We start from the raw sequence: 57,671 nt of genomic DNA, 5'->3' as shown, positions 1-57,671 counted from the left end.
CATGGTAAACAGCGTCATGTATGCAGCCTGAGGAGGAACAGCCTGCTCCGCCTGTGGGAAGCTTTGGTATAGCACGGTGCCATCTTCAGCAATAACCGAACGCAAGGCTGAAAGCGTTGCCCGGTTGCCACCGCTGGCGATGGTCTGGAATGCCTGAGCCACTTCAATTGGCGTCAGGTTCAGCGCACCCAGCAACATCGCAGGAACCGGATGTAACTGGTTCTGCGGCACGCCAAGTTTGACCCAGGTATCTGTGACAGCAGGCAGGCCCAGCGCCATCCCCAGGTTGACAGTTGGTACGTTCATAGAACGCGTCAGCGCGTCCACGAGCATAACCTTGCCGCTCTCACTGTAGCGACGATCATCGTTTTGCGGCGACCACACTTGCCCGTTCGGCTGTTTCAGCGCGATTGGCGCATCGGCAATCCAGGTATTCAGACGGTAAGCGTCAGGCTGGCTTAATGCCGTCAGATAAGTCGCTGGTTTTGCCAGAGAACCGATAGAACGACGAGCCTGCATCGCGCGGTTGAAGCCCGCAAACTGCGTTTCAGCTCCGCCGACCATCGCACGAACTTCACCGGTCGAACGGTCAACAATGACCATTGCCGCTTCCAGATCTTTCAGTTTGCGCGAGTTACGCAGAACCGGAACCCCTTCACTCACCGCTTTTTCTGCCGCATCCTGAGAAACGGAGTCGAAAGTGGTGAAGATCTTCACGCCGGACAAGTCTTTAACTTTGTCGCCAAGTTTGGTCTGAAGTTCGTTACGCACCATCTGCATAAAAGCAGGCTGCGGCGAAATCACACCACCACGCGGTTGCACACCCAGAGGGCGCGCGCTCAGCATGTCGTAAAGCTCCTGGTCGATGACCTTCTGCTCTTGCAGCAAGCGCAATACAAGGTTACGACGTTCCAGCGCCAGTTTCGGGTTACGCCACGGGTTATAAATCGACGCGCCTTTCACCATGCCCACCAGCAATGCTTGCTGATCGAGGCTCAGTTCTTCTACCGGACGGCCAAAGTAATACAGGCTCGCCAGCGGGAAGCCGCGAATTTCGTTATCACCGCTCTGGCCGAGATAGACCTCGTTCAGATACAGTTCAAGGATGCGATCTTTGCCGTAACGCGCATCCATGATCAGCGCCATGTACGCTTCGTTCGCTTTACGCCAGTAAGAACGCTCGCTCGACAAGAACAGGTTTTTGACCAACTGTTGCGTCAGCGTACTCGCGCCCTGCACGGTACGGCCAGCTGTCAGGTTCGCCAGCACCGCACGGCCAATGGAGAAGAAGCTAATCCCGTCGTGCTCGTAGAAATGGCGGTCTTCTGTTGCGATCAACGTGTCGACCAGCAGCTCCGGGAACCCGGTGCGCGGCACAAACAGGCGCTGTTCACCATTCGGTGAAGACAACATGGTAATCAAGCGTGGATCCAGACGGAAGAAACCGAAGCTGCGGTTGTTATCCATGTTCTGGATGGATTCCAGATGGTCACCATCAAAATTCAGACGCGCGCGGATCTGCCCTTCTTTACTATCAGGGAAATCAAACGGACGACGGATCATCTCAATGCTGTTGCCCTGAACCGTAAACTCACCAGGGCGCGTCATCTTCGTCACCTGACGGTACTGGGTCGCCTCCAGCAGGTTAACCATCTCTTTTTTGCTGTACGGCATGTCTGGTTCAAGGTTCACCATACGGCCATAGACTGCCGCCGGGAGCTGCCAGACTTTCCCATCAATACGGGTACGGATCTTCTGATCGAGGTAAACACCGTAAATTACGAACAGCACAGCAAAGACAACAAACAGTTTTACCAGGAACCAGAACCAACGGCGCTTTTTACGTGGCGGGCGACCATTGCCATTGCCACTGCCTTTTCCTTTACGTGGCGGCATCGGTTTCTCGTCTTCATAATCATCATCGTAATCCGCGTCATATTCCTCTTCACGGACACGACGACGGCTTACTTTCTCTTTCACAGGACGTGAAGGTTTTCCTTTACGTCCAATCGGTTCGCGGTCATTCCCCGCCATTGCTTTCTCCACCAAAAATAAGGCGCACGGCCTGATTCTCCCCATCTCAACTCAAGTCGAAAGAGGAAATCTCTCAAAGTTATTGGTACTTTTTGGTACGCCGCGTAGGCAGCGCGTCTGCTGGCGAGTCCGGCCAGACGTGTTTTGGATAACGTCCTTTCATCTCTTTTTGCACTTCCCGATACGCGCCGTTCCAGAATGCGGTTAAATCACGCGTAATCTGCAATGGGCGCTGCGCCGGGGAGAGCAACTCCAGAACCAGTGGCACACGGCCTTCGGCAATCACCGGAGTCTGGGCTTCACCAAACATTTCTTGCATACGCACAGCAAGAACTGGCGGGTTTTCATCATCATAGCGAATGGCTATCTGGCTTCCAGTCGGCACAGTGTAATGAGTTGGCAGCGCACTATCCAGACGTACGCGTGCGTTCCAGTCGATCAGGTTCTGTAACGCCCGTGTGACATCAATGTTTTTTAACGCGCGAAGCGAGTGTACACCATGCAGTTCGGGTAATAACCAGCTGTCTAAATCACGCAGCAACGCCTCGTCAGAGACGTCTGGCCATTTAAGTTCTGGCAACCATTTTGCTGCACAGGCCAGGCGTGTTCTTAACTGTTGCGCATGCGCCGACCAGTTAAGCACTGACAGGCCTTTCTCACGAATACCATTAAGCATCGCTTGATGCAGTTCGTCTTCGGAAGGTTTCGCCAGTGGCTGAACTTTCAGAATTAACTTGCCAATTTGTGAACGGCGAAACGCTTTTAAGGTGCCTTGTGTTTCATCCCACTCCACAGAATCGCTTTGTGTCAGTAACTCAGGGCACTGCGCCGTTAGCGCATCAATATCCAATGGAATGGCCTGCAAGATGCGTGCATCAGGCGTATGGCTTCCCTGTAATAAAAGTGGTGCCAGCAGCCATTCGTAGCGTGTTAATGGGTCATCCTGATTGAGCATCGCCCCCATACCATTGGCTAATTGGTAGCGACCGTCCAGACCACGGCGGCGAGCAATCCTGTCGGGAAACGCCTGCGCCAGTAACGGAGCCGCAAGGGAGAAATCCGCTTCGCCACCGCGGCTGTTAAGCCTTTTAAGCAACTGGGTGCTACGCTGCTGCCAGTTATCCTGACGTCGACTAAAAGCATTACGCAAATCGCTGTCCTGACCGCGCGGTGGCTCTTCAAGAATCGCGACAAGCCGCGCTGCGGTTGCCTGTTGATCGGCATCTTTAGCGTTAACCAACATCGCTGCCAGGCGCGGTTCATTACCCAGGTTCGCCATTTTCTGGCCTACGGGTGTGAGTTTGTTTTGTCCATCCAGAGCATTGAGCTGGCGCAACAAGGTTTGCGCAGCCGCTAAATTGGTGGCAGGCGGGGCATCAAGCCAGGTCAGTTGGCCCGGATCCTGGCAACCCCATTGCAGTAAATCGAGTAGCAGGCCAGAAAGGTCGCTTTGCAGGATTTCTGGTTCACTTTGCAAGCTCGCGCGTTCTGCCTGCTCGGCACTGGTTAAGTGCAGACAGATACCCGACTCCAGACGCCCCGCTCGCCCAGCACGTTGAATCATCGACGCTTGGCTAATGCGTTGGGTGATAAGCCTTGTGAGCCCAGTGCGAACGTCAAAACGCGCGACGCGCTCCTGCGCGCAATCCACCACCAGGCGGATACCTTCAATAGTCAGGCTGGTTTCGGCAATATTGGTCGCCAGCACCACTTTGCGAGTGCCGTTTTCCGCAGGGAGAATTGCTTTGCGCTGTTCGCTTAAAGGCAGTGCACCGTATAACGGACAAAGCTGAACATCACTTGTGACGCGCTCTTGCAGCTGTTGCATAACACGCTGAATTTCACCGACACCAGGCAAAAACAGCAACAGAGAACCCGACTCTTCGCGCAGCAAATTCGCCACAGCGCTAGCAACCGCTTCATCAAAGCGTTGATGGGTAGAAAGCGGACTGTAGCGACGTTCAACCGGAAATGCTCGCCCTTCAGAGCTGATTACCGGAGCTTCCGGTAAACATTGCTGAAGGCGCGCATTATCAAGCGTTGCCGACATAATCAGCAATTTAAGATCGTCACGTAACCCTTGCTGCACGTCGAGTAACAGCGCCAGCGCCAGATCGGCTTGCAGGCTACGTTCATGGAATTCATCGAGGATCACCAGCGCAACACCTGAAAGCTCAGGATCGTGCTGAATCATGCGCGTCAAAATACCTTCGGTTACCACTTCAAGCTGGGTATTCGGCCCAACACAGGTTTCGGCACGCATCCGGTAGCCAACTGTTTCACCGGGCTTTTCACCCAATAATTCAGCCAGACGCTGTGCAACATTACGCGCAGCCAGGCGACGTGGTTCCAGCAGTAGAATGCGACCGCCCAAGTTTGCCTGCCGTAAAATCTGCAACGGCAACCAGGTCGATTTACCTGCCCCCGTTGGGGCGCTCAGTAAAACCTGCGGCGCATTTTGCAAGGCGTTAAGAATATCGGGTAGCACTGCGGCAACCGGTAATGACGGCACAAACGGCTCCAAACGAGTATGATGCGAAGTTCGCTATTGTAGCATCAAGCCAATTCATAACGAGAGACCACTATGGCCGAAACTCGCCGTCTGTTTTTTGCCCTCGAATTGCCAGCCGAGGTACAACAACAGATTATCCAGTGGCGCGCCACACAGTTCCCTGAAGATTCCGGGCGTCCGGTTGCTGCTGCAAATTTGCATCTGACTCTCGCCTTTTTAGGCGACATCAGTGTTGAAAAGCAAAAAGCACTCAGCCTGCTCGCTGGGAGAATCCGCCAGAGCGGTTTTACCCTGACAATTGATGATGCAGGGCAATGGTTGCGGTCAAACGTGGTGTGGATTGGCCCCCGGCATGCCCCCTTGGGGTTGATTCAACTGGCAAATATGTTACGTGCACAAGCGGCTCGTAGCGGGTGCTACCAAAGCCCGCAGCCGTTTCACCCGCATATCACGCTTTATCGGAACACACCGCGTGCGGTTACCATCCCGCCACCCAATTTTCGCTGGCAATACAAAGTTGAAGACTTCGTATTGTATGAGTCAGTTTTCAAGCAAGGGCGAACGCGTTACCTGGAGCTACAGCGCTGGTCATTAAGCAATAAGGAAGAGTAAATGGAGTTTAGTCCCCCGCTACAACAAGCCACACTCATCAAACGCTATAAACGCTTTCTGGCTGATGTGGTAACTCCGTCTGGTGAAGAGTTAACGCTCCATTGCCCAAACACCGGCGCGATGACCGGATGTGCAACACCAGGCGATACTGTGTGGTATTCCACATCAGATAGCCCAACTCGAAAATATCCCCACACCTGGGAAATAACCCAAACGCAAAACGGCGAATTTATTTGCGTTAATACGCTGCGCGCTAATGCGGTTGTGAATGAAGCATTAAGTTCGGAAAGCATTTCAGAATTAATTGGTTATACAACCATTAAAAGTGAAGTGAAGTATGGTGCTGAACGTAGCCGCATTGACTTTATGTTGCAGGCAGATTGCAAGGTTAACTGCTATATTGAAGTAAAATCAGTCACGTTATCAGAACAAGGAAATGGCTATTTCCCGGATGCTGTAAGTTTGCGTGGGCAGAAGCATTTGCGAGAATTGATGAACGTGGTTATGCAGGGCGAACGTGCGGTGCTGCTATTTGCAGTATTGCATTCTGCTATCACCCAGGTTTCCCCGGCACGCCACATCGACGCCAAATACGCACAATTATTATGCGAGGCGCAACTGTGTGGAGTTGAAGTTATTGCGTATAAGGCTGAACTTTCGGATAAAGGCTTGAGTCTAATCTCGCCGTTACCTGTTTGTTTGATTGAAGAGTGCCCGCAATAATTCGAGTTGCATCGCGGCGGCAAGTGAATAAGCCCCGATGAGCTTACTGCAGTAAGTGATTCGGGTGAGTAATCGCCGCCAACAAAAAGATGCAGCTTGAAGTATAAAGGGTATTAACGTTTGTCTGTTTTGTGTGCTGGCGGTTCGCGTAAATACGCTTTTCTTCACAGGCTTGTCAAGAGAGGAATTTATATAATTGCCATCCTGAAAAGCATCTGCTATTTATAGCGGCCTGATTTTCCCCCGAACAGGGGACCGATAATGCGTGTTAAGGAGAAACAACATGCAAGAAGGGCAAAAGCGTAAAACATCGTCCCTGAGTATCCTCGCCATCGCTGGGGTGGAACCATACCAGGAGAAAACGGGCGAAGAATACATGAACGAAGCCCAGCTGACGCACTTCAGGCGTATTCTTGAAGCATGGCGTAATCAACTTATGGATGAAGTTGATCGTACCGTCACGCACATGCAAGAAGAAGCGGCTAACTTCCCTGATCCGGCAGACCGTGCCACTCAGGAAGAAGAGTTCAGCCTGGAACTGCGTAACCGCGATCGCGAACGTAAACTGATCAAGAAGATCGAGAAAACGCTCAAGAAAGTGGAAGACGAAGATTTCGGTTACTGCGAATCTTGTGGCGTTGAAATCGGCATTCGCCGTCTCGAAGCTCGTCCGACAGCTGATTTGTGCATTGACTGTAAAACGTTGGCAGAAATTCGCGAAAAACAAATGGCCGGTTAACGGCTCGCAATTTCAGATTACTCATAATGGCGGGATACTCTCCCGCCTTATTTATTTCTAGCCTACCGCAGCAAATCATGAACACACCCCACTACATTGGACGCTTTGCCCCCTCGCCTTCGGGTGAACTCCATTTCGGCTCGCTAATTGCCGCACTCGGCAGCTACCTGCAAGCACGCTCAAAACAAGGCCAATGGCTGGTGCGTATCGAAGATATCGACCCACCACGTGAAGTACCGGGCGCTGCTGCTACTATATTGCGCCAACTTGAGCATTACGGTCTGGAGTGGGATGGTGAAGTTTTATGGCAATCCCAACGACACGAAGCCTACCGCGAAGCACTCTCATGGTTACATCAGCAAGGGCTGAGTTATTACTGCACCTGCACGCGCAGCCGGATTCAGCAAATTGGCGGTTTTTACGATGGCCATTGCCGCGCGTTAAACCAAGGTCCTAATAATGCCGCGTTGCGTTTTATACAACATCACCCGGTATTAAGTTTTGAAGATAAACTTCATGGGACGTTAATAGCCGACGAACAACTGGCCCGCGAAGATTTCATCATTCACCGCCGGGATGGGTTATTTGCCTATAATCTTGCTGTGGTAGTGGATGATAATTATCGAGGTGTGAGCGAAATTGTACGTGGCGCAGATTTAATTGAGCCAACGGTAAGACAAATTTCGCTGTATCAACAATTTGGTTGGACGGTGCCTGATTACGTACATTTGCCCTTAGTGCTTAATGAGAATGGGGCAAAGCTTTCTAAGCAGAACCACGCGCCAGCCCTACCGCAAGGCGATCCACGTCCGGTTATTCATGCCGCGCTGGCATTTTTGAATCAACCAGAAATTGCCCATTGGCAAGATTTGACGCTCAACGAATTACTCAGTCAGGCGGTGCAAACCTGGTCGCTTGAGGCTATTGAACCAGGCTCGGCGTGAATACGCCATTCTCAAATGCCACGCACTGAGCTATGATTAGCCGCTGTTTTTTTTGTCCCTATGATTGACACTGCCGAGGTGTACTATTTTTACCCGAGTCGCTAATTTTTGCCGCAAGGTGCTTAACCGCGATGACGTCGTGGTCGAGGAGATTGAAGATCTCCCGCAAATCACGGTAATTCCGCGTGACCAGCACGCTCTGTCCCGCAAAGATATCAGTGAAAATGCCCTCAAGGTGCTCTATCGTCTGAACAAAGCTGGCTACGAGGCTTACCTCGTGGGTGGCGGTGTCCGTGACCTTTTGCTCGGCAAACAGCCGAAAGACTTTGATGTCACGACCAGTGCTACGCCAGATCAAGTGCGTAAACTGTTCCGCAACTGTCGTCTGGTGGGTCGTCGCTTCCGTCTGGCGCATGTAATGTTTGGGCCGGAAATCATCGAAGTTGCTACTTTCCGTGGTCACCATGAAGAGCAAAAGTCTGACAAACAGACTTCTCAGACCGGTCAAAACGGTATGTTGCTTCGTGACAACATCTTCGGTTCTATCGAAGAAGATGCACAGCGCCGCGATTTCACAATCAACAGCCTCTATTACAGCGTGGCTGATTTCTCCGTTCGCGATTATGTCGGCGGCCTGCGTGATTTACGCAATGGCGTTATCCGTCTGATTGGTGACCCTGAAACGCGCTACCGTGAAGACCCTGTACGTATGCTTCGTGCAGTGCGCTTTGCCGCCAAGCTGAACATGACGATTAGCCCGGAAACTGGCGAACCTATTCCGCGCTTAGCGACCTTGATTAACGATGTGCCGCCTGCTCGTTTGTTTGAAGAGTCATTGAAACTTCTGCAAGCTGGCCACGGTTATCCAACTTACGAATTACTGCGCGAATATCAGCTGTTCCAGCCGTTATTCCCGACCATCACCCGCTACTTTACCGAGCAGGGTGACAGCCCGATGGAACGAATGATTGTTCAGGTGCTGAAGAATACCGATAACCGCATTCAGAATGATATGCGTGTTAATCCGGCCTTCCTGTTCTCTGCCATATTCTGGTATCCGCAACTTGAGATGGCCCAAAAGCTGACTCAGGAAAGCGGCCTTGCCTATATGGATGCTTTTGCACTGGCGATGAACGAAGTGCTGGATGAAGCTTGCCGTGCGCTGGCGATTCCAAAACGTATCACCACGCTGGTTCGTGATATCTGGGGCCTGCAGCTTCGCCTGTCACGCCGCCAGGGCAAACGCGCATGGAAGCTGATGGAGCATCCTAAATTCCGTGCAGCTTACGATTTGCTGGCACTGCGTGCTGAAGTGGAAAATAACCAGGAATTACTGCGCCTGACCAAATGGTGGGGTGAGTTCCAGGTTGCAGCTCCGCCGGCACAGAAAGATATGCTCGATGTGTTAGGTGATGAACCTGCCGATCGCCGCCGTCACCGCCGTCCACGCAAGCGTGCACCACGCAGCGGTGGAAGTGCATGACGCTTGCGTACATCGCTCTCGGCAGCAACCAGGCGTCACCGCTTGAGCAAGTGACTCAAGCGCTGAACGCCATTGCAACCATCCCGCAAAGCCGGGTGGTTGCAACTTCCTCGTACTACCGCACCCCGCCGCTCGGCCCGCAAGACCAACCCGATTACCTCAATGCTGCTGTGGCACTAGAAACCGAACTGTCTCCCGAAGCATTACTAGCCCATACTCAACGTATTGAGTTGGAGCATGGTCGCGTGCGTAAAGCTGAACGCTGGGGGCCGCGCACGCTTGATCTCGACATCATGCTGTTCGGTAATCTGACTGTTGCAACACCAACGCTTATCGTGCCGCATTATGATATGAAAAATCGCGCGTTTATGTTGGTTCCGCTGCTGGAAATTGCACCTGACTGCACCTTCCCGGACGGCAAACGCGCCGCTGATATTTTAGATACTCTCTCCCAGGATGGGATTACGTTTTGGTAACCACGGACGTGTTCTGTTTGCTAATGTAGCGATTTCACCTCTCATTCTTATTTCTCTGGGATTGCCATGAAACCAATCACCATGTCTCAGTTGCGCCAGTGGAAACAGGCCCAACGCAAATTCGCAACCATCACCTCTTATGATTTCAGCTTTGCAAAACTGTTTGCCGATGAAGGCATTGGTGTGATGCTAGTTGGCGATTCATTAGGGATGACTGTTCAGGGGCACGACTCCACTTTACCCGTTACCGTGGAAGATATTGCCTACCACACCCGCGCCGTGCGCCGTGGTGCGCCAAACTGCCTGCTGCTTGCTGACCTGCCTTTTATGGCATATGCCACACCTGAACAGGCGTTTGCCAATTCAGCCATCGTTATGCGCGCTGGTGCTAATATGGTCAAAATCGAAGGCGGGCGCTGGTTGGTTGAAACAGTCAAGATGCTGACCGAACGTGCCGTTCCGGTATGCGGGCATTTGGGCCTTACGCCGCAATCCGTGAACATCTTCGGTGGCTATAAAGTCCAGGGGCGTGATGAAGCCGCCGCACAGACACTATTCGATGATGCCGTGGCACTCGAAGCGGCAGGTGCACAATTGTTGGTGTTGGAATGTGTTCCGGTCGCTCTGGCAAAACGCATCACTGAAGCACTGAGCATTCCGGTCATCGGTATTGGCGCGGGTAATGTCACAGATGGACAGATTCTGGTCATGCACGATGCCTTTGGTATCACCGGTGGTCATATTCCAAAATTCGCCAAAAACTTCCTTACAGGAAACGGCGACATGCGCGCCGCGGTACGCCAGTACATAACTGAAGTTGAATCAGGCACCTACCCAGGTGAAGAACATAGTTTCCACTGACAGGAGAAGGGTTGTGTTGATTATCGAAACGATACCGCTGTTACGTCAGCAAATCCGCCGCTGGCGCCAGGAAGGTAAACGCATCGCACTGGTGCCGACCATGGGCAACCTGCACGACGGCCATATGAAACTGGTCGATGATGCGAAAAGCCGCGCCGATGTGGTGGTTACCACCATATTTGTGAACCCGATGCAGTTTGACCGACCGGATGATTTAACTCGCTATCCCCGCACCTTGCAGGAAGATTGCGAGAAACTAAACCGTCGCAAAGTCGATTTGGTGTTTGCCCCTGCCCCAGCCGATATTTATCCACAAGGACTGGACTCACAGACCTTTGTTGAAGTTCCAGGGCTTTCTACCATGCTCGAAGGCGCAAGTCGTCCAGGGCATTTCCGTGGCGTCTCTACCATTGTCAGCAAGCTCTTTAACATGGTGCAGCCTGATATCGCCTGCTTCGGTGAGAAGGACTTCCAGCAAGTCGCCGTGATCCGCAAGATGGTGGCGGATATGGGTTATGACATCGAAATTATCGGCGTGCCAACGGTTCGTGCGAAAGACGGCCTGGCACTGAGTTCACGCAATGGTTATCTAACCGCAGAACAGCGCAAAATTGCGCCAGGTTTGCATAAAGTGATGCAGTCTCTGGCAGATAAACTGCGGTCTGGTGAGCGAGACACGGAAGAAATGTTGGCTATCGCCGCCACCGAACTGAATGAAAAAGGTTTTCGTTCTGACGACCTGCAAATTCGCGATGCCGATACCTTGTTAGAGCTGAACGTTGAGAGTAAACGTGCGGTGGTATTAATGGCCGCATGGCTTGGCCAGGCGCGTTTGATTGATAATATTCAGGTTGATCTGGCGCAGTAGACAGCATTCATAAATCGGGCAATACTGCCCGCTTATATTCATAGAGCTGATAAAATCAGCTCTATTCGGACCCCGTAATAAAGGTTTAATTTTATGATACGCACCATGCTGCAAGGCAAACTTCACCGTGTCAAAGTGACGCAGGCGGATTTGCATTATGAAGGCTCCTGCGCCATCGATCAGGACTTCCTTGAGGCGGCAGGCATTCTGGAATATGAAGCCATTGATATTTATAACGTCACCAACGGTAAGCGTTTTTCAACTTACGCTATCGCGGGTGAGCGCGGTTCAAAAATCATTTCGGTGAATGGTGCCGCAGCGCATTGCGCGGATGTTGGCGACATCATGATCATTGCCACTTACGTGACTATGCCAGATGAGCAAGCCCGCACCTGGCAGCCGAAAGTCGCCTATTTCGATGGCGATAACGAAATGAAACGTCTCGCTAAAGCCGTACCGGTTCAGGTTGCATAACAACCTCCGAACGAATGAAAAAGACCTGCTTTGTTAAGCAGGTCTTTTTTTATCTTAAGATTTTGTCTGGTTGCTGATAAGCCGCGACATGGTCTCTAACGAGTCAGTTCTCAATATATAAAGTCGTTTTAGCAAAAACGGATTATCCCCCGGCTTCACTTTCCCACGCACTGTCGTCACAGCCATATGGAACCCCGCATCGTTGGCTGCTGTCACCGCCTTATCGTTGTAGCCGCCGAACGGATACGAAAGATATAAAACATGCGGATTAAACTGCGCAAGCGCGCGGCGCGAGTGTTCAAAATCAAGCAGGATATTACGATAGGTGCGGCGTAAAAGTGTCGGCTGACGATTAGCGTCAACGCGATGCAAGAAATGGGTATGCGACTGGATATCAAACACATCCTGGCTGGCCTGTAATTCCGAGATACTCATAAACTGCAGCGTTTTCGGGTTCCAGGTTTGCGGATGCGCCTTGATGCGCGAAGAAATAATAAAGGACGTCGCTTTGAAGCCGTACTCTTTAAGAATCGGATAAGCGTAGCGATAAACCGATTTCAGGCCATCGTCAAAGGTAATCACTACCGCCCGCGCGGGCAGATTCATACGGTTACGCACGTAGCCTTCGAGCTGATACATCGTAAGGGTGGTGTAGCCCGTGTCGCGCAACCAGGTCATTTGGTTGCTGAATGCTACCACCGAGGTAGTTGTTGATGTATGGCGAAAGCGAGTGTTCTCTTCATCACGCAGAATATGGTGGTAGGTGAGTACCGGAATACCATTGTCCTGCTGCGCATCGAGACTGCTGACATACCCAAGGCGATTGCCAATACGAATTTGATACCAGGTTTGGTTTAAACGGTCTTTCAGACTGGCAATAATTGGGTAACGTAAATTATCGGCCAATGTACCGAACGTGGCGCTCCGGGTATCCGGTTCGTTATACACAGCAACATCACGGAAAGTGACCAGATTCTGGTTGCTCAGCGGTTTATTCAGATCACCCAGTCGGTCTTCAATCCGTTGCTTACCTACAACCGGTTCAAGATGCTCTTTATCAATAAAGCCGGTGCCAAAGCCAAAGTTAAATTCGTAATAGTCTGCCGCCATTGGCACGACCGCCAGAATCTGCCCTTCCTGAACAGAGCCAACAGAGATGACTTTATCCCCCACCTGCGCCCAGATATCAGCATCTTCAGTGGTTTGCATATATTGCGCGGGAGTGTGATTGCTGCTGAGCAGGCTGGCATTAGCGCTACTGCCACAAATCAGCATCAGCACAGCAAAAATAAGGCGAGTTAGCATAACGAATTTGATAGCACTGAGTGTCCCAACGGCGGAAAGTGGGTGTCATTCTAACAAAAGCCCACCCGATACCAACCTTTCAAATCAATATTGGTGGAGTAATACGAATGGCGGATTTTTTTGCTGTTGATGCCAGAGGCTGGTGATGTCATCGCCACCCTGCTCAACAATGCGGTCACGGAACTCTTCGCTGGTCAGCGTTTCTCGGTGCATGCGCATCGCGAATAGCACAGGCAGCGTGACACCAGAGATCACTTCACAATGGGAATGTTGGTGGCTCATGAGTGCAGCCGTACGATAAGGTGCAGCCCCGGTTTGATCGGTCAGAAAGACCACTCCATCCCCAGAATCGCAATTGTACAATGCATCACACATCATACGGCTTAGCATATTGGTGCTAAGCCCATTCCAATAATTCACCGCGTAACATTGCGGTTGCGGTCCAAAACGTCGCTCGATTGCATCCAGCATATCTTGAGCGTAATAGTCATGACCGGCAATAACCCAACCTAACATCGCGTTCTCCTTTTCGCAGAGCGCAAGTGTGCCAGAGCGGGAAATCTGCCACGTGATGCTAATCAAAACGGAGTAAGAAAACGCTCAGTAACCTCCCCTTTCGGGGAGGTTAGCAGAATTAGCTGCGCAAACCGCGGCCACGTTGAATCAGATACCAACACAGGATATAGAAGGCGGCGATAAAGCCCACCAGCACGGTGACAGTAAATAGCAATGGTACGTCGTTGATACCGAGGAAACCGTAACGGAAGCCACTGATCATATACACCACCGGGTTCAGGTGGGATAAAGCCTGCCAGAACGGTGGCAACAGCGTCAGGGAGTAGAATACACCGCCTAAATAGGTCAGCGGAGTCAGCACGAAAGTTGGGATCAGGCTGATGTCGTCAAAGGTCTTGGCAAACACGGCATTGAGCAAACCAGCTAACGAGAACAGGATGGCAGTCAACAGCAGCGTCAGGGCGACAAACAGCCACGAGTGAACCTGGAAAGGCACGAAGAACAGCGATACTGCCGTCACCAGAATCCCGACACACAGACCTCGCGCCACACCACCGCCAACATAACCGGCAATGATAATGTGCGTCGGCACAGGTGCCACCAGCAGCTCTTCAATGTTGCGCTGGAACTTCGCACTGAAGAACGAAGAGGCCACGTTAGCGTAAGAGTTAGTAATCACCGCCATCATGATCAGGCCCGGCACGATGAACTGCATGTAGGTAAAACCATGCATTGAGCCAATCTGCGAGCCAATCAAATTACCGAAAATAATAAAATACAGGGTCATGGTGATGACCGGCGGTACCAGCGTCTGGATCCAGATACGCGTGAAACGGTGAATTTCTTTAGTCCAGATACTTTTTAGCGCCACCCAATAGAGATGCATCATGCCTGCTCTCCTTTCGAGCCATTTACCAGCGTGACGAACAACTCCTCAAGACGGTTAGCTTTGTTACGCATACTTAATACCTGAACCCCTTGCGAGCTTAACTGACTGAAGACACTATTTATTCCTTGCTCACGCAGCACTTCCACTTCCAGAGTGGAAGTATCCACCAGCCGATATTGGTAGCCATCGAGCTTCGGTAATGGGCTTTTCGGTGCTAAATCGAGAATAAAAGTTTCTGACTTCAGTTTTGAAAGTAGTGATTTCATCGAGGTGTTTTCGACTAGCTCACCGTTTTGAATAATACCGATATTGCGGCACAGCATTTCTGCTTCTTCAAGGTAGTGAGTGGTCAGAATAATAGTGGTGCCTTTATCGTTCAGATCCTTCAGGAATCCCCACATCGAGCGACGTAGTTCAATGTCGACACCCGCAGTTGGCTCATCAAGAATCAACAACTTTGGCTCATGCATTAAGGCACGAGCAATCATCAGACGGCGTTTCATACCACCCGATAACATACGTGCACGTTCGTTGCGTTTTTCCCACAGATCGAGCTGTTTCAGGTACTTTTCGCTACGCGCAATGGCTTCGTTTTTTTCAACGCCATAGTATCCCGCCTGGTGCACAACGATTTGCTGTACGGTCTCAAACGGGTTGAAGTTAAACTCCTGCGGCACCAAACCAAGCTGGCGTTTAGCGTTAACAATGTCTTTTTGCAGGTCATAACCAAACACGCGTACCCGGCCAGAGGTTTTATTTACCAGCGAGCTGATAATACCGATGGTAGTGGATTTCCCTGCGCCATTCGGCCCCAGCAGAGCGTAAAAGTCCCCTGCCTCAACACGAAGATCTATGCCACGCAGTGCCTGAACACCGCCGGGATAGGTTTTCGTTAACTGTTCCAGTTCTAATGCAATGGTCATTATTTGCGGTTACCTTGTTCGGTACAAAAAAGTTAAGCTGTTTAAAAATTATTTCAGTTGCACAATCAGTTGCCCTATATTACCTCAACGCACTTCATCCGTTACAGGTTGTTAACCTCCATGAAAGACATTGATACCCTCATCAGCAATAACCAGGTCTGGTCAAAACTGATGGAGGACGAAGACCCGGGCTTTTTCGAACGTTTGTCTCAGGCCCAAAAACCTCGCTTCTTGTGGATTGGCTGTTCTGATAGTCGCGTACCAGCTGAACGTCTGACTGGCCTTGAGCCTGGAGAGTTATTTGTTCACCGTAACGTGGCAAACCTGGTAATTCATACGGATCTAAATTGCCTTTCTGTAGTGCAGTACGCGGTAGATGTTCTGGAAGTTGAACACATAATCATTTGCGGTCACTACGGGTGCGGTGGTGTACAAGCGGCGGTTGAAAACCCGGATTTAGGGCTAATTAACAACTGGCTGCTGCATATCCGCGATATCTGGTTCAAGCATAGTTCGCTACTGGGAGAACTCCCACCGGAACAGCGTCTGGATACACTTTGCGAGCTCAATGTGATGGAGCAGGTTTATAACCTTGGCCATTCAACCATTATGCAATCCGCATGGAAACGCGGGCAGAAAGTCACTGTCCACGGTTGGGCTTACGGTATTCACGATGGACGCTTACGTGACCTGGAAGTCACCGCAACCAGTCGCGAATCACTGGAGCAAGGTTACCGCAGCGGGATTTCGAACCTTCAGAATTCCCATCGCAGCCACAAGAATAGAACACCTTCGCAGTAATGCTGATAGCAAAAAGGGCCTTAAAGGCCCTTTTTTAATGGATGTAGCAAAAGACTTACTCGTCCAGCAGAACCACTTTGCCAACGTATGGCAGATGGCGATAACGCTGAGCGTAATCAATGCCGTAACCCACTACGAACTCATCAGGAATAGCGAAACCAACCCACTCAACATTCACTTCCACTTCGCGGCGCTCTGGTTTATCCAGCAGCGTACAAATGGCCAGTGATTTTGGTTCACGCAGGCTAAGAATCTCACGTACTTTGCTCAGCGTATTACCGGAGTCGATAATATCTTCGACGATCAACACGTCTTTGCCGCGGATATCCTCATCGAGATCTTTCAGGATTTTCACATCGCGGGTGGTGGACATGCCGCTGCCATAACTGGATGCGGTCATAAAATCGACTTCGTGGGGCACTTGCACTTCACGGCACAGGTCCGCCATGAACATAAATGAGCCACGCAGCAAGCCAACCAGCACCATATCACTACCGCTATCACGATAATGTTCAGTGATCTCACGACCCAATTCAGCGATACGGGCTTTGATCTCCGCTTCGGGGATCATCACTTCAACAGTATGTTTCATAGTTATAACCATATGATTTAAAAATAAATCATTCGATGTTGGTTAGATTTTAGCCAACACAAAATATTCAGGCCAGCAGTATAACAGCAAAACCCATTCCCGTGCCCAATTGGTAAAAAAGCCATTTATGTGATGAATATCACACTTGTTAATAACTATAATGAATTGCTATCAAACTTTTAAGAGCGTGATAATTGTGAAAACAAATAACTCTGGTTCGCGGGTCATCGCAACCTTAACAGTCCTGTTTGCGGTACTGACTGGACTGTATTTATTAATTGGCGGGATATGGTTAGTGGCAATTGGTGGGTCCTGGTACTACCCAATTGCAGGGGTGGTGATGTTAATCACCGCATGGTTACTTTGGCAACGCAAAGCTCTGGCTCTGTGGCTCTACGCTGCATTACTGCTTTGCACCGTGGCATGGTCTGTCTGGGAAGTGGGTTTTGATTTCTGGGCATTAACACCACGTTTAGATGTTCTGTTCTTCTTCGGCGTATGGTTGCTACTGCCATTTGTTTATCGTCATCTGATTTTACCCACTGCAGGTGCGGCTCCGGCCCTTGGTGCGGTGTTGGCGATTACCGTTGTGGCACTGGCCTGGGCGGTATTTAACGATCCGCAAGAAATCAACGGCACGCTGAGTGCCGATGCGACAACACCCGTTTCCGCATCATCAACCATTCCTGATGCCGACTGGCCTGCATATGGTCGTAATCAGGAAGGGCAACGCTACTCTCCTTTAAAACAGATCAACGATAAAAACGTCGGTCAGCTTAAAGAAGCCTGGCGTTTCCAGACCGGCGATCTGAAGCGCCCGACCGACCCGGGTGAAATCACCAACGAAGTCACTCCGATTAAAATCCGCGACACGCTTTACCTGTGTACCGCACACCAGCAGTTGTTTGCGCTGGATGCGACCACCGGTAAACAGAAGTGGAAATTTGATCCGCGTCTGGATACGAATCCTTCGTTCCAGCACGTGACTTGCCGTGGTGTTTCTTACCACGAAGCCACAGCGGATAACGCAACTCCGGATGTGGTTTCAGATTGCCCACGTCGTATCATTCTTCCTGTGAATGACGGACGTCTGTTTGCCATTAATGCCGATAACGGCAAGCTTTGCGAAAGCTTTGCTAACAAAGGCATCCTGAATCTGCAAACCAGCATGCCGGTCACCACGCCTGGCATGTACGAACCGACTTCACCTCCGATTATCACCGATAAAGTTATCGTGATTGCCGGTGCGGTAACCGATAACTACTCCACTCGTGAGCCGTCTGGTGTTATCCGTGGCTTTGATGTGAACAGCGGTAAATTGCTGTGGGCATTCGATCCGGGTGCTGAAGATCCCAACACCATTCCTGGTGATGAGCATCATTACACCATTAACTCGCCAAACTCCTGGGCACCAGCGGCCTATGACGCGAAGTTAGATTTGGTGTACCTGCCGATGGGTGTTACCACACCCGATATTTGGGGCGGCAACCGCACACCGGAGCAAGAGCGTTATGCCAGCAGCATCGTGGCACTAAACGCAACTACCGGGAAACTGGCCTGGTCATATCAAACGGTTCACCATGACCTGTGGGATATGGATATGCCATCGCAGCCTACGCTTGCGGATATTACGGTTAAAGGCGAAACCGTTCCGGTTATCTACGCGCCTGCGAAAACCGGCAATATCTTTGTGCTCGACCGTCGTGACGGCAAACTGGTGGTTCCGGCTCCAGAAAAACCTGTTCCACAAGGTGCTGCAAAAGGCGACTACGTGACGCCAACTCAGCCGTTCTCGGACTTGAGTTTCCGTCCGAAGAAAGACCTGAGCGGCGCGGATATGTGGGGAGCGACCCTTTATGACCAAATGGTTTGTCGCATCATCTTCCATAAATTGCGTTATGAAGGCATTTTCACACCACCGTCTGAGCAAGGCACGCTTGTGTTCCCGGGTAACCTTGGGATGTTCGAATGGGGTGGAATTTCCGTTGATCCTAACCGTCAGGTAGCAATTGCCAACCCAATGGCACTGCCGTTTGTATCTAAATTGATGCCACGTGGCCCAGGCAACCCGATGGAGCCGCCGAAAGACGCTAAAGGGTCTGGCACAGAAACTGGCATTCAGCCGCAGTATGGTGTGCCGTATGGCGTGACACTTAATCCGTTCCTCTCTCCGTTTGGCTTACCGTGTAAGCAGCCGGCATGGGGCTACATCTCTGCGGTCGATTTGAAAACCAACGAAGTGGTATGGAAAAAACGTATTGGTACAGTGCGCGACAGCTCACCGCTTCCTCTGCCGTTTAAAATGGGGATGCCAATGCTGGGTGGCCCAATATCTACCGCAGGTAATGTTCTGTTTATTGGCGCAACCGCAGATAACTACCTGCGTGCTTATAACATGAGCAATGGTGAGAAATTGTGGGAAGCACGCCTGCCAGCCGGTGGCCAGGCAACGCCAATGACCTATGAAGCGAATGGTAAACAGTACGTCGTGATTTCTGCGGGTGGCCACGGCTCCTTCGGAACCAAGATGGGTGACTATATCGTCGCTTACGCGTTACCGGACGACGCTAAGTAAAAAACTGTCGGATAGCGCAGCACTTATCCGACCTACGAAACTGGCGGATGAACAGACTTCTGTTCATCCGCCTTTTTTATGCCACCGTAAAGCCAAGCATCATACCGGTATCTTCATGCTCCAGCAGATGGCAGTGCGCCATATACGCTTGATCTTTAGAAGCCGCATGATCGAACTTCACCAACACTTCACTGCGCCCACCTTCTACTCGAACCGTATCTTTCCAGCCTTGACGATGGGCCGCTACCGGTTGGCCATTTTCACTCAGGATGCGGAACTGCGTGCCGTGAATATGGAATGGGTGAAGCATCATGTCACCCTCACCGGAAATCGTCCATTTCTCGTATTTGCCTTTTTTGGCAGCAAACACTGGCGTGTTCATATCAAATGCTTTGCCGTTAATCTTGTTGGCATTGTGGAAATCGAAGCCCTGCTTGCCGTGGTTCATTCCGCCATGGTTCATCTTCCCATGATCCATCTGGCCCATATTACCCATGTTGCCATGCCCGGCCATGTTCATACCCGCCATTGCCTGCTGACCATATTTGTCCATCAGCGCCTGCATCCCCATCATATCTAGCATAGGGTCCATCATCAGTTGCAGCCAGCGCTCGGTGATCCCTTCAATATTTGGCACTGCCGGTACGGTAACCAGTGTGTCTGGCATTTCGCCGGACGCCGCAATAATCAGTGGTTGAATGTGCACTATGGGCTGGGGTTTGTCGAAAGGCTCAACCGTCATACCCATTTGTTTGACTGGCAGCGTGACGATATCAAACGCCTTACCGTCACTCGTATCCACCAGCACTTCGAAACGCTCGCCCATCAACAGAGGGAGTTCAGTGACTTTCACTGGTTCCGTGAGTAAGCCACCATCACTGGCTATCACGTACAGCGGGCGGTTATCGCTAGCCGCTATATTGAGCGAACGCGCGTTACAACCATTGAGCAAACGCAAACGCAACCAACCACGTGGGTTGGCATGCTGAGGATAAACCACGCCATTGCACAGCAGATTGTCGCCAAACCAGCCGACTGCGGCACTCATCACATCTAGCTGATAATCAATTTGCCCATCGGCAGCAAAGCGTTTGTCTTGAATAATCAGCGGAACATCATCGATGCCCCACTGTTTTGGTAAGCGTAGCGCGCGACTTTCTTTATCATCGATTAATACCAACCCTGTGAGTCCCATCGCAACCTGATGGCCTGTTTTGCCATGCTGATGTGGGTGGAACCAACAAGTAGCAGCGCGTTGTTGTGGCGTAAATTTCACGGAGCGTTTACCACCTGCGGCAATTACGCCTTGTGGCCCACCGTCAACATCACCGGGAACTTCTAAACCATGCCAGTGAACCGTGGTTTCTTCTGTGAGGTTATTATTAATCTCAACGGTGACCTCTTCGCCCTGAGTCAGTTGCAAAGCAGGACCTAGCAAGTTGCCGTTATAGCCCCAAGTAGTGGCAGTTTTTCCATTGAATGTGCTTTTGCCCGCTTGCACAGCTAAACGAATGCTATTCTTTGCATCAGGGGCGAGAATTTCGGGGATCGGTAGTGCGGGTCTATCAGCGGCCAGTGCCGCTTTACTCCAGAGCGGTAAGGCGCTAAACGCACCAATGGCAGCAGAATATTTTAGAAAATCACGGCGATGCATATTCAATTCCTTTAGGTTGCAGGCGTGCCATTAAGCATAAACCCTGCCCTTACAGGAAGGTCAAGTTTAGAGCAGATAATAATTCTCGTCGTGTCTCATTTAACTGTGTTAACGTTTCGTATCTGATAAAAAGTGGTAGATGTGATGAAGATGGGAGTTAGGGCGTTAATTCTGGGTTTGTTGCTGGCTTTTTCCACCAGCAGTCAGGCACTTAGCGAGTCTGAAGCAGAAGATATGGCCGATCTTACTGCGGTATTTGTGTTCCTGAAAAATGATTGTGGCTACCAAAACCTGCCTAACGGACAAATTCGCCGCGCATTGGTCTTTTTTGCCCAGCAAAACCAGTGGGATTTGAGCAACTACGACACCTTCAACATGAAGGCGCTTGGCGAAGATAGCTATCGTGATTTAAGCGGTATTGCCATTCCAACTGCCAAGAAATGCAAATCCCTTGCCCGGGACTCGCTCAGCTTGCTCGCCTACGTGAAATAGCCCGAACTTCCATAGCCCTTTGCGGAAAGTTATGCCGTCCCAAAAGTCTTCACCCAGGCTTTTGGGACACTGCTTTAAAAACAAGTCATCGGTTCTGTGCGATAAACTCTCGGTATGCGTTTACAACCTGCAGAAAATCCTCAACGCCGCAGAATGACAAACTCTCTTCATCGTAGTAGTTCATCCCTTCTTCCATTTCATCACCTGAAATTTCCAGCTGATTGGCGCGAATCATCACTTCTTCACCATCGAGCAACACTGTGTATTCATGCCCGACACGTTGCCACTGGCGCTCGCTACCTTTCACTGAATTTGCCGCTTCTTCTACTTCATCAAGCAGGCCGAGATTATCTTTCACTTCTTCGTTAAACCAATGGCCCACCACTTCATGACCCATCGACATACGCACTTTCACCAAACCGGTGACATCACGCAAAAATTCATATTCCATGGTGTTTTCCTCTACCCTGCCTGGGGAAATGCAGTACCCCTTAGCGTATAAGGTAATTATCGCAGCAAAGTCGGCGAAAAACAGCGTTCAGGTCCGCGCGTGGCAAATAAAAAGGGAGGCCTAAGCCTCCCTTGTCGCAGATTGGGTAAATGTTATACCGCAGTCTGGAAAATCACGCCGTCTGCCTTCTCGGTGTACTGAGAAAGTTTGTCGAAGTTCAGGTAACGGTAAGTATCTACCGCAGTCTTATCGACTTGCGCCATAAAGGTCTGGTACTCGTCAGGCGTTGGCAGTTTGCCCAGCAGTGAAGCCACTGCGGCCAGTTCTGCAGAAGCCAGGAATACGTTCGCACCGGTCCCTAAACGGTTAGGGAAGTTACGGGTAGACGTTGAAACCACGGTTGAACCGTCTGCTACACGCGCCTGGTTACCCATGCACAGTGAACAGCCCGGGATTTCGATACGCGCACCGCTCTTACCAAATACACTGTAGTAGCCTTCTTCAGTCAACTGAGCGGCATCCATACGCGTTGGTGGTGCAACCCATAGACGAGTCGGCAACTGGCCTTTGTGGCTATCGAGCAGTTTACCTGCCGCACGGAAGTGGCCGATGTTGGTCATGCAAGAACCGATAAATACTTCATCGATTTTCTCGCCAGCTACATCAGACAGCAGACGCGCGTCGTCAGGATCGTTTGGTGCACAAAGGATTGGCTCTTTGATATCGTTCAGATCGATTTCGATGATCTCTGCGTATTCCGCATCGGCATCGGCTTCCAGCAACTGAGGATCGGCCAGCCATTTTTCCATGCCCTGGATACGGCGCTCAAGCGTACGACGATCGCCGTAACCTTCTGCGATCATCCACTTCAGCAACACAATGTTAGAGCTCAGATATTCTTCGATCGGCTCGCGATCCAACTTGATGGTACAACCAGCAGCTGAACGCTCAGCGGAAGCATCGGTCAGCTCAAACGCTTGCTCTACTTTCAGAGTTGGCAGGCCTTCGATTTCCAGGATGCGGCCAGAGAAGATGTTTTTCTTACCCTTCTTCTCAACGGTCAGCAGGCCCTGTTTAATCGCATACAGCGGGATGGCGTGAACCAGGTCGCGCAGAGTGATACCCGGCTGCATTTTACCTTTAAAGCGCACCAGCACCGACTCAGGCATATCCAGTGGCATCACACCAGTAGCCGCAGCAAACGCCACCAGGCCAGAACCCGCCGGGAAGGAAATCCCGATAGGGAAGCGAGTGTGGGAGTCACCACCCGTACCGACGGTATCAGGCAGCAGCATACGGTTCAACCAGGAGTGGATAACACCGTCGCCCGGACGCAGCGAGACGCCGCCACGGTTCATGATGAAGTCAGGCAGTGTGTGGTGAGTATTCACATCTACCGGCTTTGGATAAGCCGCAGTGTGGCAGAAGGACTGCATTACCAGGTCAGCAGAGAAGCCCAGGCATGCGAGGTCTTTAAGCTCATCACGGGTCATTGGACCGGTGGTGTCCTGAGAACCCACAGAAGTCATTTTTGGTTCGCAGTACTGATTTGGGCGAATACCGTCCACGCCGCAGGCACGGCCAACCATTTTCTGCGCCAGAGAGAAGCCGCGAGTACTGGCGACAACATCTTTAGCCTGAACAAACACTTCGCTGCGTGGCAGATCCAGCGCTTCACGCGCTTTAGTCGTCAGACCGCGGCCAATGATCAACGGAATACGACCGCCAGCACGGACTTCGTCGAGCAGCACGTCAGTTTTCAGCTCAAAATTAGCAATAACAGCGTTGGTTTCGTGGTTACGCACTTCGCCTTTGTATGGATAGATGTCAATAACATCGCCCATGTTCAGGTCGTTGACGTCAACTTCGATTGGCAGCGCACCCGCATCTTCCATAGTGTTAAAGAAGATTGGCGCGATTTTGCCACCGAGCACCACACCGCCGCCGCGCTTGTTCGGCACGTTCGGGATGTCATCACCCATGAACCACAGCACGGAGTTAGTCGCAGATTTACGCGAAGAACCGGTACCTACAACGTCGCCCACGTAAGCCAGCGGGAAACCTTTTTGGTTTAACGCTTCAATCTGTTTGATCGGGCCAACACTACCAGGTTGATCGGGCTCGATACCTTCACGGGCGTTTTTCAGCATCGCTAAAGTGTGCAGAGGGATATCCGGGCGTGACCAGGCATCTGGTGCCGGAGAGAGGTCATCGGTGTTTGTTTCACCGGTAACTTTAAATACGGTAACGGTGATTTTCTCAGCCAGTTTCGGGCGAGAGAGGAACCACTCAGCATCAGCCCAGGATTTCAGCACTTTTTGTGCGTGGGTATTGCCCGCTTTTGCTTTTTCTTCCACATCGTAGAAGTTATCAAACATCAGCAGCGTGTGGGACAGGGCTTTAGCGGCAATAGCTGCCAGCTTTTCGTTATCCAGCGCGTCAATCAGAGGGTGAATGTTGTAGCCACCTTGCATAGTGCCAAGCAGTTCTACAGCTTTCTCTGGGGAGATTAACGGGGAGGTAGCCTCACCTTTAGTGAGGGCAGCCAGGAAACCGGCTTTAACGTAGGCGGCTTCATCAACGCCTGGCGGAACACGATTGGTAATAAGATCTAAAAGGAATTCTTCTTCACCCGCTGGCGGGGATTTCAGCAGCTCGACCAGTGCGGCCATTTGGGATGCTTCTAAAGGTTTTGGAACAATCCCATCTGCAGCACGTTCGGCTACGTGCTTACGGTATTCTTCTAGCACGACGGTTCTCCTCGCTCTCATTGTCATTTCGGTTCCGGCTATTATCTTCACGCTCCTGTGAGACAGCAGTTTGTAGGGTAAATGCCCGGTACCGCGACGGGCAGCATAGCAGGATTTTCAGGGGGGGTGAATGTGTTTACAAAAAAGCAACATTAAATACTTGCTGAATCGTTAAGGGCAAAACATTACTTTTCGATATGACCGTCTGGCCTCTTTTTAATTGATGATTAGCCGGTTCTGGAAGGCGTTTTTTCACCTTATTTTTGGAGAGGGTTACCCTGCAAATGCAAAAAAGTGCTGATGTTAAGAAAACCATCAGCACCGATATGCATTTAATAAAAATTGGCAATAAAGGACGTATTAAAGCTGCTCGCCGTTAGACTTAATCACCTTCTGATACCAGGCGAAAGATTTCTTGCGGCTGCGTTCCAATGTACCATTACCTTCGTTGTCTTTATCCACGTAGATTAAGCCGTAGCGTTTTTTCATCTCGCCGGTTCCGGCAGAAACCAGGTCGATACAGCCCCACGGGGTGTATCCCATCAGATCCACGCCGTCTTCAACCACCGCTTTTTTCATCTCGCGGATATGGGCAGACATATAGTCAATGCGGTATTGGTCATCAACTACGCCATCGCTTCCCTGAACATCAATCGCTCCAAAGCCGTTTTCAACGATAAACAGCGGCAGTTGATAATGATCCCAGAACCAGTTCAGTGAGTAGCGAAGCCCTACCGGATCAATCTGCCAACCCCAGTCTGATTTTTGGACATGTGGGTTAGAGACCAGGCTCTTAGATTCATCGTAATCAAGTTGCGGGTTATCGTCAGTGGCTTTGGTGGCAAACGACATATAATAGCTAAAGCCGATGTAATCGACGCAGCCCTGCTCCAGAACGGCGAGATCTTCGCGGGTAATATCCAGCTCGAAGCCACGGCGTTCAAAGTAATTCAACAGATGTTGTGGATACTTGCCACGGACGTGCACGTCGGTAAACCAGTAACGGCGGTGCATGGCGTTCATCGCCATCATCATATCGTTAGGCGCACAGCTCAACGGGTAGATTGGGCACATCGCGATCATGCAGCCAACCAGCAGATCGGGGTTGATCTCACGCGCCGCTTTCACGGCCAAAGCGCTGGCGACCAGTTCATAATGCGCAGCCTGGAACATCACCGGCTCACGATCTTCACCCGCTTCATACTTCAGGCCAGAGTTGGTAAACGGCGCAAAGTCTTCGTGGAAGTTAGCCTGGTTGTTGATCTCGTTAAAGGTCATCCAGTATTTCACTTTGTGCTGGTAACGAGTGAATACCACTTTGGCAAAACGCACGAAGAAGTCGATAAGCTTACGATTACGCCAGCCACCGTACTCGGTAACCAAATGGTAAGGCATCTCGAAATGCGACAGAGTGATAACCGGCTCGATACCGTGCTTCAGGCACTCATCGAACAAATCATCATAAAATTGCAGACCTGCTTCATTAGGCTCCAACTCATCACCTAGCGGAAAGATACGCGTCCAGGCAATTGAGGTGCGGAAACATTTAAAGCCCATATCGGCAAACAGTTGAATATCTTCTTTATAACGATGGTAAAAATCTATCGCTTCATGATTAGGATAATTTTTGCCCGGCAACACACCTTCAGTAATTTCGCGTGGAACACCATGAGCACCAGCGGTCATGACATCGGCAACGCTTATTCCCTTTCCACCTTCTTTCCAGCCGCCTTCCAACTGATGAGCTGCAACCGCACCACCCCACAGAAATCCATCTTTAAATCCGGACATATTCTTTCCCTCAATTAGAGATCGCGAGTGTGCGACCGGTATTGCTGATTGAAATGGTAGACCGCGCCGATAAGTCCGGCGTCATTGCCATGGCTGACGGTATCGACATACTCGCCTATCGAAAACCAGGCTAGATGTTCACGAAGCAGCGCAAGAAACCCGGGGCGTTCAACAATGCCGCCACCCACCAAAATCTTTTGCGGATCGAATAAATTGACGAGGTTATAGAGACCTGTACCAATGCCGTTAAAAAACTCTGTAACCAGACGCTGACACACAACGTCACCTGCGTCATAACGCTCGAAGACCTCTTCTCCGGTGACCTCTTCTAGCGACTTACCTGCGTAATCAGCGTAATGCTGACGCAGAACTCGCATGGTGCAGGTTGCGTTCATTGTGTAGTGGGGAACATCGCGTGGGCCTGCACGTTCGGTGAGCATATAACCGAACTCTCCCGCCCTAAAACGCGCCCCATGTACCAGTTGGTTATTGCAAAAAATTGCGCCACCGATTCCGGTTCCGATAGTCAGCACTAGAAAATTAGCCATCTCCGCCGCCTTGCCCTGCCAGCGTTCAGCCAGCAACACACAGTTAGCGTCATTTTCAATAGCAACAGGAAGCTGGGTTTGTTCTTCAAGCCACGCTTTGATAGCGAAATTATCAAACTTGCGAATAGCACCGCCCATCTCGATAAAACCGGTGTGCGGGTTTACATAGCCCGGAGCGCTGATAGCTATGCCTTCGCATTCTGGATGGGCCGCAATCCATGTAAGAATCGCCTGCAAAATTTGTTCACCGTCGCTGTCGCTAATCGGCTGTTTTCCCTTCTCCAGAATTTTTCCATCAGAGGCAATTACCCCCATTTTTAGCGCCGTACCACCGATATCAAATGCTGCAATCTTCATGCGGTTCTTTCCTTCAGAATTACTCGGTAAACAGAGGGAAAATAACTGTTCTAATTCATTTTTTATTATCGAACGTGATGACTAAAACAATCTTAATGAACCATGAGTTCAATTAGCAAGTTGCGGCCCATAAGCATTTAAACCTCTTTTGAACCTGTTAAAAAAGCCAAGACACAAGAGGTTAGAGGCTGCTGCTAAATAAACATCACAACATGTGCATTTATTTGGGGTTTTCTGAACAACTTTTTTGCCGGGAAGTGTGATCGATGATCGGAATTAACGCCCCGTATCAGGATCATTTTTCCGATTGGGTCATCTTCCGAGGTAAGAAATACTTCACCTGAAATTCGAACACGTTCGTGTAGAGAATCGAATAATCTATGGGGTTGTTACTCTCATCGATAGATTGCGTCTCCATTTTAATGATGGGATCACGAACGCTGATATGAAGCATTTTGGCTATTTCCGGGGAAGGAAGCACCGGTTGGAAGGACTCATAGCAGCCCTGAATGACGACGTTACATTCGTCCTCAATGTATGAAAATTTTGATTTCTTCATGTGATTAACCGTCAAGTCAGGAAAGCGATTGACGGAAAGCCAGGTTTCCTCAAGCTGCATAGGCACGTTATCAATGTGGCGTAGCCGCTTTGAGTAATAAACCGGTTCACCCGCAGTCAGTTGCAAGCGGATGGCTATTTCCTCTGATGCCGCCTGTAACTCAAACCTCAGCACCTGGCTGGCTGGTTTCTTCCCTTCGCTTCTGGCAATTTCTGTGAAGCTGTCCAGGTGAGTAACGAAAGCCTGGAAATGTTTGTTGCGTAAATAGGTTCCCGAGCCATGTCTACGCTCAATCAATTCCTCGTCTTCCAGTACTTTTAGCGCTTTTCTCAACGTGTTACGCGAGACATTACACGACTCCGCCAGCTCCTTTTCCGATGGGAGAATATCGCCAATGTTGTAGGTAGGGCTGCTAATTTTGTTTTTGAGTAAGTTAACAACATCTTTGTAAACCACTTTTGAACCTCCGCAATCCATTTTAAATCAGTAAGTTATATTCTTTTCCGTGCTGGAGCCATTCATACGTTCATTTTTATTGGTTTTTTTAAACAACTCAGCCGTTACTAAGTGTGATCAAAATTGCAGATGCCTGGTTAGATATTCATTAAGTTACCCTGCATCTGAACATCAACATATATTGAGAAGGTAAAAATGAAAAATATATTATTGGTTTGTGCTGCTGGAATGTCCACGAGCATGCTCGTAAAACGTATGAAAGAACATGCTGTAGCGGGAAATATTGAAGTCAATATTAACGCACTGGCAATTTCTGAAGCAAAAGACAGAATAAAGAAAAATGAAGCGGATATTGTGCTGCTGGGGCCACAGGTACGCTTCCAGAAAAGTGAAATAGAAGAAATTACTCAAGGGAAAATACCTGTCGCCGTCATTGATATGAAACACTACGGGCAAATGGATGGGAAAACCGTATTAGACAATGCTTTAATGCTGCTTGCCAGTCATTAACCTTTAATATTCTATGTCATTAGTGCACGAGCCATAATTTAATTCCGGTGTAAGTTACCGGCATTTTCTTTTGTCAAAATGGTGACTGCAATGATTTCCTGAAATTCGACTCAGCATTATTTATATACCTTAACCCTCAATATACCCATATAACTACAAGGGACTCGTCATGAGTTTAATGGATAACTTTGAACGCGGCATGGAAAAAATTCTTGTCCCTGTCGCGATCAAATTAAATTCTCAGATACATATCTCTGCTATTCGCGATGCCTTTATTCTGTCATTTCCTATCGTCATGGCAAGCTCGCTTATTGTTTTAATTAACTTTGCCATTCTATCACCCGATGGTTTTATTGCTTCTATATTACATTTAGGAACTTTATTCCCGAACTTAGCTGAAGCGCAAAAAATATTTTCTCCGGTAATGAATGGTTCGGTCAACATCATGTCCATCATGATTGCCTTCCTGGTTGCGCGTAATATAGCGATAAATTATCAGCAAGACGATTTACTCTGCGGGCTGACGGCAATTGGTGCTTTCTTTGTCGTTTACACGCCTTACCAAATGGTGGGAGGCCAGGCTTATTTAACGACCCAGTATTTAGGGCCACAGGGACTTTTTGTTGCCATTATTGTCGCCATGCTGACCAGCGAAATTTTTTGCCGGCTTTCGCGCAACCCTAGAATCACCATTACGATGCCTGATGCTGTTCCACCAGCCGTTGCACGTTCTTTTAAAGTACTGATCCCGATTTTCTGTGTCATGATTTTCTTCTCAGTCGTTAACTACTGCCTGACGAAGATATCGCCAAACGGCCTGAATGAGCTTATTTACACACTCATTCAGGCACCACTGAAAAACATGGGCACCAATATTTTTGCAGTATTAATACTTGGTGTAGTGGCGAACTTCCTGTGGGTATTGGGTATCCACGGCCCTAATACTGTTGCAGCTATCCGTGAAACTATCTTCTCTGAAGCCAATCTTGAAAACTTATCATTTGCCGCATCTAACGGCACGACCTGGGGAGCACCTTACCCAATTACCTGGGGTGGCATAAACGATGCCTTTGCCAACTATGGTGGCTCAGGTATGACACTGGGCTTGCTGTTAGCAATATTTATTGCCTCACGCCGCGCCGATTATCGCGACATGGCAAAAATGGCCTTCGTTCCTGGACTATTTAATATTAACGAGCCTATTATTTTTGGCCTGCCGGTGGTTCTGAACCCAATATTAATAATCCCGTTTATTACAGTGCCTTTTGTTAACTCTTTAGTTGGCTACTTCTTCGTTACTATGGAGATTATTCCGCCGATTGCTTATGCCGTTCCCTGGACAACCCCCGGCCCATTAATTGCATTTTTCGGAACGGGAGGAAATTGGCTAGCGCTCTTTGTGGGAATATTGTGCCTGGCTATTTCAACATTAATTTACTTACCTTTCGTTATTGCCGCGAACAAAGTCAACGCCACACAAGCAGCACAATAATTATAGTTTGATTCACCCTCCTTCAGTCGCCCCTGACTGAAGGAGAATAATAATTATATTTAGAGGTGTCACATGTATTCAAGACCATTGAAGGTTAGTTTATTATCTTTATCAATACTTCTGGCTTTATCCTCATCAAATTCTCTGGCGGCTAAATTAACAGTTGAGCAGCGCCTCGAACTTCTTGAGAATCAATTATTAGAAAACAGAGCTGAATTAAATAAAACACAGAAGGAATTAGCTACATATAAAAATAAAGTGGCGAGTTTAGAAAAAAACACTCCACCACAAATCGCTCAGGCAACTCAAACCGAGTTATCACCGGCAGCGGATAATATTACCAATGAGAATAAACCGGTGGGTGATATTTCAGCTCCAACTTCAGTGAAAGCAACACAGAAAGTGGCTGTGATAAGTCATGAAGGTGGAAAAACCAGCGTTGAAAGCGTCACACTGAAAGATATCAGTAAATTTATTAAAGATGATATCGGCTTTAGCTACCAGGGTTACTTCCGCTCAGGTTGGGCTGCCTCTAACCGTGGATCGGCGCAAACCTATGCTGCAGGTTCACTGGGGCGTTTTGGTAACGAGATGAGCGGTTGGTTCGATTTAACTCTGAACCAGCGGGTATATAACCAGGATGGGAAGACAGCCAACGCTATCGTCACCTACGATGGTAATGTGGGTGAGCAATATAATGATGCCTGGTTTGGCGACAGCGATAATGAAAATATTCTGCAATTCAGCGACATCTTCCTGACGACCAGAGGCTTCCTTCCTTTTGCACAAGAAGCCGATTTCTGGGTAGGTAAACATAAACTACCTGAATATGAAATTCAGATGCTCGACTGGAAAACACTTACAACCGATGTTGCCGCAGCCGTAGGTATCCAAAACTGGGATCTGGGGCCAGGACAACTCGATGCTTCCGTAAGTCGTAATGACGTAGATGTTTACTCGCGTGATTTCAGCCACACGACACAGATGAACACCAATTCCGTGGACTTACGTTACCGTAATATCCCTCTCTGGCAGGATGGTTCACTCTCACTGATGGGCAAATATGCATTTGCCAATAAAACAGATGACCAGAAAACCAACGAAGACAATGGTTCCTTCTTTAAACTGGAGGATACCTGGATGACGACTGCCATTGTTCGCCAGAATCTTCCTCGCGATTCCTTTAATGAGTTCACACTTCAGGTCGCCAACAACTCTTATGCCAGCAGCTTTGCCAACTTCTCCGGAGCCAGCAACTCGATGGCAGCCGGGCGTTATTACTATGGCGACCATTCTGACGGTATCGCCTGGCGTCTGATTTCACAGGGCGAAATGTACCTGGCAGACCAAATCATCATGGCGAACGCGTTAGTCTGGGCACATGGCGAAGATATCTACAGCTATGAGAGCGGTGCCCATAGCGATTTCAACAGCCTTCGCGCTGTTATTCGCCCAGCATGGATTTGGGATACCTGGAATCAGACCGGTGTGGAATTAAGCTGGTTTGCCCAGAAAAATAAAACTGAACAAGGCGTTAATCTGAAAGAGTCAGGATTTAAAACAACGCTTTACCACGCGCTCAAGGTCGGGCCAAGTTTGCTAGGCTCACGTCCGGAGATTCGTTTTTACGGAACCTACCTTAATATCCTGGATAACGAGCTTTCGCAGTTCAAGTTTAATGACAACAGCAACAATGAGTTTATGGCTGGGGTTCAGGCAGAAGTTTGGTGGTAATGATTCCGAAGATATCGTGAAGTAACACAGGGCGTAGGTGCGTAAATACCTAAGCCCTTTTTTACACAGTCGCCACAGTCCCCTACAAACACCCTCGCAATGCGCATTCAGCGCAGCTCGAAATAATATTTCACGCTTTCGAGCAACATTTCCGGCAAGAATCACCGTTTAAGTCAAAAATTAAACTATCAGCTCCATATACTCGCCAGAAACCGCCGCGTACCGGCATAACTCTCTACTTCTGAATACCAGGAGAAGTTAAATGAAGTTGCCCTTCAAGCCTCATATTCTTGCCCTCATATGCAGCGCCGGAATTTTAGCGGCATCTGGTCTTCTGTATGTAAAAAGTCAGACGACGAGTGAACCGACGCCTGCAGCTCAGACTGCACAACCAGCTCCAGCAGTCCCAGTAACACCAACTGCTCCAGCTCCGACCGCGACACCAGCGCCTGTGACAACTACCGCAGCAGTCGCACCACCAACTTACACTACGGCACAACTCGACCAATGGGTTGCACCAATTGCGCTCTATCCTGACCAACTTTTATCACAAGTCTTGATGGCGTCGACGTATCCCGCAAACGTAGTGCAGGCGGTGCAATGGTCCCGTGATAATCCGAAGCAACAAGGTGACGCAGCCATCCAGGCTGTCGCCAACCAGCCGTGGGACCCGAGTGTAAAATCTCTCGTTGCCTTCCCTCCGCTATTGGCTCTGATGGGTGAAAACCCGGAATGGGTGCAAAATCTGGGGGATGCATTTTTAGCGCAGCCTAAAGATGTGATGGATTCAGTGCAGAAATTACGTTTGCTGGCACAACAAACCGGCTCATTGAAAACCACTCCACAGCAAACAGTTACTACTGCGCCAGTCACGGTTAACCAAAATACGACGGTGGCAGCGCCTGCCAGTAGCAGCTCATCTTCATCCAAAACCGTGGCAGCGGCACCAGCAGAAACAGTGATTAAAATCGAGCCGACAGATCCGCAAGTGGTTTATGTTCCGAGCTATAACCCATCGACGGTATACGGTACCTGGCCAAACACGGCGTATCCACCGACCTATCTTCCGCCCCCTCCGGGAGAACAGTTCGGCAACAGTTTTGTCAATGGTCTGGGATTCAGCCTGGGTATTGCCACTACTTACGCTCTGTTTAGTAACCTGGACTGGGATGATGACGATTATCACCATGACTACCATGGTGGCGGCGGGTATGAGCGCAACGGCGACAATAACATCAACATTGACGTCAATAAGTTCAACCGAATTTCCGGGCAAAATCTACAAGGTCGTAATGTGGGCTGGCAGCATAACCCGACTTATCGCAATGGCGTTCCTTATAACAACAGTAACGTTGCCCAACGCTACCATCAGACCAACGTCGCAGGTGGTTTAAGTGCTACGCAAAGAAGCGCGCCCGTTAACCGTGATGCCCAGCGGCAAGCCGCAGCCACACAGTTACAGCAAAACAAAGGCAGAATTGATGCGGCAGCTCCGCAGTTGGCTTCCCGCGATACACAACGTAAGGCTTCATCGCAACAATTGAACCAGATAGCCCAACGCAACAATTACCGCGGTTATGATTCGCAAAATACGGATTCTCGCCGCAATGCAGCGAAACAACAGTTCAATCAATCCACCACTCAACAACGTCGGGACACCGCTAAAACTCAGTTGCATAACCCAACAGCGCAACAGCAGCAGCGTCGCGACAATGTGAAAACGCAAGAGCACCGTCAGACGTCACAACAGCAGCAACAGCGACGTGAGACAGTTCAGCAACATCGTAGCAGTAGCAATCTGAGCCAGACGCATCGCACAGCATCCACACGCCCAAATGCATTTAGCGGTAATGATAGCCGCTCCCCTTCCTGGCAGGCGCAAAACCAGCGTGGACAACAAAGTTTGAATCGATCATCGGCAAACCGCGAACAACGGAGCGGGTCCAGAGAACGTAGCTCGGGTAGCCGTGAAATTCATCGCCGTTAATAAGGAGGCATCATGAAAAATCGTATGAAGTTAAGTGCATTAGTAATGCTTATGCTGCCTGCTTTTGTTCAGGCCCAACAGCAATTCACCACTCCTGAGCTTGCGGCAAACTCGTTTGCCAATGCCGTGATAAGCCAGGATGAAGCCGCGCTAACCGAAGTTCTGGGCGATAACTGGCGTCACTATCTGCCGGATGAAAAAGCCGACCCGGAAGCTGTCGCCCGTTTTATTCGTGACTGGAAAGTGAGTCATAACATCGAGGAAAAAGGGGAAACGGCCCATTTGAATGTCGGGCAGGAAAACTGGCAGTTGCCGATCCCTATCGTGAAAACTGAAGCTGGATGGCATTTCGATATGAAACGCGCCGCAGATGAAATACACACGCGTACCGTCGGCCTTAACGAACTGTCCGCAATTCAGGCGATAAATGCCTATGTAGCGGCACAGCAAGACTACTATCAGCTCGACCAACAATACGCGCAGAAGTTTGTCAGCAGCGAAGGTAAGAAAGATGGCTTGTACTGGCCAGTGACACCCGGTGAAGAGCCAAGCCCACTCGGCCCAAGCTTCAGCCCTGAGCAACCTGGTATGGGTTATCACGGTTATCATTTCCGCATTCTGACCGCGCAGGGGGCTCAGGCTCCGGGCGGCGAAAAGAACTATATAACTGACGGGAAAATGGCTGATGGCTTTGCGTTAGTCGCCTGGCCTGTTGAATATGGCGAAACGGGGGTGACCACCTTTATGGTGAATAACCAGGGGCTGGTGTATCAGAAGGATTTGGGCGAGCAGACGGCTGAAAAAGTGAAAGAGATAACACAGTTCAACCCGGATGAAAGCTGGCAGCAAGAGCAGCAATGACCCAATAAAAAAGCGGCCTAAGCCGCTTTTTTCTTTACCATCAAGCGATTACTTCTTCTTCGCTTTCGGGTTTGGCAGATCGGTGATGCTACCTTCGAAGATCTCAGCAGCCAGACCTACAGACTCGTGCAGAGTCGGGTGCGCGTGGATGGTCAGCGCGATGTCTTCTGCGTCACAACCCATTTCGATAGCCAGACCGATTTCGCCCAACAGCTCGCCGCCGTTAGTACCGACAATCGCACCACCGATAACACGGTGAGTTTCTTTGTCGAAAATCAGTTTGGTCATACCGTCTGCGCAATCGGAAGCGATAGCACGGCCAGATGCAGCCCACGGGAAGGTGGCGGTTTCGTAGCTGATGCCTTTTTCTTTCGCTTCTTTCTCGGTCAGACCCACCCAGGCAACTTCTGGTTCGGTATAGGCGATTGAAGGAATCACTTTCGGGTCGAAGTAGTGCTTCATGCCGGCGATAACTTCAGCGGCAACGTGGCCTTCATGAACACCTTTGTGAGCAAGCATTGGCTGGCCGACGATGTCGCCGATAGCGTAGATGTGCGGCACGTTAGTACGCATTTGCTTGTCGGTGCGAATGAAGCCACGGTCATCAACTTCAACGCCAGCAGCACCAGCATCCAGCAGCTTACCGTTAGGTACGCGGCCGATAGCAACCAGAACCGCGTCGTAACGCTGTGGTTCAGCTGGAGCTTTTTTGCCTTCCATGGTGACGTAGATGCCATCTTCTTTGGCTTCAACTGCAGTCACTTTGGTTTCCAGCATCAGGTTGAACTGCTTGCTGATACGTTTGGTGAAGACTTTAACCACGTCTTTGTCAGCTGCTGGGATAACCTGGTCGAACATTTCAACCACGTCAATCTCTGAACCCAGCGCATGGTACACAGTACCCATTTCCAGACCGATGATACCGCCACCCATAACCAGCATGCGTTTTGGTACGGCTTTCAGTTCCAGTGCGTCGGTAGAATCCCATACGCGTGGATCTTCATGCGGAATGAATGGCAGCTGAATCGGACGAGAACCCGCCGCGATAATTGCGTTATCAAAAGTGATAGTCGTTGGACCATTTTCACCTTCAACAACCAGGGTGTTAGCGCCGGTAAATTTACCCAGGCCAGTCACCACTTTAACTTTACGACCTTTTGCCATACCGGACAGGCCACCAGTCAACTGGTTGATAACCTTTTCTTTCCAGGTACGAATTTTGTCGATGTCAGTTTTCGGCTCGCCGAAAACGATGCCGTGCTCAGCCAAAGCTTTTGCTTCTTCGATAACTTTAGCAACGTGCAGCAAGGCTTTAGAAGGGATACAGCCAACGTTCAGACAAACACCACCTAGGGTGCTGTAACGCTCGACAATGATGGTCTCCAGACCTAAATCAGCGCAACGGAATGCAGCAGAATAACCTGCCGGGCCTGCCCCAAGTACGACGACCTGAGTTTTGATTTCAGTACTCATCATGACCTCTTTATTATTCTCCGCCTGCAGTCTACAAAATTGTTAACAATTTTGAAACAAAAATGGCAAGCGAATTGTCCTTTGCATCAGATAATCTCGAACTACATCACGAGATTACCAGAAAAAAGCCGACCGCAAGGCCGGCTTTTTGGCTTACATCACCAGGCGGCGAATGTCGGCCAGCGTGTTGTTGATGATGGTGATAAAGCGCGCACCATCAGCACCGTCGATCACACGGTGGTCGAAGGAAAGAGACATTGGCATCATCAGACGCGGAGTGAACTCTTTACCATTCCAGACTGGCTCGATAGCAGACTTGGAGACACCAAGGATTGCCACTTCTGGCGCGTTAACGATTGGTGCGAAGTGAGTCGTCCCGATACCGCCCAGGCTTGAGATAGTGAAGCAACCGCCCTGCATTTCGCCAGCAGTCAGCTTGCCATCACGAGCTTTCTTGGAGATAGCCATCAGTTCGCGAGACAGCTCGCTAATGCTCTTCTTGTTCACGTCTTTAAAGACGGGAACAACCAGACCGTTTGGCGTATCAACCGCAACACCGACGTTGATGTATTTTTTCAGCGTCAGCTTCTGACCGTCTTCGGACAGGGAGCTGTTGAAGCGTGGCATTTGCTCAAGAGCAGCTGCAACCGCTTTCATGATGAACACTACAGGAGTGAACTTCACGTCCAGCTTGCGCTTGGCCGCTTCGTCATTCTGCTGCTTACGGAATGCTTCCAGATCGGTGATATCAGTTTTGTCGAAGTGCGTAACGTGCGGGATCATCACCCAGTTACGGCTCAGGTTAGCACCAGAGATTTTCTGGATACGGCCCAGTTCCACTTCTTCGATTTCACCGAACTTGCTGAAATCAATTTTCGGCCATGGCAGCATGCCTGGCAGACCGCCGCCAGTTGCCGCAGCTGGTGCAGTTTCTGCACGCTTAACAGCATCTTTCACGTAAGCCTGAACGTCTTCGCGCAGGATACGACCTTTACGGCCAGTCCCTTTCACTTTCGCCAGGTTCACACCGAACTCACGCGCCAGACGGCGAATCAGTGGAGTTGCATGAACATATGCGTCGTTTTCAGCGAATTCAGTTTTACCGGAAGCCTGCGCTGGTGCCGCAGTTGGTTTCTGAGCTGCCGCCGCAGGAGCCGGAGCTGCTGCTTCTTGCTTAGCTCCTGGAGCAGGCGATGCGCCTTCCACTTCAAAGACCATAATCAGAGAACCGGTAGACACTTTGTCGCCAGTATTGATTTTGATCTCTTTAACCACACCCGCGAACGGAGCCGGGACTTCCATAGAGGCTTTGTCGCCTTCTACGGTGATCAGTGATTGTTCAGCAGCAACTTTGTCGCCCACTTTAACCATCACTTCAGTCACTTCAACTTCGTCACCGCCGATGTCTGGGACATTGACTTCTTTAGAGCCAGAAGCCGCAGGTGCAGCAGCCGGAGCCGCTTCAGCTTTAGTTTCTGTAGCAGCCGGTGCAGCACCTGCTACTTCGAAGACCATAATCAGGGAACCGGTAGACACTTTGTCGCCAGTGTTGATTTTGATTTCTTTTACCACGCCCGCGAACGGTGCCGGGACTTCCATAGAAGCTTTGTCACCTTCAACGGTGATAAGAGATTGCTCTGCTTCTACTTTGTCGCCCACTTTAACCATAATCTCGGTCACTTCTACTTCGTCACCGCCGATGTCTGGCACGTTCACTTCTTTTGCTGCGGCGGCTGCCGGAGCCGCTGCTGGCGCTGCTTCTTTCTTCTCTTCAGCCGGAGCTGGTGCAGCTTGCGCTGCACCTTCGGCGGATTCGAAAATCATAACCAGTTTGCCGGTTTCAACTTTGTCACCAACCGCAACTTTGATCTCTTTGACCACACCTGCTTGCGGAGAAGGGACTTCCATTGAAGCCTTGTCACCTTCCACGGAGATGATGGACTGGTCAACTTCAACCTTGTCGCCCACTTTCACCATGATTTCGGTAACTTCAACTTCGTCTGCACCGATGTCCGGTACTTTGATTTCGATAGCCATTTTATTCTTTACCTCTTATGCCAGACGCGGGTTGACTTTATCAGCATCGATGTTGAATTTGATGATAGCGTCAGCTACCACTTTCTTATCGATTTCGCCACGTTTAGCCAGTTCGCCAAGTGCTGCAACAACCACATAAGATGCGTCCACTTCGAAGTGGTGACGCAGGTTTTCGCGGCTGTCAGAGCGACCGAAGCCATCAGTACCCAGTACGCGGTAATCGCTTGCTGGGATGAAGTTACGGATCTGCTCAGCGAACAGTTTCATATAGTCAGTAGATGCCACTGCTGGTGCATCGCTCAGTACCTGAGCAACGTACGGTACACGTGGTTCTGCCGTTGGGTGCAACATGTTCCAGCGCTCACAGTCCTGGCCATCACGAGCCAGTTCGGTGAAGGAAGTTACGCTGAACACGTCAGAGCCAACGCCGTAATCTTTAGCCAGGATCTGAGCTGCTTCACGTACGTGACGCAGGATGGAACCCGAGCCCATCAGCTGAACTTTACCTTTGCTACCTTCAACTGTTTCCAGTTTGTAGATACCTTTACGGATGCCTTCTTCCGCGCCTTCTGGCATGGCTGGCATGTGGTAGTTTTCGTTCAGCGTAGTGATGTAGTAGTAAATGTTCTCTTGTGCTTCACCGTACATACGTACCAGGCCGTCATGCATGATGACTGCAACTTCGTAAGCGTAAGATGGATCGTAAGAGATACAGTTAGGGATTGTCAGAGACTGAATATGGCTGTGGCCATCTTCGTGCTGCAAACCTTCACCGTTCAGAGTTGTACGACCAGAAGTCCCGCCGACCAGGAAGCCACGTGCCTGTTGGTCACCCGCTGCCCAGCACAGGTCGCCAATACGTTGGAAACCGAACATGGAGTAGTAGATGTAGAACGGGATCATTGGCAGATCGTTGGTGCTGTAAGAGGTCGCAGCAGCCAGCCAGGAAGAACCTGCGCCCAGCTCGTTGATACCTTCTTGCAGGATCTGGCCTTTCTCGTCTTCTTTATAGTAAGCAACCTGCTCACGGTCCTGCGGGGTGTACTGCTGGCCGTTCGGGCTGTAAATACCAATCTGACGGAACAGACCTTCCATACCGAAAGTACGCGCTTCATCGGCAATGATTGGAACCAGACGGTCTTTGATAGACGGGTTCTTCAGCATTACGTTCAGGGCACGAACGAAAGCGATAGTGGTGGAAATTTCTTTGTTCTGCTCTTCTAACAGAGAGCTGAAGTCAGCCAGTGTTGGCAGTTCCAGTTTCTCGGTGAATTTTGGCAGGCGCGTCGGCAGGTAGCCGTTCAGTTTTTCACGCTGGCCATGCAGATATTTGTACTCTTCGCTGCCTTCTTCGAACTTGATGTAAGGCAGTTTTTCGATTTCCGCATCGGTCACTGGAACATTGAAACGGTCACGTACATAACGCACGCCATCCATGTTCATTTTCTTAACCTGGTGCGCGATGTTTTTACCTTCGGCAGTTTCACCCATTCCATAACCTTTAACGGTATGAGCAAGGATTACAGTTGCTTTGCCTTTGGTTTCTTGTGCATTTCGCAGTGCAGCATAGATTTTCTTCGGATCGTGGCCGCCACGGTTCAGTGCCCAAATCTCATCGTCGGACATATCTTTAACCAGTGCAGCAGTTTCTGGATAACGACCGAAGAAGTGCTCACGTACGTAAGCGCCGTTTTTGGATTTGAAGGTCTGATAGTCGCCGTCAACGGTTTCGCCCATCAGCTGCAGCAGCTTACCGCTGGTATCTTTACGCAGCAGTTCGTCCCAACGAGAGCCCCAAATCACTTTGATAACGTTCCAGCCAGCACCCGCGAAGATACCTTCCAGTTCGTTAATGATTTTGCCGTTACCGGTTACTGGGCCATCCAGACGCTGGAGGTTACAGTTGATGATGAAGCACAGGTTGTCCAGTTTTTCACGGGTAGCGATGGTGATCGCACCTTTAGATTCTGGCTCATCCATCTCACCGTCGCCCAGGAACGCGTAAACGCGCTGTGCGGAGGTGTCTTTCAGACCACGGTGTTCCAGGTATTTCTGGAATTTAGCCTGATAGATTGCACCGATTGGACCCAGACCCATAGATACGGTCGGGAACTGCCAGAATTCAGGCATCAATTTAGGGTGCGGATAAGAGGACAGACCATTACCGTGAACTTCCTGACGGAAATTGTTCATCTGGTCTTCAGTCAGGCGGCCTTCAAGGAAAGCACGTGCATATACGCCTGGGGAGATGTGGCCCTGGAAGTACACCAGATCGCCGCCATCTTTCGCATTGCGCGCGCGGAAGAAGTGGTTGAAACACACGTCATACACGGTTGCAGAAGACTGGAAAGAGGACATATGGCCGCCCAGATCGAGGTCTTTTTTAGACGCACGCAGGACGGTCATGATGGCGTTCCAACGGATAGCAGAACGAATACGGCGTTCCAGCTCCAGATTCCCCGGGTATTCCGGTTCATCTTCAACGGCGATGGAGTTTACGTACTGGCGGGCAGCAGAACCTGCTGCGATTTTTACTCCACCTTTACGGGCTTCGCTCAGTAACTGATCGATCAGATACTGTGCGCGCTCAACACCTTCTTCACGGATGACCGATTCGATCGCCTGTTGCCAGTCGCGAGTTTCGATCGGATCCACGTCATTTGGGAAACGTTCTGACATGGGTGGTATTCCTTATCTGTGTCTAATACGTTGATTTTCTGGAACCTGTCCCATTGTATTTTCCTTGGAAAAACACAATAAGACAGGTTCTGCGTTTAGTTGCCGCGCTCTAAAAATTGGCGCTTTTGAGAATCTGAAATTTCAGACTCTTATTCCTTACGTTGCTGTAAGCGCCGCAGAGAACGTTCTCGACGACTCTGTTCGCGGCTGCGATCCAGCAATATTTCTTCGATAAATGCCAGGTGGCGGTGCGACGCTTCGCGCGCCTGCTCCGGCTGGCGAGCCATAATCGCCGCAAAAATGCTGGCGCGATGGCTGCTCACTTGCGCCAGCATTTCACGGCGCGCATAGAGCAATTCAAAATTCTGACGAACGTTTTGTTCGAGCATCGGTGACATACAGCGCAACAAGTGTAGTAGCACAACGTTGTGGGCGGCTTCCGTCACGGCGATTTGATACTGCATAACCGCATCGGATTCTGCATCCAGATCGCCGGACTCTTGCGCTTTTTGAATGGCTAAATGGCAGTCGCCAATACGTTTGAGGTCTTCGTCTGTACCACGCAAAGCAGCGTAATAGGCAGCGATACCTTCAAGGGCGTGGCGGGTTTCAAGCAGATCAAACTGGGATTCAGGATGGTCAGACAGCAGTTCGACCAGCGGGTCGCTTAAACTTTGCCAAAGACTGTTTTGGACAAAAGTACCGCCGCCCTGACGACGAAGCAGGAGTCCTTTCGCTTCGAGACGCTGAATGGCCTCGCGTAGTGAAGGACGAGAAACGTCGAATTGTTTTGCCAATTCGCGCTCTGGTGGGAGTTTTTCGCCGGGACGCAAGGTTCCCTCGAGGATGAGAAACTCCAACTGCTGCTCAATCACATCGGATAGTTTTGGTTGGCGGATTTTGCTGTAGGCCATTTTTTCCCTGTCTCTGCCATTAGCCCTATACCCGTCATACTTCAAGTTGTTGGTGCGTTAGCTGCTCTCGTTCACCCGAATCACTTACTTAGGTAAGCTCACCGGGACTCTCTCGTTTGCCGCCGTCCCACAACTCGAATTATCTGGGGTATATCCCCTTCAGACTTCAAATCATCTGGGGCTAGTCAATTGGTATGACCAATTTCACATTCTTGACGCTAAAGTAACAAAGTATTCACCTTCTGTCCATATTGGTTTTGATTGAAATCATTAAACCAGGCACATTTTAACAACATTACAGAAATGACGTTTCAAAGCTGTAACTTTGCACAAATGTCACATTTACTCACACACAGACGTATTTAACGTTTACGAAACAGCAAAAAGTGCCTTTTCTTGCAATTTGAACCGATTCATCACTTTAAAATATGAATATTAATTCAACGAATTCGCTTAACGTGGAGAAATAACAGGCGGAATAAATAATTCGGGCGGGAGAACAACTGGTTTCTTTTTATTCAACTATTCACGGCCGTAATAGAAAGCAGGTGCAAACACTGGCACTTACCACTATTCTTTGCGCTGCGGTAGTCCAATGCGCAAAATACTGGAATTAAAAACCGTAAAATAAAGACTACACATTACGGAATTACAAACTTACAGAGGCGCGCCAGCGCCCTGAAAATGACCACACGAGGTTAAATGATGGAACAAGGCGACACGCTGAAACGCGGCCTTAAAAACCGCCATATCCAGCTCATCGCGCTAGGTGGAGCTATTGGGACAGGCCTGTTTCTGGGCAGTGCGTCTGTCATCCAATCCGCCGGGCCGGGGATTATTCTTGGTTATGCAATTGCAGGCTTTATTGCCTTCTTGATCATGCGCCAGTTAGGTGAAATGGTCGTTGAGGAGCCGGTAGCTGGCTCATTTAGCCATTTTGCTTACAAATACTGGGGCGGATTCGCAGGTTTTGCTTCTGGCTGGAACTACTGGGTACTGTATGTACTCGTTGCCATGGCAGAACTTACTGCAGTTGGTAAATACATTCAGTTCTGGTACCCGGAGATCCCAACCTGGGCATCTGCCGCGGTCTTCTTCGTCGTCATCAATGCCGTCAACCTCACTAATGTAAAAGTATTTGGTGAGATGGAGTTTTGGTTCGCGATTATCAAAGTCATCGCGGTTGTCGCTATGATCGTATTTGGCGCATGGTTGCTGTTTAGTGACCACGCAGGCCCACAGGCGACAGTGCGCAACTTATGGGAACAAGGTGGATTCCTGCCACACGGTTGGACCGGACTTGTGATGATGATGGCGATTATCATGTTCTCGTTCGGCGGTCTGGAGCTGGTTGGGATTACAGCTGCGGAAGCAGATAACCCACAGGTTAGCATTCCGAAAGCAACCAACCAGGTTATCTACCGTATTCTGATTTTCTATGTGGGTTCCCTGGCAGTGCTGTTGTCTCTGATGCCATGGACTCGCGTTACCGCAGACACCAGCCCGTTTGTCCTTATCTTCCATGAACTGGGCGATACCTTTGTTGCAAACGCACTTAACGTTGTTGTTCTGACCGCCGCACTGTCTGTTTATAACAGCTGTGTTTACTGCAATAGCCGTATGCTGTTTGGCCTGGCTCAACAAGGCAACGCACCGAAAGCACTGCAGAAAGTTGATAAACGTGGCGTTCCAGTGAATACCATTTTGGTATCTGCTCTGTTCACCGCTCTGTGTGTCCTGATCAACTACCTGGCACCAGCGGAAGCATTTGGCCTGCTGATGGCTCTGGTGGTGTCTGCACTGGTCATCAACTGGGCGATGATTAGCCTGGCGCATATGAAGTTCCGCCGTGCTAAACAACAACAGGGCGTGAAAACGCGTTTCCCTGCCCTGTTCTATCCATTGGGTAACTACGTCTGCCTGCTGTTTATGGCGGCAGTATTGGTGATTATGGCGATAACTCCAGGCATGGCTATCTCCGTATGGCTGATTCCAGTATGGGTAGTCGTTCTCGGTATCGGTTACTTCATCAAACAGAAGAACTTGAAGAGCGTTAAAGCTTAAGCCATTCTTCTTTAAATATGCGCCCCGGCGAGCTTTGGCTCACCGGGGCGCTTTGTTATCTGCTTCACATATTCTTAACAATGACAGTATTGTCCATCTCTGTGGCGGATTACAGACACGCAAATTTCCTCCAATAGCTCAATACTCTTGTCCATATTCTGGTCAGGAGCATTTTCTATGGAAAGCAGCACATTATCTGTGAAAGAAAAGATTGGCTACGGAATGGGGGACGCCGGATGTAACATTATCTTTGGTGCCATTATGTTGTTTGTTAACTATTTTTATACGGATATTTTTGGCCTCGCCCCGGCATTAGTGGGTGTTATGCTGCTTTCAATCAGGGTGATTGATGCAGTAACGGACCCAATAATGGGTGCCATTGCTGACAGAACACAGAGTCGCTGGGGACGTTTTCGTCCATGGATTTTATGGATGGCAGCGCCATTTGCCTTCTTCAGTTACCTGATGTTCACCACGCCTGATTGGACTTATAGCAGCAAAGTTATCTATGCCTTTGTTACCTATTTCCTGCTCTCTTTAACCTATACCGCAATTAATATTCCTTACTGCTCACTTGGCAGTGTGATTACCAACGATCCGAAAGAACGCGTGGCCTGCCAGGCTTATCGCTTTGTTATGGTTGGTATTGCAACGCTCATTCTTTCGCTTTCTCTGCTGCCGATGGTTGACTGGTTTGGTGGCGGCGACAAAGCCAAAGGTTATCAAATGGCGATGGGCGTTCTGGCGGTACTGGGCATGTGTATGTTCCTGTTCTGCTTCACGACCGTCAGAGAGCGTGTTCGTCCGGCGGTGCCTAGCAATGACGATCTCAAAGCTGACCTGAAAGATGTCTGGAAAAACGACCAGTGGGTGCGCATTCTTCTGCTGACACTGTGCAACGTCTGCCCGGGTTTCATCCGTATGGCGGCAACCATGTACTACGTCACTTGGGTGATGGGCCAAAGCACCAGCTTCGCGACATTATTCATTAGCCTCGGCGTAGTCGGCATGATGGGTGGCAGCATGTTAGCTAAAGTGCTGACTGACCGTATCTGTAAACTCAAAGTGTTCTTCTGGACCAACATCGTGCTGGCCATTTTCTCCAGCGGTTTCTACTTCCTCGACCCGCACGCCACGACACTGATTGTTGTGATGTATTTCCTGCTGAACATTCTTCATCAGATTCCTTCCCCACTGCACTGGTCACTGATGGCCGACGTAGACGACTACGGCGAGTGGAAAACAGGCAAACGCATCACCGGCATCAGCTTCTCCGGTAACTTGTTCTTCCTGAAGCTGGGGCTGGCGATTGCAGGTGCAATGGTTGGATTCCTGCTTTCCTGGTACGGCTACGATGCTGGTGCCAAGCAGCAAAGCCCTGAGTCAATTAACGGTATAGTGATGCTGTTTACCATCATCCCAGGCGTTGGCTACCTGATTACCGCAGGCGTTGTGCGCTTGTTGAAAGTTGACCGTGAATTAATGCAGCGCATCCAGGCAGACCTTGAAAAGCGCCGCATCAACTATCGCGAACTGAATGAATATCACGACAGCAAACCTGTTGAAGCCAAACTGTAAGGAAAGCCCTATGAATCAGGAGCAATGGCCTAATCCATTTATTGAGCAGCGCGCCGATCCATTTATTTTGCTGCATGAAGATTACTACTACTTTATTGCGTCAGTACCAGAGTACGACAGGCTGGAGATCCGCTGCGTACGCACAATAAGCGAGCTGCCAGATGCACAACCTACCGTGGTATGGCGCAAACCCAATCGTGGCCCAATGAGCGAACTTATCTGGGCACCAGAGCTGCATCATATCGACGGTAAGTGGTACATCTATTTCGCCGCCACCCACACGCAGGAACTGGATCAGTTAAATATGTTTCAGCACCGCATGTTTGCGCTGGAATGTGCGGATGCAGACCCGCTCACCGGGAGATGGGTTGAAAAAGGCCAGGTAAAAACGCAGTTCGACAGCTTCTGTCTTGATGCCACAACCTTTAAACATCAGGGCAAGCAATGGTATTTATGGGCGCAGAAAGATCCTGATATTGCAGGTAACTCCAATATTTATCTTGCCGAGCTGGAAACACCCTGGGCCATCAAAGGCACGCCGTTGATGTTAAGCAAGCCGGAGCTGGACTGGGAATGCAGAGGTTTTCTGGTTAACGAAGGTCCAGCGGTTGTGGTTCATGGCGATAAGCTGTTTGTCAGCTATTCCGCCAGCGCCACCGATGAAAACTACTGCATCGGCTTGTTGTGGATCGACCTGAATGCCGACCCAACTAACCCTGCTAATTGGCATAAATCGCCACAGCCAGTGTTTGCCACCAGCTACGAGAACAAGCAGTTTGGGCCGGGCCACAACAGTTTTACCAAAACTAAAGACGGGAAAGATGTGCTGGTGTATCACGCGCGAAACTACACGGAAATTGAGGGCGACCCTCTGTATGACCCGAATCGCCACACACGCCTGAAAACACTCGAATGGAATAAAAACGGTATGCCGGTGTTCGGCATACCGCCTGCAGATAATCGTTAGAATTCCCAATGCCCTTCACTTTGAAGGGCATTTTTTGTGTTTAAACAATTCTATTGTAGGTCGGATTAGCTTAGCGATATCAGTAATTAAGCCAATGAAAAAAATGTTGAGTGGTGCTAATCCTTATCCACCTTACAAAAACTCTTCAGTGGCCTTTATGCGCAATCTGGTGTTTTTTGGTTTTAAAAAGGTGATAGCTGTCAGACCAATTTATTCTTGTTATGTGACAACTTTCTCAATCGGCAAAAAACATAACTCCTGGAGCAAATATCACAATAGCGTAATAAACCACCAGTCCATAGAGTGAGTAAATAACACACTCAATGCCTGGAGAAATAAAATGAGTACAGCAAGGAAACTCTCCGCTGCGGAAAAAATTGGCTTCGGTATGGGCGATGCCGCATGCGGAATAGTTTATTCCTCAGTCACCATGTTTTTAACGTATTTCTATACTGATATTTACGGACTATCCGCTGCCGCAGTGGGAATAATGTTTCTGGTTACCCGCGTTCTTGATGCAATTACCGACCCACTTACCGGATTGGTTGCCGATCGCGTACACACGCGCTGGGGGCATTTCCGACCATGGTTAATTTGGTTTGCAATTCCTTATGCGGTGCTGGCGGTATTAACCTTCAGCACACCGGATTTTGGTGAATCAGGAAAGCTGCTTTATGCTTATATTACCTATACATTATTAATGCTTTGCTATACATTTATTAACATTCCGTATTGCGCACTGGGTGGCGTGATTACCACCGATGAAAAAGATCGTTTATCTGCCCAATCTTATCGCTTCACTATTTCGTCACTCGCCGGATTAGTTGTTTCTGTCGCAACATTATTTTTAGTTGACTGGCTGGGTAAAGAAAATAAACAATTCGGCTTTCAGGCAACCATGGCGATTATGGGAACACTCGCCGTCATCATGCTATTTTTCTGCTTCTTTAGCACCTCTGAACGTGTTCGCCCAAAAGTCGAAACCAACAGTAGTATGATGGATGACCTGCGAATTTTACTGGCGAATGACCAGTGGCGTATCGTGGCAGTGATCACCTTTTTCTCAAGTATGGCAGGCGTAATGCGCAGTGCAGCAACATTGTACTACGCTACTTACTTGATGCTCGGCGGCATCGAAAGTGCTGCTGGAACCGCGATGAAATCCGCATTTGTTTCCACAAGTGTGGTTGGCACCATTATCGGCAGCATCGCCGCAGGCTATTTGGCACAACGCTATCGTGCTGTATCATTATTTAAAAATATTAACTTATTGCTGGTTGTTATCGGTGTGGTGATGTTCTTTGTTCCACCAACCTGGCTTGCTGTTGTATTCCCACTTTATTTCCTCGTCGGCTTCTTCCACCAAATGTATCAACCTTTCAAATGGAATATGATGGCTAACGCGGCAGATTACGGCGAATGGAAATTTGGTCGCCGAATTACAGGGCTATCGTTCTCCGGAAACCTATTTGCATTAAAAATGGGCATGGCCGTTGCTGGGGCATTTGTCGGTTTCTCACTTGGATGGTTCGGTTATCAGGCGGGTAATCCAACGCAAACAACGCTTGCTACCAATGGCATTATTGGTTTATTAACCATCGGCCCGTCTATTTCCTATCTGGTACTCTACTGGTTAAGCCGTTTCTATATTCTTGATGACAAAATGATGAACCAAATTCAGCGCGATCTCGCTCATCGTGAACAAGTTGAAGAAATTAACACCCCAGCAGTTACACCAGCTTTAATTTCCACAGGTGCTAATAATCATGGTTAATATCACAAATCGCCCTGGATATTACAAAAACCCAATTATCCATGCAGATTATTCAGATCCAGATATTGTGCGTAAAGGCGATGATTTTTATATGGTTTCATCGAGCTTTAACCATTTTCCCGCGCTGCCCATTCTGCATTCGAAAGACTTAGTAAACTGGAAAATCATCAACCACGTATTCTCTCACTTTGATAACAATACTTACGACACCATGCAGCCGGGAAAAGGTGTCTGGGCGCCGTCAGTTCGCTATCACGATGGAAAGTTCTGGGTATTTTTCAGCACGCCAGATGAAGGAATTTTCATGTCGTTTACGGAAGATCCTTGTGGAGAATGGAGCGCTCCACACTGCGTGAAAGCCGCAAAAGGCTGGATTGACCCCTGCCCGCTTTGGGATGAAGATGGGCGAGCCTGGCTGGTTCATGCTTTTGCCCACAGTCGTAGCGGCAGAAAACATCAGTTGCAGTTACTTGAGATGTCGCCGGATGGCCGTTCGATCCTGAACGAAGGGCGAGTTATTTACGACGGAGCGCTGGATCAGCCGACGATCGAAGGGCCAAAGTTCTACAAATGCAACGGCTGGTATTATATCTTCGCACCTGCTGGAGGGGTTGAAACCGGCTGGCAATCAGTATTGCGCGCCAAAAATCTGCAAGGCCCATGGGAAGCCAGAGTGGTTTTACAACAAGGAGAAACTCAGATTAACGGCCCGCATCAGGGCGGTTTTGTTGAACTCGATAACGGCGAATGTTTGTTTGTGCATTTCCAGGATGCCGACCTTTATGGGCGTATTGTGCATCTACAACCCATGCGCTGGCTGGAAAATGGTTGGCCGATCATTGGCGAAAACCAAACGGCTGAAGGAATTGGACAGCCCGTAACTGAACATCGCCTCCCTTCAATCGCAAAAGATCCGCAGGGTAATGAAACGCCGCAAACCAGCGATAGCTTTGCCGAAGGCCGCCCAGGTTTACAGTGGCAATGGCAGGCTCATCCCCAGCAAAAATGGCTACAATCCGCCACAAATACGCTGGCACTAACCTGCCAGATAATGCCGGAATACCAGGGCGAGCAGGCGTTGTACGCTCAACCAAATCTGCTACTGCAAAAATTTCCTGCGCGTGAGTTCAGCGCAACCACCAGACTAGAGGCGGCGTTCGTTCAACCGGGCGAACTCAGTGGCCTGATAATTTACGGCGAACGCTACGCAGCGCTGGCGCTTGAGCAATATGAAGGAAAGCGCAAAATTACGTTTATATCCGCCTGGATGAGCGATACCGGGGTACTTCATCAGCAACAACGAGATATTGCCGACTGGCCGCAAAACACGCCACTTTGGCTAAAGGTGGATGTAAAACCTGGCGGAATTTGTCATTTCAGTTTTAGCGAAAATGGCACTGACTGGCAAAGCGTCACGCCTTGTTTTGCTGCAGGAAAAGGTAAATGGGTTGGCGCAAAAGTGGGGGTTTTCGCCGCCTCACACCAGGCAGTAGCACAACCTGGAGTGGGTTTTTATTCACACTTTACTATCGTGGTTTAAGATTGAGAAACCCGGTGGCGCAACGCTTGCCGGGAATCCCTTTAAATAAAGAACCTTCAATAGAGAGCATTAAACCAGAGTGCCGTAAATAGTCAGCAACGCCACCACCACCAAAATCACCAACGACGTTTTCTTCGCCATTGAAACAGCGGCTTTTGGCGTTTTGATTTTATCGAGATGCGGCTCTCGGGCTAGCGAATACTGAGCCAGCCTGGTCAATACCTGATATTGCGAAGTATGGCGATCGGCTAACGATGCAAACCACGCAGGAAGCGCCCTTTCTCCATGTCCCAGTAGTGCATATGCCACACCAAACAGACGCACAGGCACCCAGTCCAGCACATGTAAAATGGTATCAATACCGGAATGCAAACGCTCTTGCGGAGAATGATGGCGCGCAAGCCACGTCTGCCACGCGCGCAAGAATGCATAACCTGCAAGCGTTACCGGCCCCCACACACCGCCGACGATAAACCAGAAAAGTGGTGCGAGATAAAAACGAAAGTTAATCCACAGCAGCGCATTTTGCAGCTCTTTCAGATACTCGCGCTCATCACAATCAGGTGGAACACCGTGAATCAGCGTCAGTTCACTCGCCATCGCATCGCGCGCGTGGCTATCGCCATGGCTCACAGCCTGCAAATACGCATGGTAATGCAGTCGAACCTGGCCTGCGCCAATACACAACACGCCGAGTGCAATCCAGAAAACGAGCAGTGGCACGTTGAAGAACAAACCTTGTAACGCGCGAATACAGAGGAAAACCACCAACATACATAGGGCAGTCATCAGAATAGTACGTAATAACGAAAAGTTTTTTACTCGCTGGAAAAGCGCTTCAAGGCGGTGATCTAGCTGCCAGTGTTCGCCCAGCTTAAATAACCGTTCCCAAATCATCACCAGCAGTAATGTAAACAGCGTCATTCCATCTCCTTATTCGGCGTTACCTCTACCGAGTGGCGAAAACGCGACCAGTCGAATGCAGGACCAGGGTCGGTTTTACGCTCCGGTGCAATATCGCAATGTCCCGTCATATGGTCAGCAATTGCCGGATAAACCTTCACCAGTAGATCTGTAATCGCGGCAAGCTGTTGATATTGCTCATCAGTATAGGGCAGCGTATCTGTCCCCTCCAACTCAATACCAATCGAAAAATCGTTACAGCGTTCACGGCCCTGATACAAAGAAACCCCTGCATGCCAGGCACGTTTATCAAAAGCAACATATTGAACGATTTCGCCATCACGACGAATAAGACAATGTGCTGAAACTCGTAAATGTGCGATACCCGCGAAGTACGGATGAGCTTGCGAATCAAGTGTTCCGGTAAACAACGCATCAATCCATGGCCCACCAAATTCGCCTGGCGGTAAACTGATGTTGTGCACCACCAATAAGGAAGGTGTTTCATCCTCTGGTCGGCAATCGAAATGTGGGGATGGGACATGTTTAACACCCACCAGCCAGCCGTCTTTTAGCTGCATCCACGGTCTCCTTAGAGTGGTACTTGAGGTCGCATCAATGTAGCATGTTTCGACATTAACTAAGCCATTTCGGAGTTTTATCATGCCTCCTCGCCGTTATAACCCAGACCGCCGACGTGACGAGCTTCTCGACCGTATTAACCTTGATATTCCAGCAGCTGTTTCTCAGGCTTTGCGTGAAGATCTTGGTGGTGACGTCAACCCCAATAACGATATCACTGCGCAGCTCCTGGATGCAGATCACCGTTCACATGCCGTAATCATCACCCGTGAAGATGGCGTGTTCTGTGGTAAACGTTGGGTCGAAGAGGTTTTCATCCAGCTTGGCGGGGATGTCAAAGTGACCTGGCATGTTGAAGATGGCGATCTCGTTGCCGCTGACCAGCCACTTTTCGAATTAACTGGATTATCACGCGTGCTATTAACTGGCGAGCGCACCGCGCTTAACTTTGTGCAAACTCTGTCTGGTGTAGCAAGCGAAGTGCGCACCTATGTTGATTTGCTTGCAGGCACAAACACGCAATTGCTCGATACCCGTAAAACTCTGCCGGGCCTTCGTACCGCGTTGAAATACGCAGTACTGTGTGGCGGTGGTAGCAACCACCGTTTAGGTCTGTCTGACGCATTTTTGATTAAAGAGAACCACATCATCTCCTCAGGTTCCATTCGCCAGGCGATAGAAAAAGCCTTCTGGTTCCATCCAGATGTGCCTGTTGAGGTTGAAGTCGAATCTCTTGATGAACTGGAACAGGCACTGCATGCCGGGGCTGACATTATCATGCTCGATAACTTCAACGTTGAGGACATGCGTAAAGCTGTCGCTATCACCAGTGGTAAAGCACGTCTGGAAGTTTCAGGAAACGTAACTAAAGAAACTATCCGTGAATTTGCTGAAACGGGTGTCGACTTTATCTCTGTTGGCGCACTGACTAAACATGTCCGCGCGCTCGATCTCTCCATGCGTTTCCGCTAATTTCTGCCAGGCAGATGAGCAAAACTCATCTGCTTATATCTTCCCGTTACGTTACCGCTCGCATTTTTATTGTCGTTTTTGCAATTAACAGAAATATCCTGGAAGAGAGCTTCCTGATATTTACACTCGCACTCGCCCGAAGAATTTAAACGACGCAAAGTGCCGCTATCTCAACCAGGAGCGGCATATGAACAAACAACAAGGATTCACACTTATTGAGCTGATGGTAGTCATCGGTATTATTGCGATTCTTAGCGCCATCGGTATTCCCACCTATCAAAACTACCTGCGTAAAGCGGCTCTGACTGACGTGTTGCAAACCTTCCTGCCCTATCGTACCGCCATTGAACTTTGCGCGATTGAAAGGGGTGGGATTAGCCAATGTGACGCGGGGAGCAACAGTATTCCTACACCTAAAACCACCCGCTATATAAGCAGCATGAGCATCGAACAAGGTGCTGTTACGCTTGCGGGGCAAGAAAGTCTCAACGGACTAACCATTTCCCTGTCTCCACGCTGGAGTGATGTAGAAGGAATTGAAGGCTGGTCACGAACCTGTAGCTCTGGCAGTAATAATTCTCTTCAACAAACCTGCGAAGAAGTCTTCCGTTTTGATAATACACAAGCGGGAAATTAAACCATGGCAAATCAGCAGATTCTCGCACTGTGTAACCAATATCAGGCGATATTGCTTTCTGAAGCTCCATTGCTGCATATCGCTATTGCGCCAAACCCACCCGTACAGTTTTTTGAAGCATTGCGTTTTATCTGTGATAAGCCTGCCAATGTTGAATACTGGCCAGTTGAACAGCTGGAAAAAGCAAGGCACTCGCGGCCGTCTGTTAGCGCGGAGGAACCTCTTGAGAATACAGCTCCAGTGGTTCAACTGTTGCAAGATACGCTCCACAAAGCCCTGCAACTCAGGGCATCAGACATTCACTTCGAACCGTTAGAGCAAGGGTATCAAATTCGTTTTCGCGTTGATGGCGTGTTGCAACTTCAACCACTGCTGCCATCACATCTGGCTGCACCACTAACCGCGCGACTTAAGGTATTGGGAAATCTGGATATAGCAGAACGCCGCCTTCCCCAAGATGGGCAAATGGAGATCGAAATCGAACAGCGCAAATGTTCATTTCGCATAGCGACACTGCCGGTGTATAACGGTGAAAAAGTTGTCTTACGTTTGATGGCTCAAACAGAGCAAACCTTTGAGCTATCGGAGTTAGGCATGTCACCAGAGGATAGCTCTCGCTTTCAAAGCGCTTTAGCCAATCCCCAGGGCATGATTCTCGTCACCGGCCCCACAGGGAGTGGGAAAACAATCACGCTTTACAGTGCATTAAAGATACTCAACCAAGTCTCAGCCAATCTATGTAGTGTTGAAGACCCGATAGAAATCCCTATGCAAGGTCTTAATCAAACGCAAATTAACACTAAAGCGGGGCTTAATTTTCAAAGTGTTTTACGCGCCTTACTACGTCAGGATCCGGATATCATCATGGTGGGTGAAATTCGTGATGGCGATACGGCAGAAATAGCCATTAAAGCAGCGCAAACAGGGCATCTGGTACTTTCAACATTGCATACTAATTCCACGACTGAGACTGTCGTTCGCCTCGAACAAATGGGAGTCGAGCGATGGATGTTAGCATCTGCACTGAATATGGTCGTTGCACAGCGCCTGGTACGTAAACTCTGCCCACACTGTAAAGAACAACTCCCTGAAGACATCATCCTACCCACATCGCTTTGGGCCACAGCTTTGCCTCGTTGGCAAGCAACTGGCTGTGAGCGCTGTTATGGAGGGTTCTACGGGCGAAGTGCATTATTTGAAATTTTGCTTATCGATACAGCACTTCAATCAGCAATTATTGCCGGCATGCCAGCCCATGAAATCGAAACTCTGGCAAGGGAACAAGGCATGATGACGCTATTTGAAAGTGGCTGCCAGGCTGTTGAACAAGGGCTAACCACTCTTGAAGAGCTATATCGGGTGCTTGGTGTTCCTCATGGCTAAATTTGTACTCTGGCACTGGAAAGCAGTCGATCAACACGGGCAAATTCAACAAGGGGATGTGCTTGCAGATGACGCGGAATCTGTCAGTGAAAAGCTATTCACTTGGGACCTCCAGCTTTTACAGTTGCGGAAAATATCGCACACCCGCCGAGGCTGCTGGCATATTCAGCAAAAAATACAGATATTCCGCCAGCTGGCGACGTTGCTTCAGGCGGGAATATCTTTGTCTGACGGGCTATTACTTATCGCGCAGCAACACCCTTTTGGTGAATGGCGGGCATTACTAAAGGATATCGGGTATCGCGTTTCAAATGGCATCTCTTTCTCTGCCGCCTTACAGCAATGGCCAGGGATTTTCCCGCCGTTGTTCATCGCTCTGATTCATATTGGTGAGCTAACCGGGAAGCTAGACGAGTGCTGCCAGAAGCTAGCTGATCAACAAGAAAAACTGTACCAGCTACGTAAAAAAGTCATGAAAGCCCTGCGTTATCCACTATTTATCGTAGCGATAGCACTACTGGTGACAATCGGGATGATGAGTTTTGTACTGCCCGAATTTGCCAATATTTATCGTTCATTTAATGCCCCATTACCCGCTATTACAGTGGCGGTAATGGCAGTATCAAACTGGGTAACAACACAGGGAGCATGGTGGCTGTTAGTCACTATTATACTCACGGCCTTTGGCTATATTTTGCGAACAAAGAAACCTCATTGGCAAGAGTACGAACAACGTCTGATGCTGCAAATCCCATTGCTCGCTCCGCTATGGCGTGGGCAAATCCTTAGCCAAATCTACACCACACTATCCCTTTCCCAGCAGGCAGGAATTCCCTTGCTACAAGGGCTTAAAGCTGTAGAAACCACTTTGCCGCAACTACTGTGGAAGCAGGTTATTCTGCAAATAAACTACCAGGTGACTCAAGGAATACCACTATGGCAAACACTCTCACAAAGCGAGCGCTTCACGCCATTGTGTTGCCAATTGATAAGAATAGGAGAAGAGTCAGGCGCCCTAGATTTAATGCTCGAGAAGCTGGCGAGTTGGCATCATAACCATACCGAGGAACTGGCAGACAATCTTGCCGCCGCTCTGGAGCCAGTAATGATGTTAGTTGTGGGGATTATCATTGGGACGCTGGTCATCGCGATGTATCTGCCTATTTTTCAGTTAGGTGATGCAATGAGCGCGGGATGACGGCGTAGCGAAAATGCCACGCCGTATGTCGCTGATAGCTTAGAGGCTATTGAAAACGCGGTTTTCCTGCTCATTCACACGAATGAACGTAGTACGCTTGGTCAACTCTTTCAGGCGAGAAGCACCAACGTAAGTACATGCAGAACGCAGGCCGCCCATAATATCGCGGGCAGTATTTTCAACAGGGCCACGCAATGGCAGCTTAACGGTTTTGCCTTCTGCTGCACGGTACTGTGCAACACCACCAACATGGCGGGTCATTGCAGATTCGGAGCTCATGCCATAGAACAGCATGAATTTCTCGCCGTTTTCTTCAACGATTGTGCCGCCACTTTCGTCATGACCAGCCAGCATACCGCCCAGCATCACGAAATCTGCGCCGCCGCCAAATGCTTTAGCAACATCGCCCGGCATAGTACAACCGCCATCACTAACAATCTGGCCACCGAGGCCATGAGCAGCATCAGCACATTCAATAACAGCAGAAAGTTGCGGGTAACCGACACCTGTTTTCACTCGAGTAGTACACACAGAACCTGGACCGATACCAACTTTAACGATGTCCGCACCGGAAAGGATAAGCTCTTCGCACATTTCACCAGTAACAACGTTACCTGCACAGATAACTTTGTCCGGCCACGCTTCACGCGCTTTAGAAACGAACTGAGTGAAGTGTTCGGAATAGCCATTAGCCACATCGATACAGATAAATTTCAGCGCTGGGTTCAAAGAAAGAATCTGTTTGGTCTTCTGGAAATCAGCGTCTGATGTACCGGTTGAAACCATCACGAACTTCAGGATGTCGTCTGAAGCAGACTTAACGAAGTTGCTCCACTCTTCAACAGAGTAGTGCTTATGCACGGCGGTGAGGATATCAAACGAGGCCAATGCCTGGGCCATGCCGAATGTACCAACGGTGTCCATGTTAGCAGCAATGATCGGAACACCTGACCATGCAATACCGGAGTGTTTGAAAGTGAACTGGCGCTCGAGCTCTACATCAGAGCGGCTTTTCAGTGTGGAACGTTTCGGGCGGATAAGAACGTCTTTAAAACCTAACTTCAAATCTTCTTCAATACGCATGTTGCAGATTCCTGGGTCGAATGGCGAAGGACGCGTGAACGCAATCGGCAATACATACCCTGGATAATTCGAGTTGCAGGATTGCGGCCAACGCATCTGCGGCTTGAAGTATGGCGGGTATAACTACCAATTCCAGTGACGCTATCATACGCACTATTAATGCAGCCGCAAGACTGCGAAAACAGTCTTTTTTACGCTACAATCGTTAAAATTTACCTTAGAAATATAAAATCGCTTCAGGGTCCGACTCTTATGGTTTATACGGTTGCATTAACGGGTGGTATTGGCAGTGGTAAGAGTACTATCGCCGATAACTTTTCCCGCTTAGGTATTACCGTTGTTGATGCTGACGTCATTGCGCGTCAGGTCGTAGAGCCCGGTCAGCCCGCTCTTCGCATTATTTCTGACCATTTTGGTGATGAGATCCTCCTTCAGGATGGCACTCTCAACCGTCGAGCTCTTCGCGCAAAGATCTTCTCTTGCGAGGAAGAGAAAAAATGGCTCAATGCTCTGCTACACCCACTTATCCATCAGCGCACCCAAGCCGAAATCAACCAGGCGCTTTCTCCCTACGTTTTATGGGTTGTTCCTTTATTAATTGAGAATAACCTACAACAAAAGGCAGATCGTGTTCTGGTTGTTGATGTCTCGCCAGAAGTGCAAATCGCACGTACTATTGCGCGCGATAAAGTTAGTCGCGAACATGTGCTGCAAATCCTTGCTGCACAGGCGACACGCGAGGCACGCTTAAGCGCCGCCGATGATGTAATTAATAATGATGGTGGTACTGCACAGGTGGCCGCACATGTTGACCGTCTGCACCGCCAGTATCTGCAACTGGCAGCCCAGGCCGCACAGCAGGAAAATGAATAATGAGCACCCAGATTCTTTTTGAGCACCCACTTAATGAAAAAATGC

The 57,671-nt window shown here is 49.6% G+C and carries 47 protein-coding genes and 1 pseudogene (2 of these 48 cut by a window edge); 28 read left to right on the top strand and 20 right to left on the bottom strand.

Annotation, left to right across the window (positions count from 1 at the left end; translation table 11 throughout):
• A protein-coding gene (mrcB, locus tag M977_RS14615) for a bifunctional glycosyl transferase/transpeptidase (protein WP_064516289.1) crosses the window boundary here: on the bottom strand, positions 1-2,034 show its 5' portion. 522 nt of this gene lie to the left of the window's left edge; the window shows 2,034 of its 2,556 coding nt (coding positions 1-2,034); the start codon lies at positions 2,032-2,034; its stop codon lies beyond the left edge, outside the window.
• 79 nt (positions 2,035-2,113) lie between these two features.
• On the bottom strand, positions 2,114-4,546 hold the full coding sequence (gene hrpB, locus M977_RS14610; protein WP_064516287.1) for an ATP-dependent helicase HrpB: 2,433 nt from the start codon (positions 4,544-4,546) through the stop codon (positions 2,114-2,116).
• 72 nt (positions 4,547-4,618) lie between these two features.
• Here hrpB and thpR point away from each other — a divergent pair, with 72 nt between their 5' ends.
• The 9 genes and pseudogenes from thpR to panD all read left to right on the top strand — a co-directional run bounded on the left by thpR (position 4,619) and on the right by panD (position 11,726).
• Positions 4,619-5,158 (top strand): RNA 2',3'-cyclic phosphodiesterase, encoded by a 540-nt coding sequence (gene thpR, locus M977_RS14605; protein WP_064516285.1) that lies wholly within the window; start codon positions 4,619-4,621, stop codon positions 5,156-5,158.
• Positions 5,159-5,881 (top strand): DNA/RNA nuclease SfsA, encoded by a 723-nt coding sequence (gene sfsA / locus M977_RS14600; RefSeq protein WP_064516284.1) that lies wholly within the window; start codon positions 5,159-5,161, stop codon positions 5,879-5,881. It abuts the gene before it with no gap.
• Positions 5,882-6,164: 283 nt separating this feature from the next.
• Entirely contained in the window at positions 6,165-6,620 is a 456-nt protein-coding gene (gene dksA / locus M977_RS14595) for an RNA polymerase-binding protein DksA (protein ID WP_064516282.1), read from the top strand.
• 77 nt (positions 6,621-6,697) lie between these two features.
• Positions 6,698-7,593 (top strand): annotated as a pseudogene (gene gluQRS, locus M977_RS14590) (tRNA glutamyl-Q(34) synthetase GluQRS).
• A 56-nt stretch (positions 7,594-7,649) separates the two neighbouring features.
• Positions 7,650-9,047 (top strand): polynucleotide adenylyltransferase PcnB, encoded by a 1,398-nt coding sequence (gene pcnB, locus M977_RS14585; RefSeq protein ID WP_208326165.1) that lies wholly within the window; start codon positions 7,650-7,652, stop codon positions 9,045-9,047.
• A complete protein-coding gene (gene folK / locus M977_RS14580) occupies positions 9,044-9,523 on the top strand; it encodes a 2-amino-4-hydroxy-6-hydroxymethyldihydropteridine diphosphokinase (RefSeq protein WP_064516276.1) in 480 nt (159 codons plus the stop codon). The genes pcnB and folK overlap by 4 nt, the downstream gene beginning before the upstream one ends.
• Before the next feature lie 66 nt (positions 9,524-9,589).
• A complete protein-coding gene (panB, locus tag M977_RS14575; protein WP_064516274.1) occupies positions 9,590-10,384 on the top strand; it encodes a 3-methyl-2-oxobutanoate hydroxymethyltransferase in 795 nt (264 codons plus the stop codon).
• A 13-nt stretch (positions 10,385-10,397) separates the two neighbouring features.
• Positions 10,398-11,252, top strand: a complete 855-nt coding sequence (panC, locus tag M977_RS14570) for a pantoate--beta-alanine ligase (protein ID WP_034460889.1) — start codon at positions 10,398-10,400, stop codon at positions 11,250-11,252.
• 93 nt (positions 11,253-11,345) lie between these two features.
• Positions 11,346-11,726, top strand: coding sequence for an aspartate 1-decarboxylase (gene panD / locus M977_RS14565; protein ID WP_034460890.1), 381 nt, complete (start codon positions 11,346-11,348; stop codon positions 11,724-11,726).
• A gap of 54 nt (positions 11,727-11,780) precedes the next feature.
• On the opposite strand, the gene M977_RS14560 is transcribed toward panD, so the two are convergent.
• The 4 genes from M977_RS14560 to M977_RS14545 form a co-directional block, all read right to left on the bottom strand.
• A complete protein-coding gene (locus M977_RS14560; protein ID WP_064516272.1) occupies positions 11,781-13,031 on the bottom strand; it encodes a polysaccharide deacetylase family protein in 1,251 nt (416 codons plus the stop codon).
• An 84-nt stretch (positions 13,032-13,115) separates the two neighbouring features.
• Positions 13,116-13,547: a PTS sugar transporter subunit IIA gene (locus M977_RS14555; protein WP_064516270.1), complete on the bottom strand. Its 432-nt coding sequence runs from the start codon at positions 13,545-13,547 to the stop codon at positions 13,116-13,118.
• A 118-nt stretch (positions 13,548-13,665) separates the two neighbouring features.
• Entirely contained in the window at positions 13,666-14,436 is a 771-nt protein-coding gene (locus M977_RS14550) for an ABC transporter permease (RefSeq protein ID WP_034460895.1), read from the bottom strand.
• Positions 14,433-15,359 (bottom strand): ABC transporter ATP-binding protein, encoded by a 927-nt coding sequence (locus tag M977_RS14545; RefSeq protein ID WP_064516268.1) that lies wholly within the window; start codon positions 15,357-15,359, stop codon positions 14,433-14,435. The genes M977_RS14550 and M977_RS14545 overlap by 4 nt, the downstream gene beginning before the upstream one ends.
• Before the next feature lie 120 nt (positions 15,360-15,479).
• On the opposite strand from M977_RS14545, the gene can reads away from it, so the two are divergent.
• A complete protein-coding gene (can, locus tag M977_RS14540) occupies positions 15,480-16,160 on the top strand; it encodes a carbonate dehydratase (RefSeq protein ID WP_064516266.1) in 681 nt (226 codons plus the stop codon).
• 55 nt (positions 16,161-16,215) lie between these two features.
• Here can and hpt read toward each other — a convergent pair whose 3' ends face one another.
• The gene (gene hpt / locus M977_RS14535; protein ID WP_064516264.1) at positions 16,216-16,752 is read right to left on the bottom strand and encodes a hypoxanthine phosphoribosyltransferase; all 537 of its coding nucleotides are present in this window, start codon (positions 16,750-16,752) and stop codon (positions 16,216-16,218) included.
• A gap of 160 nt (positions 16,753-16,912) precedes the next feature.
• On the opposite strand from hpt, the gene M977_RS14530 reads away from it, so the two are divergent.
• Entirely contained in the window at positions 16,913-19,327 is a 2,415-nt protein-coding gene (locus M977_RS14530) for a glucose/quinate/shikimate family membrane-bound PQQ-dependent dehydrogenase (protein WP_425339048.1), read from the top strand.
• Between the two features lie 76 nt (positions 19,328-19,403).
• On the opposite strand, the gene cueO is transcribed toward M977_RS14530, so the two are convergent.
• On the bottom strand, positions 19,404-20,981 hold the full coding sequence (gene cueO / locus M977_RS14525; RefSeq protein ID WP_064516260.1) for a multicopper oxidase CueO: 1,578 nt from the start codon (positions 20,979-20,981) through the stop codon (positions 19,404-19,406).
• A gap of 144 nt (positions 20,982-21,125) precedes the next feature.
• Here cueO and M977_RS14520 point away from each other — a divergent pair, with 144 nt between their 5' ends.
• Positions 21,126-21,473: a YacC family pilotin-like protein gene (locus M977_RS14520; RefSeq protein ID WP_064516258.1), complete on the top strand. Its 348-nt coding sequence runs from the start codon at positions 21,126-21,128 to the stop codon at positions 21,471-21,473.
• Between the two features lie 85 nt (positions 21,474-21,558).
• On the opposite strand, the gene yacL is transcribed toward M977_RS14520, so the two are convergent.
• From yacL to M977_RS14495, 5 genes are all read right to left on the bottom strand, one after another.
• On the bottom strand, positions 21,559-21,924 hold the full coding sequence (yacL, locus tag M977_RS14515; RefSeq protein WP_064516256.1) for a protein YacL: 366 nt from the start codon (positions 21,922-21,924) through the stop codon (positions 21,559-21,561).
• Between the two features lie 152 nt (positions 21,925-22,076).
• On the bottom strand, positions 22,077-24,674 hold the full coding sequence (gene acnB, locus M977_RS14510) for a bifunctional aconitate hydratase 2/2-methylisocitrate dehydratase (protein WP_157092079.1): 2,598 nt from the start codon (positions 24,672-24,674) through the stop codon (positions 22,077-22,079).
• Positions 24,675-25,034: 360 nt separating this feature from the next.
• Positions 25,035-26,465, bottom strand: coding sequence for a 6-phospho-beta-glucosidase (locus M977_RS14505; protein WP_064516252.1), 1,431 nt, complete (start codon positions 26,463-26,465; stop codon positions 25,035-25,037).
• 14 nt (positions 26,466-26,479) lie between these two features.
• A complete protein-coding gene (gene bglK, locus M977_RS14500) occupies positions 26,480-27,370 on the bottom strand; it encodes a beta-glucoside kinase BglK (protein ID WP_064516250.1) in 891 nt (296 codons plus the stop codon).
• A 295-nt stretch (positions 27,371-27,665) separates the two neighbouring features.
• On the bottom strand, positions 27,666-28,385 hold the full coding sequence (locus M977_RS14495) for a GntR family transcriptional regulator (RefSeq protein WP_064516385.1): 720 nt from the start codon (positions 28,383-28,385) through the stop codon (positions 27,666-27,668).
• Between the two features lie 195 nt (positions 28,386-28,580).
• On the opposite strand from M977_RS14495, the gene M977_RS14490 reads away from it, so the two are divergent.
• The 5 genes from M977_RS14490 (at position 28,581) to M977_RS14470 (ending at position 34,969) form a co-directional block, all read left to right on the top strand.
• Positions 28,581-28,895 (top strand): PTS sugar transporter subunit IIB, encoded by a 315-nt coding sequence (locus M977_RS14490; RefSeq protein ID WP_064516248.1) that lies wholly within the window; start codon positions 28,581-28,583, stop codon positions 28,893-28,895.
• Positions 28,896-29,064: 169 nt separating this feature from the next.
• Complete coding sequence (locus tag M977_RS14485) at positions 29,065-30,387, top strand: PTS sugar transporter subunit IIC (protein ID WP_064516246.1); 1,323 nt, start codon at positions 29,065-29,067, stop codon at positions 30,385-30,387.
• Between the two features lie 72 nt (positions 30,388-30,459).
• A complete protein-coding gene (locus M977_RS14480) occupies positions 30,460-32,121 on the top strand; it encodes a carbohydrate porin (protein WP_064516245.1) in 1,662 nt (553 codons plus the stop codon).
• A 262-nt stretch (positions 32,122-32,383) separates the two neighbouring features.
• Positions 32,384-34,108: a DUF3300 domain-containing protein gene (locus M977_RS14475; RefSeq protein WP_064516243.1), complete on the top strand. Its 1,725-nt coding sequence runs from the start codon at positions 32,384-32,386 to the stop codon at positions 34,106-34,108.
• 12 nt (positions 34,109-34,120) lie between these two features.
• Positions 34,121-34,969 carry a DUF2950 domain-containing protein gene (locus tag M977_RS14470; RefSeq protein ID WP_134187041.1) on the top strand — a complete coding sequence of 283 codons (849 nt, stop codon included), beginning with the start codon at positions 34,121-34,123 and terminating at the stop codon, positions 34,967-34,969.
• A gap of 48 nt (positions 34,970-35,017) precedes the next feature.
• On the opposite strand, the gene lpdA is transcribed toward M977_RS14470, so the two are convergent.
• The 4 genes from lpdA to pdhR all read right to left on the bottom strand — a co-directional run bounded on the left by lpdA (position 35,018) and on the right by pdhR (position 42,072).
• A complete protein-coding gene (gene lpdA / locus M977_RS14465; protein WP_034460910.1) occupies positions 35,018-36,442 on the bottom strand; it encodes a dihydrolipoyl dehydrogenase in 1,425 nt (474 codons plus the stop codon).
• A gap of 153 nt (positions 36,443-36,595) precedes the next feature.
• A complete protein-coding gene (gene aceF / locus M977_RS14460) occupies positions 36,596-38,479 on the bottom strand; it encodes a pyruvate dehydrogenase complex dihydrolipoyllysine-residue acetyltransferase (RefSeq protein ID WP_064516239.1) in 1,884 nt (627 codons plus the stop codon).
• A gap of 15 nt (positions 38,480-38,494) precedes the next feature.
• Positions 38,495-41,158, bottom strand: coding sequence for a pyruvate dehydrogenase (acetyl-transferring), homodimeric type (aceE, locus tag M977_RS14455; RefSeq protein WP_064516237.1), 2,664 nt, complete (start codon positions 41,156-41,158; stop codon positions 38,495-38,497).
• A 149-nt stretch (positions 41,159-41,307) separates the two neighbouring features.
• On the bottom strand, positions 41,308-42,072 hold the full coding sequence (gene pdhR / locus M977_RS14450; protein WP_064516235.1) for a pyruvate dehydrogenase complex transcriptional repressor PdhR: 765 nt from the start codon (positions 42,070-42,072) through the stop codon (positions 41,308-41,310).
• Positions 42,073-42,774: 702 nt separating this feature from the next.
• Here pdhR and aroP point away from each other — a divergent pair.
• From aroP to M977_RS14425, 5 genes are all read left to right on the top strand, one after another.
• Positions 42,775-44,136 (top strand): aromatic amino acid transporter AroP, encoded by a 1,362-nt coding sequence (gene aroP, locus M977_RS14445; protein ID WP_134187047.1) that lies wholly within the window; start codon positions 42,775-42,777, stop codon positions 44,134-44,136.
• 177 nt (positions 44,137-44,313) lie between these two features.
• Positions 44,314-45,714: a glycoside-pentoside-hexuronide (GPH):cation symporter gene (locus M977_RS14440; RefSeq protein ID WP_064516233.1), complete on the top strand. Its 1,401-nt coding sequence runs from the start codon at positions 44,314-44,316 to the stop codon at positions 45,712-45,714.
• 10 nt (positions 45,715-45,724) lie between these two features.
• Positions 45,725-46,681, top strand: coding sequence for a glycoside hydrolase family 43 protein (locus M977_RS14435; RefSeq protein WP_064516232.1), 957 nt, complete (start codon positions 45,725-45,727; stop codon positions 46,679-46,681).
• Positions 46,682-47,021: 340 nt separating this feature from the next.
• A complete protein-coding gene (locus M977_RS14430) occupies positions 47,022-48,455 on the top strand; it encodes a glycoside-pentoside-hexuronide (GPH):cation symporter (RefSeq protein ID WP_064516230.1) in 1,434 nt (477 codons plus the stop codon).
• Entirely contained in the window at positions 48,448-49,995 is a 1,548-nt protein-coding gene (locus tag M977_RS14425; protein ID WP_064516228.1) for a glycoside hydrolase family 43 protein, read from the top strand. Before M977_RS14430 ends, M977_RS14425 begins: the two co-directional genes overlap by 8 nt.
• A 69-nt stretch (positions 49,996-50,064) precedes the next feature.
• Here M977_RS14425 and ampE read toward each other — a convergent pair whose 3' ends face one another.
• Together ampE and ampD are read right to left on the bottom strand one after the other, a co-directional pair.
• Complete coding sequence (gene ampE, locus M977_RS14420) at positions 50,065-50,919, bottom strand: beta-lactamase regulator AmpE (RefSeq protein ID WP_064516226.1); 855 nt, start codon at positions 50,917-50,919, stop codon at positions 50,065-50,067.
• Positions 50,916-51,479, bottom strand: a complete 564-nt coding sequence (ampD, locus tag M977_RS14415) for a 1,6-anhydro-N-acetylmuramyl-L-alanine amidase AmpD (RefSeq protein WP_064516224.1) — start codon at positions 51,477-51,479, stop codon at positions 50,916-50,918. Before ampD ends, ampE begins: the two co-directional genes overlap by 4 nt.
• Positions 51,480-51,561: 82 nt before the next feature.
• Between ampD and nadC the strand changes: the two genes are divergently transcribed.
• From nadC to hofC, 4 genes are all read left to right on the top strand, one after another.
• The gene (gene nadC / locus M977_RS14410; protein ID WP_064516222.1) at positions 51,562-52,452 is read left to right on the top strand and encodes a carboxylating nicotinate-nucleotide diphosphorylase; all 891 of its coding nucleotides are present in this window, start codon (positions 51,562-51,564) and stop codon (positions 52,450-52,452) included.
• Between the two features lie 187 nt (positions 52,453-52,639).
• Positions 52,640-53,089, top strand: coding sequence for a prepilin peptidase-dependent pilin (gene ppdD, locus M977_RS14405; protein WP_064516219.1), 450 nt, complete (start codon positions 52,640-52,642; stop codon positions 53,087-53,089).
• Positions 53,090-53,092: 3 nt separating this feature from the next.
• The gene (gene gspE, locus M977_RS14400) at positions 53,093-54,472 is read left to right on the top strand and encodes a type II secretion system protein GspE (protein ID WP_064516217.1); all 1,380 of its coding nucleotides are present in this window, start codon (positions 53,093-53,095) and stop codon (positions 54,470-54,472) included.
• Entirely contained in the window at positions 54,465-55,670 is a 1,206-nt protein-coding gene (gene hofC, locus M977_RS14395) for a protein transport protein HofC (RefSeq protein ID WP_064516215.1), read from the top strand. Before gspE ends, hofC begins: the two co-directional genes overlap by 8 nt.
• Positions 55,671-55,709: 39 nt before the next feature.
• Here the strand turns inward: hofC and M977_RS14390 are convergent, their stop codons facing one another.
• Positions 55,710-56,753, bottom strand: a complete 1,044-nt coding sequence (locus M977_RS14390; RefSeq protein WP_064516213.1) for a GMP reductase — start codon at positions 56,751-56,753, stop codon at positions 55,710-55,712.
• A gap of 252 nt (positions 56,754-57,005) precedes the next feature.
• Between M977_RS14390 and coaE the strand changes: the two genes are divergently transcribed.
• Together coaE and zapD are read left to right on the top strand one after the other, a co-directional pair.
• Positions 57,006-57,626: a dephospho-CoA kinase gene (coaE, locus tag M977_RS14385; RefSeq protein WP_064516211.1), complete on the top strand. Its 621-nt coding sequence runs from the start codon at positions 57,006-57,008 to the stop codon at positions 57,624-57,626.
• Positions 57,626-57,671: the 5' end (the start) of a cell division protein ZapD gene (zapD, locus tag M977_RS14380; RefSeq protein ID WP_064516209.1), read on the top strand. Its footprint extends 698 nt past the window's final position; 46 of the gene's 744 nt are visible here — the first part of the coding sequence; it begins with the start codon at positions 57,626-57,628; its stop codon lies off the right edge, out of view. Before coaE ends, zapD begins: the two co-directional genes overlap by 1 nt.

Source organism: Buttiauxella gaviniae ATCC 51604 (assembly GCF_001654835.1).
Taxonomy (GTDB): Bacteria; Pseudomonadota; Gammaproteobacteria; order Enterobacterales; family Enterobacteriaceae; genus Buttiauxella; species Buttiauxella gaviniae.
The sequence above is the reverse complement of the archived record's forward strand: the minus strand, read 5'-3'. Positions and strand labels throughout refer to the sequence as shown.

What these genes read in the sequence shown, in the direction of transcription:
- thpR (WP_064516285.1), top strand. Translation starts at nt 4,619, where the DNA reads ATGGCCGAAACTCGCCGTCTGTTTTTTGCCCTCGAATTGCCAGCCGAG.
- sfsA (WP_064516284.1), top strand. Translation starts at nt 5,159, where the DNA reads ATGGAGTTTAGTCCCCCGCTACAACAAGCCACACTCATCAAACGCTAT.
- dksA (WP_064516282.1), top strand. Translation starts at nt 6,165, where the DNA reads ATGCAAGAAGGGCAAAAGCGTAAAACATCGTCCCTGAGTATCCTCGCC.
- folK (WP_064516276.1), top strand. Translation starts at nt 9,044, where the DNA reads ATGACGCTTGCGTACATCGCTCTCGGCAGCAACCAGGCGTCACCGCTT.
- panB (WP_064516274.1), top strand. Translation starts at nt 9,590, where the DNA reads ATGAAACCAATCACCATGTCTCAGTTGCGCCAGTGGAAACAGGCCCAA.
- panD (WP_034460890.1), top strand. Translation starts at nt 11,346, where the DNA reads ATGATACGCACCATGCTGCAAGGCAAACTTCACCGTGTCAAAGTGACG.
- M977_RS14560 (WP_064516272.1), bottom strand. Translation starts at nt 13,031, where the DNA reads ATGCTAACTCGCCTTATTTTTGCTGTGCTGATGCTGATTTGTGGCAGT.
- M977_RS14555 (WP_064516270.1), bottom strand. Translation starts at nt 13,547, where the DNA reads ATGTTAGGTTGGGTTATTGCCGGTCATGACTATTACGCTCAAGATATG.
- M977_RS14550 (WP_034460895.1), bottom strand. Translation starts at nt 14,436, where the DNA reads ATGATGCATCTCTATTGGGTGGCGCTAAAAAGTATCTGGACTAAAGAA.
- M977_RS14545 (WP_064516268.1), bottom strand. Translation starts at nt 15,359, where the DNA reads ATGACCATTGCATTAGAACTGGAACAGTTAACGAAAACCTATCCCGGC.
- can (WP_064516266.1), top strand. Translation starts at nt 15,480, where the DNA reads ATGAAAGACATTGATACCCTCATCAGCAATAACCAGGTCTGGTCAAAA.
- hpt (WP_064516264.1), bottom strand. Translation starts at nt 16,752, where the DNA reads ATGAAACATACTGTTGAAGTGATGATCCCCGAAGCGGAGATCAAAGCC.
- M977_RS14530 (WP_425339048.1), top strand. Translation starts at nt 16,913, where the DNA reads ATGAATTGCTATCAAACTTTTAAGAGCGTGATAATTGTGAAAACAAAT.
- cueO (WP_064516260.1), bottom strand. Translation starts at nt 20,981, where the DNA reads ATGCATCGCCGTGATTTTCTAAAATATTCTGCTGCCATTGGTGCGTTT.
- M977_RS14520 (WP_064516258.1), top strand. Translation starts at nt 21,126, where the DNA reads ATGAAGATGGGAGTTAGGGCGTTAATTCTGGGTTTGTTGCTGGCTTTT.
- yacL (WP_064516256.1), bottom strand. Translation starts at nt 21,924, where the DNA reads ATGGAATATGAATTTTTGCGTGATGTCACCGGTTTGGTGAAAGTGCGT.
- M977_RS14505 (WP_064516252.1), bottom strand. Translation starts at nt 26,465, where the DNA reads ATGTCCGGATTTAAAGATGGATTTCTGTGGGGTGGTGCGGTTGCAGCT.
- bglK (WP_064516250.1), bottom strand. Translation starts at nt 27,370, where the DNA reads ATGAAGATTGCAGCATTTGATATCGGTGGTACGGCGCTAAAAATGGGG.
- M977_RS14490 (WP_064516248.1), top strand. Translation starts at nt 28,581, where the DNA reads ATGAAAAATATATTATTGGTTTGTGCTGCTGGAATGTCCACGAGCATG.
- M977_RS14485 (WP_064516246.1), top strand. Translation starts at nt 29,065, where the DNA reads ATGAGTTTAATGGATAACTTTGAACGCGGCATGGAAAAAATTCTTGTC.
- M977_RS14480 (WP_064516245.1), top strand. Translation starts at nt 30,460, where the DNA reads ATGTATTCAAGACCATTGAAGGTTAGTTTATTATCTTTATCAATACTT.
- M977_RS14475 (WP_064516243.1), top strand. Translation starts at nt 32,384, where the DNA reads ATGAAGTTGCCCTTCAAGCCTCATATTCTTGCCCTCATATGCAGCGCC.
- M977_RS14470 (WP_134187041.1), top strand. Translation starts at nt 34,121, where the DNA reads ATGAAAAATCGTATGAAGTTAAGTGCATTAGTAATGCTTATGCTGCCT.
- lpdA (WP_034460910.1), bottom strand. Translation starts at nt 36,442, where the DNA reads ATGAGTACTGAAATCAAAACTCAGGTCGTCGTACTTGGGGCAGGCCCG.
- aceF (WP_064516239.1), bottom strand. Translation starts at nt 38,479, where the DNA reads ATGGCTATCGAAATCAAAGTACCGGACATCGGTGCAGACGAAGTTGAA.
- aceE (WP_064516237.1), bottom strand. Translation starts at nt 41,158, where the DNA reads ATGTCAGAACGTTTCCCAAATGACGTGGATCCGATCGAAACTCGCGAC.
- pdhR (WP_064516235.1), bottom strand. Translation starts at nt 42,072, where the DNA reads ATGGCCTACAGCAAAATCCGCCAACCAAAACTATCCGATGTGATTGAG.
- aroP (WP_134187047.1), top strand. Translation starts at nt 42,775, where the DNA reads ATGATGGAACAAGGCGACACGCTGAAACGCGGCCTTAAAAACCGCCAT.
- M977_RS14440 (WP_064516233.1), top strand. Translation starts at nt 44,314, where the DNA reads ATGGAAAGCAGCACATTATCTGTGAAAGAAAAGATTGGCTACGGAATG.
- M977_RS14435 (WP_064516232.1), top strand. Translation starts at nt 45,725, where the DNA reads ATGAATCAGGAGCAATGGCCTAATCCATTTATTGAGCAGCGCGCCGAT.
- M977_RS14430 (WP_064516230.1), top strand. Translation starts at nt 47,022, where the DNA reads ATGAGTACAGCAAGGAAACTCTCCGCTGCGGAAAAAATTGGCTTCGGT.
- M977_RS14425 (WP_064516228.1), top strand. Translation starts at nt 48,448, where the DNA reads ATGGTTAATATCACAAATCGCCCTGGATATTACAAAAACCCAATTATC.
- ampE (WP_064516226.1), bottom strand. Translation starts at nt 50,919, where the DNA reads ATGACGCTGTTTACATTACTGCTGGTGATGATTTGGGAACGGTTATTT.
- ampD (WP_064516224.1), bottom strand. Translation starts at nt 51,479, where the DNA reads ATGCAGCTAAAAGACGGCTGGCTGGTGGGTGTTAAACATGTCCCATCC.
- nadC (WP_064516222.1), top strand. Translation starts at nt 51,562, where the DNA reads ATGCCTCCTCGCCGTTATAACCCAGACCGCCGACGTGACGAGCTTCTC.
- ppdD (WP_064516219.1), top strand. Translation starts at nt 52,640, where the DNA reads ATGAACAAACAACAAGGATTCACACTTATTGAGCTGATGGTAGTCATC.
- gspE (WP_064516217.1), top strand. Translation starts at nt 53,093, where the DNA reads ATGGCAAATCAGCAGATTCTCGCACTGTGTAACCAATATCAGGCGATA.
- hofC (WP_064516215.1), top strand. Translation starts at nt 54,465, where the DNA reads ATGGCTAAATTTGTACTCTGGCACTGGAAAGCAGTCGATCAACACGGG.
- M977_RS14390 (WP_064516213.1), bottom strand. Translation starts at nt 56,753, where the DNA reads ATGCGTATTGAAGAAGATTTGAAGTTAGGTTTTAAAGACGTTCTTATC.
- coaE (WP_064516211.1), top strand. Translation starts at nt 57,006, where the DNA reads ATGGTTTATACGGTTGCATTAACGGGTGGTATTGGCAGTGGTAAGAGT.